The organism is Paracoccus bogoriensis (assembly GCF_019431455.1).
Taxonomy (GTDB): Bacteria; Pseudomonadota; Alphaproteobacteria; order Rhodobacterales; family Rhodobacteraceae; genus Paracoccus; species Paracoccus bogoriensis.
Map to the genome: position 1 here is coordinate 1 of NZ_JAHYSR010000009.1, position 55,395 is coordinate 55,395.

The following is a 55,395-nucleotide window of genomic DNA, read 5'->3' on the forward strand; positions in this document are numbered from 1 at the left end:
CACCCCGAGCCTGCGGCTCAGCGAGAGCAACGCCACCTCTCATCCCACGAAGTTCAACATCGGGCGGGACATTCCCGGTAAATGGCAGCCCGTAGGGGAATCGAACCCCTCTTTCCAGGTTGAAAACCTGGCGTCCTAACCGATAGACGAACGGGCCACTTTCCATTTCGCTTCCGACGCTTGCCGTCTGCGTGAGGCGGTAATTAGGCAAAGGCGGCGGGGGCTGCAAGCGGAAAAAACACGTCTGAGCGATTTTTTTTAAGCGATCCGCGCGGCAGTCGAAGCGCTCCTAAAGGCAGGGCCAGACAGCCTTGTCCTGATCCAGCCGGGGATGCGCCAGAACAGCATTACGACCAAGCCCGAGACGTTCGGCCTCGCCTCCGGCAATTTCCAGAACCATCAGGCGGGCAGGATCGGGGTCGCCCACGACGGCGCCGGGAATGGGGGTTTCGTCCAGCGGACGAGCCCTTGAATGCACATGACGCACGACGCCGGTTTCGTCGATGAAGATCAGGTCCAGCGGAATCAGCGTGTTACGCATCCAGAAGCTGACTTGCTGCGGTCTCTCGTAGATGAACAGCATTCCGCCCCGTTCGGGCAGCGACTGGCGGAACATGAGGCCTCGCGCGCGCGCAGCGGGCGTGTCCGCGATCTCGACCGAAAAGACCAGCGGGGTCTCGGCGCCGATGGCAAAGATGGCGCGGTCGTCGCGACATTCGACACGAGGCTCGACGCGGCGCGAATCCTGTGCCCCTGCCCCGCCCGCCGCAACGAGGGTCAGGACAATCACAACGAGGCGCGCCCTATTCAGCCACATGCGCCAACAAATCGGGCCGGTCTTCGCCCTGCGCAGCAGGGGCAGCCATGTCGGCTGCATTCACCGCGGAATGCCAGGGCGCGACCTGTGCTGCCATCAGCCCGCGCGGTCCTTCGATCACACGCAGGCAGATCGCTTCACCGATCGCGAGGTCAGCAAAACCGGAATGGCGCACGACCTCGATATGAACGAAAACGTCGTCAGGATGACCGTAGATGTTTGCGAAACCGAAGCCCTTGGCCTTGTCGAACCACTTCACCCGCGCGGGTCTCAGCGGCAGGGCGTCGAGATGCTCGATCAAGGCAATGTCAAGATCGGCAATCGGCGGCGTGCCATCGCTTGCCGGAGGCTTGATGAGGACGATTTCAACAGCTTGCAAACCCCGTGGCGTGGACTGGGCCATCACAACAATACGAGACTGGTCCGCGACCGAGCCTCGACCGAAATTCCGCAACACATTCGCATGAAGCAGAATGTCCGGACCGCCGTCCTGATCCAGTATGAAGCCATATCCCTTGGCGGGGTCGAACCATTTGACCAAGCCGGTCACACGCTTCAATGACACGTCTGGCATGATCTTTTCATATTCCTGTTCCTGAGCGGATTGTCTTCCAGCCAAAGTTAGAGATGCTTGACGCGATCCGCAACGGCCGACGAAGCTGGTGGCGTCCCTGGCCCGGTCGATCAGCACAGCCGTCGAAATGCAATCGCACCAGATCAGGGAGAGAGCCGCTGGACCCGCCACCCTCTGTCGCCATCGCGTTCCCAGGCAAATCTGTCATGCAACCGGAAAGCGCCATCCGCCCAGAACTCGATCCGTTCGGGCCTTATCCTGTAACCACCCCAAAACGCAGGGCGCGGCGGATTTGTTCCCAGCCGAAGGCCCATTCTTGCGGCCTCGGCCATCAGCGCGGCCCGGCTGGACAGAGGCTGGGACTGGCTTGAAGCCCAGGCCCCGATCCGGCTTTGCAGAGCGCGGCTGGCAAAATAGGCGTCGGCCTGGCCGCCATCCTCGCGGGTAACAAACCCGCGCACGCGGATCTGGCGGCGCAAGGATTTCCAGTGCAGCACGAAGGCGGCCTTGCCGCTGGCCTCGATCTGGCGGCCCTTGGCGCTGTCGTAATTCGTGTAGAAGACGAAAGAGCCGTCAAGCCCGGACCCGTCGATATCCTTCAGCAGGACCATGCGCACATCGGGCATACCGTCGGGATCGACAGTGGCCAGCGCGATGGCGTTGGGGTCGTTGGGCTCGGACGCCTCGGCCTCGGCCAGCCAGGCGCGCGTTATGGCAAAGGGGTCGTCGCCCGCGAATATTCCGGTCCGATCATCCATGGGTTGCATCCTGCGCGCTTGAAGCCCTGCCTTGATTGGCCTAATCACGGCTTGGTAACGTGTTGAAACCGCGAGGGACAGCCAATGTCAAGCGAGCAGGGGTGCGGCCTGATGTCAGGCAAGCGCGGCCTTATCATGGGGCTGGCGAATGACAAGTCGATTGCCTGGGGCATCGCCAAGGCGCTGGCCGATCAGGGCGCAACGCTGGCCTTCAGCTATCAGGGCGAGGCGCTGAAAAGGCGGGTCGAGCCGCTGGCAGCACAGGTTGGTTCGGATATCGTCCTGCCCTGCGACGTGTCCGACGAGGCCACGATCGACGCGCTGTTCGCAAGTCTTGCCGAACAATGGGGCAAGCTGGATTTTGTCGTCCACGCCATCGGCTTTTCCGACAAGGAGCAGCTGCGCGGCCGCTATGCCGAGACGACGCGCGACAATTTCCTGATGACGATGGACATTTCCGTCTATTCCTTCACCGCTGTCGCCCGCCGCGCCGCCGCGATGATGCCTGATGGCGGGTCAATGCTGACGCTGACCTACTACGGCGCCGAACGGGTCATGCCTCACTACAACGTGATGGGCGTCGCCAAGGCCGCGCTCGAAGCCAGCGTTCGCTATCTGGCCGAGGATTTCGGCAAGGATGGCATCCGCGTCAATGCGATCAGCGCCGGTCCGATCAAGACGCTGGCCGCCAGCGGCATCGGCGATTTCCGCTACATCCTGAAATGGAACGAACTGAACTCGCCGCTACGCCGGAATGTCACCACCGAGGATGTGGGCAAGTCTGCGCTTTATCTGCTGTCTGATCTGGGCAGCGGCGTGACCGGAGAGGTCCACCACGTCGATGCGGGCTATCATGTCGTCGGCATGAAGGCCGTGGACGCGCCCGACATCGCAACGGCGGTCAGAAAGGACTAGGTCCGCCAGGGCCGCAAGCGCCGCGCGATGCTTCAGATCACCTCTGCCGAAATGGCCGTCTTCGTGGCAACGCTGTCTCTGGCGATCCTGTCGCCCGGCCCCGGCGTCATCGCGGTCAGCCAGGGCGCCTTTGTCCTGGGCCGCCGCCATGCGCTGGCCTATGGCTGGGGCCTGGCGCTCGGAGCCTCGATCTGGTGCCTGTTCGCGCTGCTGGGCCTGACAGCGCTGTTCCGGGTCGCGCCCTGGACGCTGACGGCCATGGCGATGGCAGGGGGTGCCTATCTGGTCTGGATCGGGGCGCAGATGTGGCGCCATGCCTCCGCCCCTCTGCCCGATCCGGCGGGGGGCGCCATGGGCTTTGCGGCGGGCGTGATGCTGAACCTTGCCAATCCCAAGCCTGCGCTGTTCTATTCGGCGGTCCTGCTGTCGATCTTTCCGTCCGTGCTGAACCTTGCCGACAAGGGAGCCATCTACGCGCTGGCCTTGTCGGTCGAATTGTTCTTCTATAGCGCATTGGCCTGCCTGATGGCCCTGCCCCTGCTGCGGCGGTGCTATCTTGCCTCGAAATTCTGGATAGACCGGACGGCGGGTGCGGCCATTCTTGCGCTTGGAGTGTCGCTGATCCTGCGCCCCTGAAGGAGAAAAGACCGTGAATGACCGCCTGCCACACGAGAAAGGCTTTCATGTCAGCTGGGACCAGCTGCACCGCGATGCCCGCGCGCTGGCCTGGCGCCTGGATGGAACCGAATGGCGGGCGGTGGTCGCCGTGACACGCGGCGGGCTGGTCCCCGCAATGATCGTCGCGCGTGAACTGGACATCCGCACGATCGACACGATCTCGATCCGCTCCTACAAGGGCGTGGGTGCTGCGGCCGGCCAAGGCCAGCTCGAAGTGCTGAAAAGCCCCGATGCCGAGCTGATGCGCGATGGCGAGGGGATCCTGGTCGTCGATGATCTGGTGGATTCGGGCCGCACGCTGGAACTGATCCGGCAGATGTATCCCAAGGCGCATCTGGCCACCGTCTATGCCAAGCCCAAGGGCAAGCCGATGGTCGCCAGCTATGTCACCGAGGTCAGCCAGGATACCTGGATCTTCTTTCCCTGGGACATGGCGCTGCAATATGTCCAGCCCTTCCGCGGCGAGGACTAGATTCCCCGCGATCGGCGGCAGACTTCCGCCGATCGCGCGTCGCGCCTCTCGGGCCTGGAACCGGAATACGGGTCGTCGAATTGTATCCGCAATAGCAGCCCGACGGGCGCTCTTGTTTTCAGGAGGATACACCATGCGCAAGCTCATGCTGACCACTGCTCTGGTCCTGCCCTTTTCGGTCGCGGCCTTCGCACAGGACGCCACCGTCCCCGCCGATGATCCGGCGATGCAGCCCGCAGGCGACGCGACCGTTCCGGCCGATCCGATGGCCACCGAGCCGATGGCGACGGACCCCGTCGCCGATCCGATGGCCGACCCCATGACTGACGACGCAGCCATGGACGCCAACGACGCAGCCATGGACGCCGGTGCTGAAGCCAACATGACGGCGGCAGCCAGCGAAAAGGTCGTTCAGCAACAGGCGCCGAACGAATTGCGGCTTGACTGGATTACCGGCACCAATGTCGAAGCCCCGGATGGGACCAACATCGGCTCGATCAAGGATCTGATCCTCGATGGCGATACGGGTGAGCTGAAGGCCGCGATCATCGGGGTCGGCGGCTTCCTCGGCATCGGGCAGAAAGATATCGCGCTGCCTTGGGACGAACTGACGATCAACTATGACGCCCGCGAGATCACGGCCAACCTGACCCGTGAAGAGGCTGACGCGGCCCCGGAATACGTGTTCCGCGACCGCGAAAACGCACCTTCGGCGGACATGACGCCGGTCGGCTCTGATCCGGCGATGGCTCCGGCCAATGACCCGGCCATGCAGCCGATGCCCGGCGAAACCGCTCCGGCCCCGGCGAACTGATCCTTCGCGCTGTCGCCACGACGAATGGCGGTCCTTCGGGGCCGCCATTCTGCCGTGCGAAGGACTCGTGAGGCGCTTGCTTCGACTTGCCGGAATCATTTGACGGCACGGGCATATATGCTCAATTGAGCAGAGGTATCAGGTTGAGCGCGGGAAAGGTTGTTACATCATGATCCATGAGTGGGCGTTCATCGCCAATGCGTTGCTCTTCGGGGGGCTCACCCTGTTTCTGGCGACGAACCCATTCAGCAGCGACGACGATGACGGCTCGATACCGGGCCTGAACCTGACCGGCACCAACGGCGCCGACCGGATCGACGGCACCGATGGCGACGACATCATTCTGGCCCTGGGCGGCGACGATCTGATCAGCGGGTTTGGTGGCAATGACTGGCTTGAAGGAAATACCGGCAATGACACCATATACGGCGGAACCGGCGATGACAGCCTTGCGGGCGGAGGCGGCACCGATGTGATCTATGGCGGGCCGGGCAACGACGTCATCAGCTCGGATCGTCTGGATGCCGATGCGGACTGGGCGCGCGGCGGGGCCGAGCAATTGTTCGGCGATGCGGGCGATGATCAACTTCTCTTCTCGACCGATGACATCGTGTCCGGCGGTAGCGGAACCGACTCGTTCCGTATGGTCTATGACGTGCGCGGTGGCCCCGCACAAATCACCGATTTCGACCCGGCCGAGGACAGCCTGAGCCTCTATGCCGCGTTCGACGAGACGAATCCCCCCGTGATCACCGTCAGCGCCGATGAGGATGCGGCAATCACCAGCGTCGCCGTCGATGGCCGGATCGTTCTGACGTTGCGCGGCGTCTTTACCGCCGAGCAGCTGGCCGTGACGCTGCGCCAGCGCAGCCTGATCTTTGCGGATGCCGGCCTGCCCTCTTGACCGTCTTTCAAGGCAAGGTGATGCCGATGGCACGACATGCTGCCTGACATCGGCCCGGCAGCATGTTAGGCCGTGCTCAAGGCTTTGATCAAAGGAAGAAAGATCATGCAGAAGACAACCACGGCGCTGCTTGCCGCCCTTGCTTTGGCCGCCATGCCGGCATTTGCGCAGGACGCCGCCACCGACAGCCCCGCCGAGGCCGAGACCACCGCCCCCGAGCCCGAGACCCCGGCACCTGATGCCGACGCCGCCGCACCGGCCAACGCGACACCGTCGGAACAGGCGGCCGAGGAAGGCGGCCAGCCGCGCCTTGGCACCTATTACGCGCTGTCCGAGCATCAGGACTGGGTGATCCGCTGCATCCGCACCGATCAACCCAAAGACCCGTGCGAGATGTACAAGCTGTTGGTCGATGACGACGATAACGCCGTCGCCGAGCTTTCGGTCTTTCCGCTTCTGAATGGAGAACTGGCCGCCGGTGCGCGGCTGATCGCTCCGCTCGAGACCGATCTGCTGAATGGGCTGGGCCTTCAGATCGACAATGGCGAGGCGCGCGGTTATCCGTTCGGGGTCTGCACCCAGGTCGGTTGTGTCTCGCAGATGGGTTTCACCGCCGAGGAAGTTGCCGCGATGAAACGTGGCAACCGCGCGACGATCCAGCTTCTGCCCTATGGCGCCGATCCCGCGCAGCCGGTGAACCTGGTGGCCTCGCTGTCCGGCTTCACCGCGGCCTTTGATGCGCTGACCGCCTATATCGAGGCCGAGCCGGAGGCCCCCGCCGAGGATAGCGGGACGCAGGCCGGGGAACCGGCCGATGCGCCCGAGGAAGCGCCCGCCGAATAACGGCAACACCATACCTTGAAAACCTTGAAAAGCCCCCGCCTCGCCCGATGCGGGGGCCTTTTCATGCTGGCGCGTCAGATTCGCCGCAGCGCGATCACCGCGTTCAGTCCACCAAAGGCAAAGGCGTTCGACAGGACCGCATCGACCCGCGCCTCGCGCGCAACATTCGGCACGACATCCAGCGCGCATTCCGGATCGGGCTCTTCATAGCCGATGGTCGGCGCGATCACGCCCTCGCGCAGGGCCATGATACAGGCCAGAAGCTCGACCGCACCGGTGCCGCCAATCAGGTGGCCGTGCATCGACTTGGTCGAACTGATCATCAGCCGGTCGGCATGATGGCCGAACGCATGGGCCACCGCCGCGCACTCGGTCTTGTCATTGGCGGCCGTTCCGGTGCCATGGGCATTGATATATCCGATCTCGTCGCGGTTCAGCCCGGCATCCTGCATCGCACCGGTGATCGCGCGTTCTGCCCCCTGGGCCGAGGGCATGACGATGTCCTGCGCGTCCGAGGACATGGCGAAACCCACCACCTCGGCCAGGATGTCGGCGCCGCGCGCGCGGGCATGTTCGTATTCCTCGAAGACGAAGACGCCCGCGCCCTCGCCCTGGACCATGCCGTTGCGGTTGGCGCTGAAGGGGCGGCAGGCATCCTTGGACATGACGCGCAGCCCCTCCCAGGCCTTGACGCCGCCGAAGCACAGCATCGCCTCGGAGCCGCCCGACAACATCACCTCGGCCGCGCCCGAGCGGACCATCTGGAAGGCCAGCCCCATCGCGTGATTGGAACTGGCGCAGGCCGTGGCCACCGTGAATGAGGGGCCACGCAGGCCGAACTCCATGCTGACATGGCTGGCGGCGGCATTGTTCATCAGCTTGGGGACGACAAAGGGGTGAACGCGGTTCTTTCCTTCCTCATAGACGGCGCGATAATTCTCGTCCCAGGTGTTCAGCCCGCCCCCGGCCGTGCCCAGCACGACGCCCGAGCGGAAGCCCAGAGCGCCCTCGAAATGCAGGCCCGATTGCTCGACCGCCTGCTTGGCGGCGAGAAGCGTGAACTGGGTGAACTTGTCGTAAAGCAGGATCTGCTGGCGGTTGAAATACTGTTCGGGCTGCCAGTCATGGACCTGCGCGCCGATCTGGATGGACAGCCGCTCGACATCGCGGAACTGAAGCTGGGTGATGCCCGATCGCCCCTCGCGGAAGGCGTTCAGCGTCGAGGCCACGTCGGCGCCAAGCGCGTTGATCGTGCCGGCGCCCGTGATGACCACCCGGCGCAGACCGGACCGCGCGGTCAGACCGCCCGTGCCCTGCACCGCCGGCGCGGCGATGCCCGCATCGGCCAGCGCCTCGATATCGGCGGGCGGGGTCTTGTCCTTGTCTGACATCAGCCCTTTTCCGCCACCAGGCGTTCGACCGCGGCGATGATCGAGCCCATGGACGAAATGTCGAAATCCGATTTCTCGGGTTCGTTGGCATTGAAGGGGATCGAGATGTCGAATTCTTCTTCGATGGCGAAGATGGATTCGACCAGGCCCAGGCTGTCGATGCCCAGATCCTGCGGGGTCGCGTCGTCGGTGATCTGATCGGGTTCCAGCATGGCCTGTTCGGCGATGATGGCGCGAATGCGGTTCTTGATGTCGTCGGTCATATGGCCTCCTGATCAGCCCTTTTCCAACAGTCGTGTAACGGATTGCTGAAGTTTTGAAAGCTGTTCTGCGAAACGCGGCAGACGGCGCATGGCCTTCTGGATCTCCATCTGCGTTTCCATCTTCACGGCGGGATTGCCCAGGATCACCCGGCCCGAGGGGACGCGGGTGAAGATCTTGGTCGCGCCGCCGGCGATCACGTCGTCGCCGATCTCGATATTGTCGCTGACGCCAACCTGCCCGGCCAGCACCACGCGGTCGCCGATCCGCGACGAGCCTGCAATGCCTACCTGCCCGCAGATCAGGCAGTCGCGGCCCACCACGACATTGTGGCCCAGCTGCGCAAGATTGTCGATCTTGGTGCCTGATCCGACCCGCGTGGCGCGGATCGTGCCACGGTCGATCGTGGCATTGGCCCCGATTTCGACATCATCGCCGATCTCGACGCCGCCAAGCGAATGGATGCGCGTCCAGTGCTGCGCCTTGATCGCGCTGCGCTGGCCCAAGGTGCGGCGGATCTCTTCGATGCCGGATTCCTCGGGGGTGACGAAAGAGAAGCCATCGCCGCCGATCACCGCGCCGGGCTGGACAATCAGCCGGTCGCCCGCCGTCACGCCATGGGCGATGCGCACGCCCGCATGGATCAGCGCATCATCCCCGATCCGGCTGCCGCGCGCGATGCTGGCATGAGCGCCGATCCGGGCGCGCGCGCCAATGACAACGCCTGCCCCGATCACGACGAAGGGTCCGATCGAGGCGCCCTCGCCGATCTGGGCCGACGGGTCGATAACCGCGCTGGCATGGATGCCGGGGGCGATGTCGGGACCGGGATCGAAGGCCTGCGTCAGCCCGGCCATGACCAGCCGGGGCCGGGGCGCGAAGATCGCAGCCCGAACGCCAAGCGCCTCAGGGTCCATGCCCTCGGCCAGGATCGCCATTGCGCCGGGGGCCAGTGCTTCGGCATAGCGTGGCGCCATGGCCAGCGCGATGAGACCGGTCGAGGCGGCGCCTGCGGCTTCGGGCTCGGCGGCACCGGTGACGCTCAGATCAAGATCGCCCCATGCGCGGGCACCGAGGCTATGGGCCAGGTCGCGAATTGTAATCGGCATGTCGCCCCCTTTCCTGACGCGACTTAGCCTGTTTGGCCGCGCCGCGCCAGTCTGCCGACCGTGCCGCTGCGTCAGCCCCGCATGGCGTCCTGCAGCGCGCGCCAGATTCGGGCATCGCGGCCATAGACATCATCGAACAGCCGCACCCGCCCCTGATCGTCGGGCCAGGCGGTGAAATAGACCAGATGGACGGGGATGGCGGGCCGTAGGGTCAGCCACTGCTCGCGCCCGCTGTCGCGCGCGCGACGGAACATCGCGGCCGGGTCGTCGGTCTGGCGTGACAGAAGCTGATGAGCCAGATCGACCGGATCTCCGATCCGGATGCAGCCATTCGAGGCCGCCCGCATCCGGTTGCCGAACAGGCTCTTGTTCGGAGTGTCATGCAGATAGATGTTCCAGGGGTTGGGAAAGATGAACTTGACAATCCCAAGAGCGTTGTCGTCGCTTGGGCTCTGGCGAAGCCGATAGGGAAAGCCGCCCGACAGGTCGAGGGCCTCTCGCGGGACGACATTGCCACGACGGTCGATCACATCCAGATGCGGAAAGGCGTGGCGGTTCTGGCGCAGCTTGGGCAGATAGGTGCGCTGCAACATGCCTGGCGGCACAGTCCAGGTCGGGTTCACGACGATATGAGACAGCATGTCCGAGAATTCCGGCGTCCGCATCTCGTCGGCATGTTTTCCCACGACGGCGCGGGTGCGGAAGATCTCGGCTCCGTTTTCGACGATGCTGGTGCTGTATTCGGGGATATTCACCCAGACATGGCGCTGGCTCAGGTCATGCTTGCCCATCCAGCGCAACCGTTCCAGCGCGACGGCGATGGCGCGCTGCCGCCCATCCTCGCCCAGGGGCGCCTCGCCATTCAGTGCGCGAATCGTCCGAGGCCCGGCAATGCCGTCGGCAGGCAGGCCGGCTGCCTCCTGGAAACGCCGAACCGACAGCGCCAGTTCGGCGTCATACAGCGTGGGCTCGGCGCTTGGAGCGGCCAGGCCCATCGCCTCCAGCCGGGCACGCAAGAGCGGCAGGTCCGCCCCACGTGCGCCGATCCGCCACAAACCCTCGGGCACGCGCGGCAGATGGTGCGGGATGTCCAGATCCGCCGCGCCCGCGAGCGCCTGCTGAAGCGCGCGATAGGCGGGATGGGGCGGCGCCGCCGAGGCGATCACCGCGCCCGGATCCGCCGATTCGACAAAGCGCGCCATCAAGCCGGGAACGTCGCGGCCATCGCCCTCGCGCTTGATTTCGTGATCGACGCGCGACGGACGCAATACGCCCCCCGACAGGTCCGACAACAGGCGCGACAGGGCACGGGCATGGGCCAGTTCCGCCTCGATCCCCTCGGTTGCGGCCAGAAGATGCGGCGCGTAGCGGGCCGAGGCGATGGCATGACGCGGCGCTTCGGCGATGGCGCGGCGCAGCGCCTCGCGACGGGGGGCCGCCGATTCGCCCAGAAAGACGGGCCGCAGCCCGTGCCGCCCGTAGAAGGCAGCAAGATCGGGATCGCCCGCGACCGCTTCCGCCAGGGCCATCTCATCCGCGGTAAAGTGCAAACGCGGCGCATTCGCCACACCGAGCGAGGTCGCGCTGCCGTGACCGACCTGCGCGGATGAAGGCCCGGCCAAAACGGCCACGGTCAACAGCGGCACGGTTTTCATGAACAGACGCAGCACCATCGCCAACCCTCATACCCTGTCCCGACACTATCCGCCGCCCGAAACACTGTCACGGTCAAGCCACTGTTCGGTCTGGGGGAAACCGTCTCTGTGGCGGGGCTGACACAGGTAGATGCAGAGCGGTGACAGCGCATGAATATCGGCAAGAACCCGCCCAAAAGGCCCGATGCAACGTTCGCAGGCCAGAATCCGTTTCGTCCCATACGAGAATTTGACATATTGTTAGCACAGCGGGGCTACAACCCGGACGTGCCGCGCCATGCGTGGCGACCAAAAACGATGCAGGACAGGCGATCTGACATGACTTTGGACCTTATCTCTCGTCGTGGCATTCTCGGCGTGTTTGCGGCGACAAGCGTTGCGGCCGCGCCGGTCATGGCCAACGCATTCGGCTTTCTGCGCGGCAATGCGGGCGACATGCGGCGGATCCGCATGTATAACGGCCGGACCGGGGAAAGCATCGACACCGTCTATTGGATCGACGGCAAATATGTCCGCGAGGCGCTGAACGAGATCAACATCTTCATGCGTGACTGGCGCACGGGTGAGGTAATCGGCATCGACCCCCGCACCATCGACGTGGCGGCGGCCTCGGCTCGCCTGCTGCAGACGAACGAGCCTTACATGATGCTGTCGGGCTATCGTTCGCCGCGCACCAATGCGATGCTGCGGCGTCAATCGGGCGGCGTGGCGCAAAACTCGCTGCACACGACCGGCAAGGCCGCTGACTTGCGGCTGAAATCGCGTTCGGTGGCGCAGATCTATCAGGCCGCGCTGGCCTGCCGCGCGGGCGGGGTGGGCCGTTACACGCGGTCGAACTTCGTGCATATGGATTGCGGCCCCATCCGCACCTGGGGCAGCTGAGCCTGGTCGGCCACCTCGACATGCTGCGGCGCCCCGTTAAAGGCGGGCGGCTCGTTGCTGATCCTGACATTTCGCGCTTGCGACGACCCGCGCGGCAACGCAACGTGGGAGAGCAAGGACAGACCAGACGGAACGGCATGAGCCCCCAGGAAGCCAGACGCCTCAAGACGGCCAAGAAGATCCAGTCCGCCGCCGTTGCTCTTGCGGTGCGCGACGGGCTTGCCAATGTCACCACCGAGGCGATCGCCCGCGAGGCGGGGATCAGCACGCGCACCTTCTTCAATTACTATCCCTACAAGGAAGCGGCCCTGATGGGCCCGCCGCCCGATTATCCTGCCGATGCCGCCGAGGCTTTCATCGCGGGTCGCGGACGGCTGATCGACGACCTGTCGTGCCTGATCGAGGCGCATCTGTCGCGTTTTCTGGGCGAGCGCGAGATGATCGGCCACCTGCTGCGTCTTAGCGAGACCGATGCCAAGCTGGAGGCATTGCGCAACAGCGCGATGTTGGCCAGGCGGGCGCAGATGCGCAACCTGCTGCATCGTCGCCTGCCCGGCTCGGACCCGCGTCTGATCGAGATTCTGGCTGCCGCCATCATCGCCGCGACCAATGCCGCGACCAAGGATTGGGTTTCAGGCGAACGCCCCGACTTCATCGCCGCGGCGCATGAGAATCTGACCATGATCGTGGCAGCTGCCGAATTGCTGGGCAAATCTCAGCCCGCCTGATCACGGGGCAAGCAGACGGCGATAGAGATCTTCGGCAAAAGTCTCGGCCTCGGCGAGAGGGTCGCGCGAAGTGCCCAGAACCGCGCGGATCTGCGCGTCGAAATCCGCGTAATGCTGCGTCAATGCCCAGATCGAGAAGATCAGGTGGTGCGGATCGACGCGGCGCAGCCGCCCCTGCTCCATCCAGCCGGCCAGGATCGCGGCGCTGTCATCGACGATCTGGCGCAGACCGCCGCCCAGAACCTCGGTCAGGTGGGGCGCGCCTTGCAGGATCTCATAAGCGAACAGCCGGCTTTCGCGCGGAAAATCACGCGACATCATCAGCTTGGCGCGGATATAAGCCAGCACCTCGGACAGCGGATCGCCTTTCGGATCCAGGCGCCGCAGCGGGTCCAGCCACATCTCCAGAAGCGTGGTCAGCAGCGTCTTGTGAATTTCGTCCTTCGAGGCGAAGTAATAGAGGACATTCGGCTTTGACAGCCCCGCCGCCCTGGCGATCTGGTCGATCGTCGCCCCGCGAAAGCCATTGGCCGAAAAGGCCGTCAAGGCACCCTCGAGGATCCGGTCACGATTCTTCTGCTGGATTCGCGTCATGGGGGCCGATGAAGGCTCTGTCATCGCCTCGATCCTTCTGACATGCTCGGAAAACCGGCAGCGTTTCCGTATCGGTCCTGCGCCCCATCACGGCGCTTGACTGGCACTGGACCCGTGCTAGCCTGATCCTGACCGTTTGGTCAATATTCCGTGAGGACATCACCCATGCCGCTTGATCGCAAGCCCGCCCCGAATGACCTGCGCGCCTTCTGGATGCCCTTCACCGCGAACCGTCAGTTCAAGTCGGCGCCGCGGATGTTGGTCGCGTCGAAGGACATGCATTATACCTCGGCCGATGGTCGGCAGATCCTCGACGGCACGGCGGGCCTGTGGTGCTGCAATGCCGGTCATTGTCGCCCGAAGATCACCGAGGCCGTGCAGGCCCAGATCGGCGAGTTGGACTATGCCCCTGCCTTTCAGATGGGCCATCCACTGGCTTTCGAGCTGGCCAATCGCATCGTGGATATCGCCCCCGCTGGGATGGAGCATGTATTTTATTGCAACTCTGGCTCGGAAGCCGTTGATACGGCGCTGAAGATTGCGCTTGCCTATCACCGCGCCCGCGGCGACGGCGCCCGGACGCGCCTGATCGGGCGCGAGCGCGGCTATCACGGCGTGGGCTTCGGCGGCATCTCGGTCGGTGGGATCGTGAACAACCGCCGCCATTTCGGCACGCTGCTGGCGGGCGTCGATCACCTGCCCCATACCCACCTGCCCGAAAACCGCATGACCAAGGGCCAGCCCGAACACGGCGCCCATCTGGCCGATGATCTGGAACGAATCGTGGCACTGCACGGTGCCGAGACCATCGCCGCCGTGATCGTCGAGCCGATGGCCGGATCGACCGGCGTCCTGATGCCCCCCAAGGGCTATCTGGAAAAGCTGCGCGAAATCACCCGCAAGCATGGCATCCTTCTGATCTTCGACGAGGTCATCACCGGTTTCGGCCGCTTGGGCAGTCCCTTTGCCGCCCAGCATTTCGGGGTTGTCCCGGACATGATCACCTGCGCCAAGGGCCTGACCAACGGCGTCATCCCGATGGGCGCAGTGCTGACCTCGGGCGCGATCCACGATACCTTCATGCAGGGCCCCGAGCATGTCATCGAACTGTTCCACGGCTACACCTATTCCGGCAACCCGATCAGCTGTGCCGCCGCCATCGCCACACTGGACACCTATGCCGAGGAGGGGCTGCTGACCCGCGCCGCCAGCCTCGAGGCCTATTGGCAAGAGGCGATCCACAGCCTGGCCGACCACCCTCATGTCATCGACATCCGCAACATGGGGCTGATCGGCGCAGTAGAACTGAACCCGATCGAGGGCCAGCCGGGCAAGCGCGCCTTTGACATCTTCATCAGGGCCTTCGAGGCCGGAATCCTGATCCGCGTGACCGGCGACATCATCGCCATGTCGCCGCCCCTGATCATCAGCAAGGCGCAGATCGACCATCTGATCGGCACGCTTGGCGATGTGCTGAAAGCCGCCGCCTAAGGCGCGGAACCCATCAAGCCGACCCCGCGACAGAACGGGGCGGCACGACAGGAAGGACAAGGACATGAGCGACGCAAGCGCCATGATGAGTGCTGCCAATCTGGCGGTGGACGGTCAGAGGCTGTGGGACAGTCTTGAAGAGATGGCCCGGATCGGCCCCGGCATCGCGGGCGGCTGCAACCGCCAGACGCTGACCGATGCCGATGCCGAGGGGCGCGCCCTCTTCCGCCGCTGGTGCGAGGATGCCGGGATGGTGATGGGCCTCGACCGGATGGGCAACATGTTCATGCGCCACGAGGGAACCCAGCCCGATCTGGATCCGGTCTATATCGGCAGCCACCTGGATACGCAGCCCACCGGCGGCAAATATGACGGCGTGCTGGGTGTGCTGGCCGGGCTGGAGGTCGTGCGCTCGATCCGCGATCTGGGCATCCGCACGCAGCGCCCCATCGTGGTGGTGAACTGGACGAACGAGGAAGGCACACGCTTTGCGCCCGCCATGCTGGCCTCGGGCGTCTTTGCGGGCGTGCATGACGAGGATTACGCCAACAGCCGCACCGATGCCGAGGGCAAGCGGTTCGGCGAGGAGCTGGACCGGATCGGCTGGCGCGGCGACGAGAAGCCGGGCGATCGCCGCATCCATGCGATGTTCGAATATCATATCGAACAGGGTCCGATCCTTGAAGCCGAGGGCAAGCAGATCGGTGTCGTGACCCATGGTCAGGGACTGTGGTGGCTGGAGGTTACGTTGACCGGCAAGGAAGCGCATACGGGCTCGACACCGATGGGGATGCGGGTCAATGCGGGGCTTGGCATGGCGCGGATCATCGAGGCGGTGCACCGGATCGCGATGGACCACCAGCCCGATGCCGTGGGCGCGGTCGGTCAGGCGAATGTCTGGCCAAACAGCCGCAACGTGATCCCCGGCAAGGCAGTCTTTACCATCGATTTCCGCTCGCCCGATCCGGCCAAGCTGAGTGCGATGCGATCGCGGCTTGAAGCGGAAGCCACTGAAATCGCACGGGAACTGGGGCTGGGTATTCAGATCGAACCTGTCGGGCATTTCGAGCCTGTAACCTTCGATCCCGACCTGGTCGCCAGCGTCCGGCGCGCGGCGGAGGCCTTGGGTCTGAGCCATATGGATATCGTCTCGGGGGCAGGTCACGATGCCTGCTGGATCAACCGTGTCGCGCCTACGGCGATGATCATGTGCCCCTGCGTGGATGGGCTGAGCCATAACGAGGCCGAAGCGATCACGCCGGAATGGGCCAAGGCGGGCTGTGATGTGCTGCTGCACGCGGTGCTGGAGGCCGCCGGCATCGAAGATTGAGGGCGAGGAGCCGGGACGCGGGCGCCGGGGGCCAGCCCCCGGACCCCCGGGGTATTTGGACAACGAAGAAGAGGGAAGGCCATGAGCACGGTCATCAGGGGCGGCACCATCGTCACGGCGGATCTGACCCATGAGGCGGATGTGCTGATCGAGGAGGGCCGGATCGCGGCCATCGGCGCGGGGCTGGTGGGAGATCGGGTGCTGGACGCCTCGGGCTGCTACGTCATGCCCGGTGGGATCGATCCGCATACTCATCTGGAGATGCCTTTCATGGGCACCTATTCGGCCGACGATTTCGAAAGCGGCACGCGCGCGGCACTGGCGGGGGGGACGACGATGGTCGTCGATTTTGCCCTGCCCTCGCCCGGTCAGGGGCTGCTGGACGCGCTGCGGATGTGGGACAACAAGGTCAGCCGGGCGCATTGCGATTACAGCTATCACATGGCGATCACCTGGTGGGGCGAGCAGGTCTTTGACGAGATGCAGGCCGTCGTGAATCGGGGCATCACCAGCTTCAAGCATTTCATGGCCTACAAGGGCGCCCTGATGGTGAACGATGATGAATTGTTCTCCAGCTTCCGGCGGGTGGGCGATCTGGGTGGCCTGGCCATGGTCCATGCCGAGAACGGCGATGTCGTGGCCGAATTGTCGGCGCGGCTGTTGGCCGAGGGGAATTGCGGCCCCGAGGCCCATGCCTATTCGCGTCCGACTCAGGTCGAGGGCGAGGCCGCGAACCGCGCGATCATGCTGGCCGACATGGCAGGCGTGCCGCTTTATATCGTGCATGTCAGCTGCGAGGAGGCGCATGAGGCGATCCGCCGGGCGCGAGCGCAAGGCAAGCGCATCTGGGGCGAGCCGCTGATCCAGCATCTGACCCTGGACGAGAGCGAGTATTTCCACCCCGACTGGGATCATGCCGCCCGCCGCGTCATGTCTCCGCCCTTCCGCAACAAGGCCCATCAGGACAGCCTCTGGGCCGGGCTGCAATCGGGCAGCCTGTCTGTGGTGGCGACCGATCACTGCGCCTTTACCACCGAGCAAAAGCGGTTCGGCATCGGCGATTTCACCAAGATCCCGAACGGGACCGGGGGGCTTGAGGACCGGATGCCGATGCTCTGGACGCATGGCGTCGGGACGGGACGGCTGACGCCGAACGAATTCGTGGCCGTCACCTCGACCAACATCGCCAAGATCCTGAACATGTACCCGAAAAAGGGCGCCATTCTGGTCGGGGCCGATGCCGATCTGGTCGTCTGGGATCCCAAGGCTGAGAAGGTCATCACCGCCGATGCGCAGCAATCGGCCATCGATTACAACGTCTTCGAGGGCCAGCGGGTCAAGGGTTTGCCGCGCTTCACCCTGACGCGTGGCGTGGTCGCCGTGACCGAGGGCAAGGTCGAAAGCTGCGAGGGGCATGGCGAATTCGTCGCCCGCGCGCCCCGACCCGCCGTGAACCGGGCGCTGTCGGCCTGGAAGGAACTGACCGCGCCGCGCCCGGTCGAGCGGACCGGCATTCCAGCGACGGGGGTCTGAGTTGGACGCAAGCCCCCTGCCCCGGAACGCCGCCATCGCCCCCGCCGCCCCGGTCATTGAGGCGCGCGGCGTCAGCCTGACCTTTCAGACCGCGGATGGTCCGGTCCATGCGCTCAAGGATGTGGACCTGTCCATCGGGCGTGGCGAGTTCGTCAGTTTCATCGGGCCTTCGGGCTGCGGCAAGACGACGTTCCTGCGCAGCATCGCCGCGCTGGAGGCGCCGACCGGCGGCACGCTCAGGGTAAACGGGATGGCGCCCGATGCGGCGCGGCGGGCGCGGGCCTATGGCTATGTCTTTCAGGCGCCGGGGCTTTATCCGTGGCGGACCATTGCCGGCAACATCTCGCTGCCGCTGGAAATCATGGGCTTTTCGCGCGCCGAACGGGCCGAGCGGATCGCCCGCGTGCTGGACCTGGTCGAACTGTCGGGTTTCGGCGCCAAGTTCCCTTGGCAGCTGTCGGGGGGCATGCAGCAGCGCGCCAGCATTGCGCGCGCCTTGGCCTTCGACGCCGACATCCTGCTGATGGACGAGCCCTTCGGCGCGCTGGACGAGATCGTGCGCGACCGCCTGAACGAGGCGCTGCTGGAATTGTGGCGCAAGACCGGCAAGACGATCGGTTTCGTCACCCATTCGATCCCCGAGGCCGTCTATCTGTCCACGCGCATCGTCGTCATGTCGCCGCGTCCGGGCCGGATCACCCGCGTGATCGAAAGCACCCTGCCCGCCGAGCGTCCGCTGGACATCCGCGACACGCCCGAATTCATCGCGCTGGCCCATGAGGTGCGCGAGGGCCTGCGCGAGGGTCATGCCCATGATTGAGGCGTGGCGCCGCGCGGGGCGCGGCAATCTGGTGCCGATCCTGACCGTGCTTCTGATCATCATCGGCCTCTGGTATCTGGGCGCGATCCGCATGAATGCGCAATGGGAACGCGATCAGGCCGCCCGTGCGGGCATCGAGCTGAGCCTGCCCGAGCTTGTCTCGCGCACCCTTTCGCAGGACCGGCCCGTCCTGCCCGCGCCCCATCAGGTGGCCGAGGGGCTGTGGCAGGGCGTGGCAGGACAGGCCGTCACCTCGCGGCGGTCGCTGGTCTGGCATGGCTGGGTCACGCTGTCGGCGACGCTGGCGGGCTTTGCCATCGGCACGGCGGCGGGGATCGTGCTGGCCGTCGGGATCGTGCATAGCCGCGCAATGGATCAGTCGGTCATGCCCTGGGCCGTGGCCAGCCAGACCGTGCCGATCCTGGCCATCGCACCGATGGTGATCGTGGTCCTGGCTTCGATCGGGGTGACAGGGCTCTTGCCCAAGGCGATCATCGCGGCCTGGCTGTCCTTTTTTCCGGTGCTGGTCGGTATGGTCAAGGGGCTGCGCACGCCCGACGCAATGCAGCTTGACCAGATGCGCAGCTGGAGCGCGGGCAGAGGCCGGACCTTCTGGCATCTGCGCCTGCCCTCGTCGCTGCCCTATCTGTTCGCCAGCCTCAAGGTGGCCATCGCCGCAGCCCTTGTCGGCACCATCGTGGGTGAATTGCCGGCGGGCGCCACGGCGGGCTTGGGCGCGCGGCTTCTGTCGGGCAGCTATTACGGGCAGACGGTGCAGATCTGGTCGGCTTTGTTCGCCGCCGCGATCCTGGCCGCCACGCTGGTCGCCATCGTCGGCCTGCTGGAACGGGCCACCCTCAAACGCATGGGGCTGGCCCGATGAGCGCGATACCGATCCTGAGCGTCTGGCTGGCCGGGCTGGCGCTGAACCTGTGGCTGGCGCGCTTCGACACGCGCGCGACGCGCATCGCCGTCGCGCTGATCTTCGGAGCCACGATCATCCTGCTCTGGGAGATGACCGTCCGCATCTATCAGGTGCCGGCTGTCATCCTGCCCGCGCCCAGCCTGATCGCGGAAAGCGTCGTGGCCAACCGCTCGATCCTCTGGGCAGATTTCGTGCAGACGATCCTGAAGGGTGCGCTGTCGGGCTGGGTGATCGGGGCCGCCGCCGCCGTGGCGACCGCCATCGCCATCGACCGCAGCCCGTTCCTGCAGCGCGGCCTGCTGCCGATCGGCAATTTCGTCTCGGCCCTGCCCATCGTGGGGATCGCGCCGATCCTGGTCATGTGGTTCGGCTTCGACTGGCAATCCAAGGCCGCCGTGGTCGTGGTCATGGTGTTCTTCCCGATCCTCGTGAACATGGTCGCGGGCCTCAAGGCGACCGAACCGATGCAGCGCGACCTGATGTCCAGCTGGGCGGCGCCCTATTGGCCCGCCCTGTGGAAGCTGCGCCTGCCCGCCGCGATGCCGTTCCTTTTCAACGGCTTGAAGATCACGACGACGCTGGCCCTGATCGGCGCCATCGTTGCCGAATTCTTCGGCAGCCCCACGCGCGGCATGGGTTTTCGCATCTCGACGGCGGTCGGGCGGCTGGACCTGCCGCTGGTCTGGGCCGAAATTGTCGTGTCGGCCCTGGCGGGGACGCTGTTCTACGGAATTGTCGCGCTGATCGAGAAGAAGGTGACATTCTGGCACCCGTCGCAGCGCGGCTGACCGGGCCGTCAGGCCCACCAACAGGAGAGGACGCAGATGAAACGATTGATGATTTCGGCCGCAGGGCTGGCATTGATGGCGGGGGCGGCGCAGGCCGACGATCTGACGCTGCAACTGAAATGGGTCACGCAGGCCCAGTTCGCGGGCTATTACGTCGCCCTCGATCAGGGCTTCTACGAGGAAGAGGGCCTGAACGTCACCATCCTGCCCGGCGGCCCGGATATTGCACCGACGCAGGTTCTGGCCGGTGGCGGGGCCGATGTCATCGTCGAATGGATGCCCGCAGCCCTGGCCGCGCGCGAACGCGGCCTGCCACTGGTGAACATCGCGCAGCCCTTCAAATCCTCGGGGATGATGCTGACCTGCCTCAAGGAAAGCGGCATCGAGAACCCCCAGACCGATTTCGCGGGCAAGACGCTCGGCGTCTGGTTCTCGGGGAACGAATATCCGTTCCTGTCCTGGATGAACACGCTTGGCCTCTCTACCGAGGGCGGGGCGGATGGCGTGACGGTGCTGAAACAGGGCTTCAACGTCGATCCGCTGCTGCAAAAGCAGGCCGCATGTATCAGCACGATGACCTATAACGAATACTGGCAAGTGATCGACGCGGGCATCGCCCCCGAGGATCTGGTGACTTTCCGATACGAGGATCAGGGCGTCGCCACGCTGGAAGACGGGCTTTACGTGCTGGAATCCGCGCTGGCCGATGACGCGATGGTGGACAAACTGGCGCGCTTTGTCCGCGCCAGCATGAGGGGCTGGGAATTCGCCGCCGCCAATCCCGAACAGGCCGCCGGGATCGTGCTGGAAAACGACGAGACCGGCGCACAGACGCTGGAGCATCAGACCCGCATGATGGGCGAGATCACCAAGCTGCTGGAGGGCTCGAACGGCAAGCTGGACGAGGCCGATTACCAGCGCACGGTGGACACGCTGCTGTCGGGCGGCTCGGACCCGGTCATCTCGGCTGCGCCCGAAGGCGCATTCACCACCGCCGTCACCGACCGCGCCTTCCAGTAAGGCCGCATCGGAGCGAACGAACAGGGCCGTCCCGTAGGGCGGCCCTTTTTTTTGATCCCCGGATCGCGCGGCCCTATTCGGCGGGCTGAACCGCATTGCGCTGCGACTGCCGGCGCGCCTCGGCCCGTCGTGCCGCGCGGCGCAAGCGCCGCCGCCCGTCCCAGGCCAGCAGCGTCGGCGTCAGCAGCAGCGTCACCGCCGTTGCCACGACCAGACCGCCCGCGATCCCCGTCGAAAGCTGGATCCAGAACTGCCCCGAAGGCGCCCCGAAATAGAGATCGCGCCCCGTGAAGTCGATCGTCATGCCCAGCACCATCGGCATCAGGCCGATCACCGTCGTCGTCGCGGTCAGGATCACCGGGCGGAAACGCTCGGCCGCAGCGCGGCGGGCGGCGCGGTCGGGGTCCAGCCCGTTGCCGCGATGCTCGTTATAGGCGTCGATCAGGACGATATTGTTGTTCACCACCACCCCGGCCAAAGCCATGATGCCGACGCCGCTCATCACGATGGAAAACGGCTCCTGCCGGATCATCAGGCCCAGGAACACGCCGGCGATGGAAAAGATGATCGCGGTCAGGATCAGGAAAGCCTGGTAGAAGCTGTTCATCTGGATCAGAAGGATCGTGAACATCAGGAACAGGGCCGCGAAAAAGGCGCCGACCAGGAAGGTCATTGCCTCTTGCTGGTCCTCGATCTCGCCGCCGTAATTGACCTCGACCGTGTCGGGCAGATCAAGCGCCGCGATGGCCGCGCTGATGCGCTGCAATTCGACCGCCAGCGTCGTGCCGGGCGCCAGATCGGCGGTGAGCGTCTGTGTCTCGCGAGCGCCAACGCGGGTGATGGCGGCGGGCGCGGGGGCGGGGATGATCTGGACCACGTTCGAGATGGGCACCTGCCCTGATGGCACGCTGACACGCAGATTGGCAAGGTTCTCGAAATTGCGCTGCTCGGGCGGGTAGCGCAGGGTGATGTCCACTTCGTCATCGGCGAAATCGGGCAGATAGGTGCCCAGGCTCACGCCATTGGTCAGCAACCGGACGGCGGTGCCGATCGTTTCCATGTCCACGCCGTAGCGCGCCGCTTCCTCGCGGTCCACGATCAGACGGATCTCGGGGTTGGGGCGCGGCGTGTCATTGGCGATATCGACGAAGGTGCCCGCCTCGATCATCAGCTGCTCGATCGACTCTGCGGCGGCCTGCAAGGTCGCGCGGTCGCGGGCCGAAACCTCGATCTGCACCGGACGCGAGGCCCCCGGCCCAGCCGAGGCGGCCTCGACCTGGATGCCCAGCCCCGGCAGGCTTTCGGTCAGGGCGCGCATCTCGTCCACGATCTCGTCCGACGGGCGGCGGGTCTGCCAATCGGTGAACTCGACCTGGATCTGGCCGATCACGTCCGAGGACAGGTTGCCGCGGACCCGTTCCTCGACCGAACCGATGGTGCGGGCATAGACGCTCTCGATCCCGTCCAGCCCGATCAGGCGGCGCTCGACCATCTGCACAAGCTGATCGGCCTCTTGCACGGACAGGTTGCCATTCGCGGTGATCTGCACCTGCGCCCGCTCGGCATCGGTCGAGGGGAAGAAATCCACCCCCCGACCCAGGATCGAGTAGGCGTAAAAAACCGCCAGCAATCCCAGGATCGCCAGCCCCAGCGAGGTGCCCGGCCGCGCGATGGTCCAGCCCGAGAAGCGGTTCATCACCGAAGGCACCTCGGCCTCGTCCGGCGCCAGGTTGCCGTCGCCCCCCCCGCCCAGCACCGTGCCCGCCACCGGCACGAAGATCAGCGCCATCGCCAGCGACATCAGCAATGTGGCGATCATCGTGGCGGGCAGGTAGAACATGAACTGCCCCGCCAGGCCCGGCCAGAACAGCAGCGGAAAGAACACGGCCAGCGTGGTCGCGGTCGAGGCAACAATCGGCCAGGCCATGCGCTGCGCGGCCATGCGGAAGGCGTCGAACTTGCTGTGGCCCTTGGCAATCAGCCGCTCGCCCAGTTCGACGACCACGATGGCGCCATCGACCAGCATCCCCACGACAAGGATAAGCGCGAACAGCACGATCACGTTCAGCGTGAAGCCAAGCGCCCAGATCACCAGGATGCCGCCCAGAAACGAGCCAGGGATCGCCACCGCCACCAGAAGCGATGCGCGCGTGCCCAGAAACAGCACCGTCACCAGCATCACCAGCACCACGGCGGCGATGACGTTGTTTTGCAGGTCCGACAACAGATCGCGCATCTCGACCGACTGGTCGTTCATGAAATCCACCTGAACCTGACCGGGCCAATCGGCGGTGCTGCGGGCAACTTCGGCGCGCACGGCCTCGACCGTGTCGATCACATTCGCGCCTGCGGACTTGCGCACGTCGATGGCCAAGGCGGGCTGGCCGTCGATCCGGGCATAGCTGATCGGATCCTTGAAGGTCTGGCGCACCTCGGCCAGATCCTGCACACGCAGCACGGTCGGACCGCTGACCAGAACCGGAATCGACATGATCTCGTCCAGCCGAACGACCGTGCCGGGGATGGAGACGCCCAAACGCCCCGCGCCGGTATCGAAGCTGCCCACCGCGATCAGCTGATTATTGGCCTGCACCGCCTGCGACAACTGGCCGGGCGAAATGCCATAGGTCTCCATCGCCAAGGGGTCGATCAGAACCTCAAGCTGATCGTCGCGATCGCCCGTCAGATCGGCCTGGAGCACGCCGCTGACCGTCTCGATCCGATCGGCCAGTTGCCGGCCCAGACGAATCAGCTCGCGTTCCGGCACCTGGCCCGACAAGGCAACCGTCAGGATCGGGAACATGGATATGTCAATCTCGCGCACGAAAGGACCGTCGGCGCCCGGCGGAATGTCGGGACTGGCATCGTCCACAGCATCCTTGACCGATTGCAGCGCCTTGTCCTGATCGAAACCCGGACGGAATTCCAGCTGGACCGAGGCAAAGCCCTCGCTGGCCTTGGTCGTCATGCGCCGCAGCCCCTCTAGTGCGTTGACCTGCCGTTCGATCGGCTCGGCCAGCAGCTTGGCGGCATCCTCGGCGCTGACGCCGCTATAGGTGACGTTCACGATGAAGATGGGGATGTCCACCTCGGGCATCGATTCCTTGGGAATCGTCACATAGGCATAAAAGCCCGACAGAAGCAGCGCGACCATGATCAGAACGACGGTCCGCGAACGCGAGAAAGCCGCCGCAATCATCCCGTTCATCGCCGCCCCCTCAATTGCTGGCCGAGGGCGCAGGCGCCTCGGGGTCCATCGCGCCGATCAGGGCTGCTGCCGCATCGGCTGCAGTCGGGTCAGCCCCCGTCCCGGCCCCCATCCCTGGCGCGGGTGCCGGCGCTTCGCCGCCCAGCACGTTGCGGAATTCCTCGGGCGTCTCGGACACAAGCGCCCGCTGGCCGTCCTTCAGCGCCCCTTGCGAAATCGTCACGATCTGCACCTCGTCCGGCAAGCCGGTGGCCCAGATCGCCTCGGCGCGCGCCTGCACGATCTCGATAGGCGCGAAACGCAGCGTCTCGCCGTCAGGTTCGACGATCATCACGCCGATCCGCCCGGCATCGTCCAGCCGCACCAGCGCAGGCGAGATGCGATGCGCGACCCGTTCGGCCAGCGACAGGGCGATTTCCGCCGACAGGCCCGCAGGCACGGCGCTGTCGGGGTTCGGGATCTCGATCTCGACGCGGAAGGTGCGGGTTTCGGGCGTGGCCACGGGCGAAATGAAGCTGACACGTCCCTCGGCCTCGCGTCCGCCCTGAAAGGCGACTTCGGCCCGCTGGCCGAGCGTGACCGAGGTGATCTCGTTCTGGCGCACCTCGATCTGGGCGATCAGCGGATCGTTGTTCACGATCTCAAGCACCTCGCCGCCCGCTTGCACGAAGCTGCCCACCTCGGCCAGCACATTGCTGACCGTGCCGGTGATCGGCGCGCGAAGCCGCGTATTGTCCAGTTCCAGTTCGGCCGCGCGCAGCCCCGCCCGCGCGGCCTCCAGCGCGGCAAAACGCGATTGCAGTTCGGCCTCGGATGTCACACCGCGCTCGCGCAATTGCCGCGCGGCCTCGTGATCGCGCTCGGCCGAGCGCAGTTCCGCTTCGGCCCGCGCCACGCCCGCCTGCCGGTCATCGGCCGACAGCCGCGCGATCTGGGCGCCCTGCTCGACCGTATCGCCCTGACGCACGACCTCTTCGACGATGCCCGCCGTCCGCGCCCGCAGGATCGAGGTCTGGTTCGGCACGATATTGCCATACAGAACGACACGCGGCTGGATACGTTCGGCCGTGCTGAGATGGGCCGCGACATTCGGCAGCGGTGGCTCGACACGGACGGGCGGTTCGGGCGGCGTGCGATTCAGCATCCCCCCACCGATCCACACGACCAGCAGCGCAACGATGGCCAGAAAGACGAGTGTGGACGAGGATTTCAATCGCGACATTGGCAACACTCAGGCTCGGGGCACGAAGGCCGTTGGACAGGCGCAACCGCCCCACCAGATGGCTCCCGGACCGCGCAAGCAACAGATGGACAGCCGCGGGGGCAAGGTCAACCGCCGGAACCAGATACGCGGGCGCCTTTGCGGGTCGTGCATCACGTTTGCTTGTTCAGGCCCGATCGGCCGGCGATGGTGGCCCGTGAGAGATTCGAACTCCCGACCGGCCCGGTGTAAACGGGACGCTCTACCGCTGAGCTAACGGGCCATCCGCCGGTGCGCGCATCGAACCCCAAAGCGCGGCGAATGGCAAGCCCGCGATCAGCCACGATCCTCGGGATGGCGCAGCACCTGCGCCGCCCCGCCCCGCAGCGCCAGAACCCGGCCCTGTTCCAGCGGCGCCTCGTGCAGGCGCGAACGCCCCGCCCCGGTGACCAGCGCCCAGATCATCCGCAGCGTGACCCCGTGGCTGACGATCAGCGCAGGCCCGTCCAGGCCCGCCAGGAAGCCCGCCATCCGCGCCTCGAGCGCGGCCAGTCCCTCGCCACCCGGCAGCGCGTCATACCAGCCAAGATCGCCCGCCCCGAACAGGCCCGGCCTGTCGCGTTCCAGATCGGCCAGAAGCCGCCCCGCCGCATCGCCAAGGTCGATCTCGCGCAGGGCCGGATCGCAGGTGAAGCCGCCCGGAAAGACGATTCGCGCGGTCGCCACGGCCCGCCCCTGCGGGCTGGCCAGGCGCAGCCCCGGCAAGCCCGCGACCAGCGCCGCTTGCCACGCGGCCTGCCGCAGACCTTGCGCGGTCAGCGGCGAATCAAGCGCGCCTTGCAGACGGCCCTCGGCGTTCCAGACGGTTTCGCCATGGCGCATCAGCCACAGATCGGGAAAGGCGCTCACATCGGGCCCGGCGCGTGACGGAATGGGGGGATTGGAGCGGGTGAAGGGAATCGAACCCTCGTCGTAAGCTTGGGAAGCTTCTGCTCTACCATTGAGCTACACCCGCGAACATGATCCGCGTAACCCAAGGCCCGCGCAGCGTCAAGCCTCAGCGCAGCCCCATCTCGGCCAGGGCTGCGGCCACGGCGGGCGGCAGTGGCGTCTCGGCCTCGCGCGAGGCGGGAAGGTCCGGCGGCGCATCCCTGGCCTCCAGATAGCGCCAGCCCTGGAACGGCCGGCGCGGCACGGCGGCGACCGGCACCAGCGCGCGGTCCAGAACCAGAGCGCAGCGGCGCACGCCGTCGGCACCCTCGACCGGCTCCAGCGCCAGGATACGCTGGCGGGCCAGCATCACCCCCTTGAACACCCAGTAGATCGAGCCGCCTTGCAGCAATTCGTCATCGCGCTTGGGCCACATGCGGGTGACGTGGCGTGCGGGTGCGCGACCGAAATGGCTGGCCTGCCAGGCGGCCAGATCGGCAGGGCCATCGGCCCCGACGCACAGCTTCATCAGATGCAGTGTCGCGCTCATGCCCGACAGGTAATATCCCGGGCTGCGACACTCAAGCGCCAAGCCCACCATGGCCGACGGTGATGCGAAACGGGGCTGCATCGCGTGATGCAGCCCCGCCGGTCATTCAGTCGCACAGACGGTGTGAATCAAAGCTCGTCCAGCTTCTCGACGGCCTTTTCCAGTTCTTCCCTGGTCACGGTCTTTTCCTCGACCTTGGCCAGCGAGGCAATGTGGTCGATCACCTTGTCCTCGAAGATCGGGGCGCGAAGCTGCTGCTGGGCACCCTGATTCTGCTGGATGAACTCGAAGAAAGCGCGCTCTTGACCCGGATATTGACGGGCGGCACGCAGCACGGCCTGAGTCATCTCCTGGTCGGTGACGGTCACTTCGGCCTTTTGGCCGATCTCGGCCAGCAACAGGCCCAGACGCACGCGGCGTTCGGCCAGCTTCCTGTGCTCGTCCGTGGGTTCGATGGCGCCGTGATTGTGGTCGTGAACCTCGGGATTCTCTTCGTGCCACAACTGGTGGGCGATCTGCTGCGCCTCGGCCTCGACCAGCGATTCGGGCAGCGCGAAGCTGACCGCCGCATCCAGTTGATCCAGCAAGGCCCGCTTCATCACCTGACGCGCGGCGCCGGCATATTCAGCCTCCAGACGGTCGGAGATCTGCTTCTTCAGCGCATCGAGATCCTCGGCGCCGAACTTCTTGGCCAGTTCGTCATCAATCTCGGCGGGCTTGGGAGCCTTCACGGCCTTGACCTTGCATTCAAAGACCGCGTCCTTGCCGGCCAGATGGGCCGCGCCGTATTGCTCGGGGAACTTGACCTCGACCTTGACCTCTTCATCGGCCTTGACGCCGACAAGCTGCGTCTCGAAGCCGGGGATGAAGCTGTTCGAGCCCAGAACCAGAGGGTAATCCGTAGCCTCGCCTCCCTCGAAAGCCTCGCCATCGACGAAACCCTTGAAGTCGATCACGACCTGATCGCCCTCTTTGGCTTTCGAGCCCTTGCGGCGGTCCTCGAAGCTCTGGGCCGATTTGGCCAGGTTTTCCAGCGCCTCGGTCACGGCGGCCTCTTCGGCCTCGACCTTCAGCTTTTCCAGGCTCAGCGCCGTCAGATCGACCTCGGGGATGGCGGGCAGCGCCTCGTAGCTGACATTGACGACGACATCATCGCCTTCCTTCCAGGTCTCGCCGCCCTCCATTTCGATCTTGGGTTGGGTCGCGGGACGATCGCCCGAGGTTTCCAGATGATTGCGCAGCGCGCTGTCGATGGCTTCCTGCATTGCATCGCCCAGAACGCGGGGGCCGAACCGCTTCTTCAGCATGGCCATCGGAACCTTGCCCTTGCGGAAGCCCTTCATCTCGACCTCGGGCTGGGCCTCTTTCAGCTTGGCATCGACCGTGGCCGCCAGATCGGCAGCGGGCAGTGTGAACTGGTAGCCGCGCTTGAGACCTTCGTTCCGGGTTTCCTTGACCTGCATCATCGTCCTCATGTCTGAAAGGGCCACCGGCTGCGGCGGCCTGGAAATTTGCGCCGTTCTAGTCGCGCAGGGCCCGTGCTGCAAGCAGATAGAGGACGCGCGCCCCGCCAGCCCGCTGCGCGGCCTAAAACCGCAGCCCCAGAGCGAAATCGACACCCTGCCCGCCGATCCCGAACGAGGCCGCCCCGAATCCAAGCCCGATCAACATGCCGGCGGCGACCTGCCGGCCGTCATGCTGTTCCGCGCCGATGCGGCTTAGCGCCGTGACCGCCGCCGCCCCATGGACCGCAGCACCGGCCGCGGGATCGTCGGGCCAGCACTTGCCCGCCAGATCCGCCGCGCCGAACCCCGCCGCCGCCGCATGGCCAGAGGGGAAGCCCCGCCCCCCGCCATTCGGCCGTCTCCCGATTGGCCGCCCATCGGTCAATGATTTCAGGCCCAGGACCAGCCCGGCCTGCAGAATCCCGCGCAGCGCGAAATCCTCCAGCCTGTCGTCGCGATGCGCGCAGAGCGCGGCGGCGGCGGGCAGCGCGTATTTCATCACCGTGCCGAACCGCTCAACCCCGCTTTCGGGCGCGGGAGCGGGCGCGTCGCCGTGCACCAGCCCCAGCGGCACGACCGGACCGCCTGCGACATGGACGGAATCCGCCCAACCCGCTCCTGGCAGAGCCAGCGCGATCATCAGGGCAAGGCCGCGCATGGGGCTCAGCGCTGCAAGCTCTGGACGTAATCGGCCAGCGCGACCAGCCGCGCGGGCGTGGGCACGGTCTGGCCCGATCCGTCGTCGAACATGACCTGCGGGCCCTCCAGCAGGTCCGAGAATTGCGGCATCGGGCTTTCGCTGCGGCCCATCGTGTAGCCTGCGATATGGCCCATTACCTGGGCCTTGGGAAACACCCCGCCATTGCGGCGCGTGATCAGAGTGACATCGGCGGGCACAGGCTCCATCCCCTCGGCCAGAGGCCCGCCGCCGCGCCCGTCATTGCCGTGACAGGCCGCGCAATAGGCCGCGAAATCGGCCCGCGCGCCACCCGGCCCAGCCTCGGGTGCGCAGGCCGCGACCAGCGCAGCCAGCCCCAGGCCCGCCCCCAAAGTCAGAACAAGTGCCCGCATGTCTTTTCCGCTCCTGATCCTCTGCCCGCCGCAGGATGCCCGCAAGCCCGGCCCGCGGCAAGACCGCAATCCCTCTCACACCGGCACGCCCAGCCCGATCACCCGGTCCATCCGCGCGGCCAGCGCATGGTTATGCGTGGCGATCAGGGCCGACAGGCCGGTTTCGCGCACCAGCCCCATCAGCACGTCGAAGACCCGGTCCGAGGTCTCGGGGTCCAGGTTGCCTGTCGGCTCGTCGGCCAACAGCAGAGAAGGCCGGTTCGCCAGCGCCCGGCAGAAGGCCACACGCTGCTGCTCGCCGCCCGAAAGCTGCGCGGGGCGATGATCGGCGCGATGGCTCAGGCCCACCCGCGCCAGCAGATCGTCCGCCCGCGCCCTCGCCTCGCGCGCGGCCACGCCCTCGGCCAGCTGCGGCAGCACGATATTCTCGGCAGCGCTGAATTCGGGCAGCAGATGGTGGAACTGATAGACAAAGCCCAGATCCCGCCGCCGCGCAAGCGTGCGGTCGCGGTCGGGCAGGCCGGTCATGTCGCGCCCGTTCAACAGGATGCGCCCGGTATCCGGCGTGTCCAGCAGGCCCGCAATGTGCAGCAGCGTGGACTTGCCCGCCCCCGAAGGCGCGACCAGCGCCACGACCTCGCCCCGCGCGACGCTCAGGCTCAGGCCGCGCAGAACCTCGACCGGGGCCGGGCCGCCAAGCCCATAGGTCTTGCCGACTCCCTCCAGCGCCAGAACATCACTCATACCGCAGGGCCTCCACCGGGTTCATCCGCGCCGCCCGGCGCGCGGGAAGGATCGTGACGATGAAGGACAGGGCCAGCGACAGACCGACCGCCCGCCCGATATCCCACAGCCGCAATTCGGCGGGCAGACGGTAGATGCCGCGCACCTCGGGCTGCCAGGCCCCGCCACCGGTCAGCGCGTTCAGCGCCGCCATGATGCTCTCCACGTTCAGCGCCAGCAGAACGCCCAGAACCACCCCCGCCGCCGTGCCGATCACGCCGGTGAAGGCGCCGCAGAGGAAGAAGACCCGCAACACCGAACCTTGGGTCAGGCCCATTGTGCGCAGGATGCCGATATCGCGGCCCTTGTTCTTGACCAGCATGATCAGCCCGCTGGTGATGTTCATGGACGCGATCAGCACCAGAACCGACAGGATGACGAACATCACGTCATCCTCCATGTCCAGCGCCGCCAGAAACGAACCCGAGGCGTCGCGCCAGTTCCAGACCTGCGCCCCCTCTCCGGCAGCCTCCAGCAATGGCCAGGTCCAGTCATCCACCCGTTCGGGGTCGCTGACGAAAACCTCGATCTCGTCAGCCAGGCCCTCGCGGTTGAAATAGCTCTGCGCCTCGGCCAGCGGCATGTAGATCCGCGTCCGGTCGATGTCGTAGCGCCCGGCCGAAAAGACAAGGACGACCTCATAGGCATTCACCCGCGGCGTCGTGCCAAAGGCCGTGCGTGCACCCTCGGGCGCGATCAGCCGCACCCTGTCGCCCACGCCCAGCCCCAGCTCGCGCGCGATGCCCGATCCGATGGCGATCCCCTCCTCGAAGCGCGCCAGATCGCCCCTCAAGGTTGCCGGGTCCACGATCCGCTCCATCGCCTCCAGATCAGCGCGGCTGATCCCGAAGACCTCGGCCACGTTCGAGGCGTCATTGGCACTGGCCATGACCTGACCCCTGATCACGGCGGCAGTGCGCGTGACCCCCGGCACGGCGGCCAGACGGGCGGCCATTTCTTCGTAATCGCTGATCCGGCCGGGCACGATGTAAACATCGTCGGTAAAGGCGTTCGTCACCTGCTGCGGCGCCATATGGACGGTCGTATGGGCATTCGCGCCCAGGATCGTGTCCACGAATTCAGCCCGAAACCCGGCCCGGACGGCCAGCGTCGCAATCAGCGCCATCACGCCCAGCGCGATGCCGATCAGGCTGATCCAGGTCATGACGCTGACACCGCCCTCGGCGCGGCGGGCGCGCAGATAACGCCAGGCGATCATGAATTCGAAACGCGAAAAGGGTCTGGTCGCGGGCATGGGCTCAAGCCTCTGATAACTCGCGCGGACCCTGACCCCGTGGCAGGCGAAGATCAAGCCGACAAGAGCGTGAGGGCTTCTTCGTTGCCCAAATACCCATCTTGCGACCCCTGCTGCCTGGTGCGACATAGCCCTCATGGCGAAATCCTCATCGGCCTTCACCTGCACCGCCTGCGGCGCGGCCCACAAGAAATGGGCCGGGCGCTGCGATGCCTGCGGGGAATGGAACAGCATCATCGAAGAGGCCCCCCTGTCGCAGGGTCCGGGCCGCGGCCTTGGCGCGCACAAGGGCCGCGCCGTGCCCCTGTCGAACCTCTCGACCACCGAGCCGCCGCCGCCCCGCAGCCGTTCGGGGATGGAGGAATTCGACCGGGTGCTGGGCGGCGGCCTTGTCCCTGGCTCGGCGCTGCTGGTGGGCGGCGATCCGGGCATCGGCAAGTCCACGTTGCTGCTCCAGCACGCCGCTGCCCTGTCGCGGACGGGCCGGCAGGCGATCTACTTTTCGGGCGAGGAGGCCAGCGCACAGGTCCGTATGCGCGCCATGCGGCTGGGGCTTGCCGATGCACCGATGCGGCTTGGGGCGGAAACCAACCTGCGCGACATCCTCACCACGCTCGAGGCCGAACGCCCCGACCTGGCCGTGATCGATTCGATCCAGACGCTCTGGTCCGACACGATCGAGGCCGCGCCGGGCAGCGTGGCCCAGGTCCGCGCCAGCGCGCACGAGCTTGTGACCTTCGCCAAACGCCGCGGCGTCGCCGTGATCCTCGTGGGCCATGTCACCAAGGAGGGCCAGATCGCCGGCCCCCGCGTGGTCGAGCATATGGTCGATTGCGTCCTCTATTTCGAGGGCGAGCGCGGGCATCAGTTCCGCATCCTGCGCTCGGTCAAGAACCGCTTCGGCCCCTCGGGCGAGATCGGCGTCTTCGAAATGACCGGCAGCGGCCTGGCAGAAGTCGCCAACCCCTCGGCGCTGTTTCTGTCCGAACGTGGCCAGCCCATCGCGGGCAGCGCGGTCTTTGCCGGGATCGAGGGCACCCGCCCCGTCCTGACCGAGGTGCAGGCCCTGGTCGCGCCCTCGACCCTGGCCTCGCCGCGCCGGACGGTGGTGGGCCTCGATCCGGGGCGCGTCTCGACGATTCTCGCGGTGCTGGAGGCCCGCTGCGGCATCCCCTTTGCCGGGCTCGACGTGTTCCTGAACGTGGCGGGCGGCATGAAGGTCGTCGAACCCGCCGCCGACCTTGCCATTGCGGGCGCGCTGCTTTCGGCGCGCGAGGACAGCGCCCTTCCGCCCGAGGCCGTGCTTTTCGGCGAAATCAGCCTGTCAGGCGCGCTGCGCCCCGTGGGTCAGGCGGAAAACCGGTTGAAAGAGGCGCAGAAACTTGGTTTCACACAAGCGATTTTGCCCGCGGCCCAGAAGGTCGAGGGCCAGGCCGGCATGGCGCAAAGGCGCATCGCCGATCTGACGGGATTTGTGGGCGAGGTCTTCGGCGCCGGCTGAACCGCCTGAAATGCAAGCAGAACCGGCGCAGGGGCAGGTTTATGGACGGTTTCACGATCATTGACGCGGTGGTGGCAGGCGTCATCATCCTCTCGGCGATCCTCGCCTGGTCGCGCGGCTTCGTGCGCGAATCGCTGGCGATTCTGGGATGGATTGCGGCTGCGGTGCTGGCCTTCATCTTCGCGCCGACCATGCGCCCCTTGATCGCACAACTGCCTGTGGTCGATCGCTTCATGTCCGACAGTTGCGAATTGGCCACGATCGCGGCCTTTGCCGTGGTATTCGCCCTGGCACTGGTGATCTTTTCGATCATCACGCCGCTGTTTTCTTCGGTCGTGCAGCGTTCGGCCCTTGGCGGGGTCGATCAGGGCATCGGTTTTCTGTTCGGGGTCGCGCGCGGCATCCTTCTGGTCGCCATCGCCTTCATCGTCTATGATCGCGTGATGGTTACGCAGCAGGTTGCCGTGGTCGAACAATCGCGCTCGGCCCAGGTGTTCGAGCGGATGCGGCGGTCGATGGATGACAGCATCCCCGAGGACGCGCCGGGCTGGATCGTGAACCGCTATGAACAGATGGTGCGCGACTGCACCGCGCCCGCTGTCTCTGTCGCGCCCACGGCCACGCCGCCCGCCGCCGACTGAGCCATAGGCCAAAGCGACAGCATTGTGACGAAAAAGCGCCCTCGCCGCCCTGCGGGGGCGTGACTTGCGGCGCCAATCGGACTAAAGCTCCGGCGACAGCTAGCAGCCATCGAGGCCCAAGCCGATGCAACCTTTCCTGGCCCATCCCTTCGATTCGGACCGCCTGCACGAGGAATGCGGCATCTTCGGCGCGATCGGCGTGGCGGATGCGGCAAATTTCGTCGCGCTCGGCCTGCATGCGCTTCAGCATCGCGGGCAAGAGGCCGGGGGCATCGTCGCCCACGATCCCGAACACGGGTTCAACAGCGCCCACCGCTTCGGCTATGTGCGCGACAATTTCACCAAGCCCGACCTGATGGCGACCCTGCCCGGATCGCTGGCGATCGGTCATGTGCGCTATTCGACCGCCGGGTCCAAGGCCAATACTGCAATCCGCGACGTGCAGCCCTTTTTCGGCGAATTTCACATGGGCGGCTGCGCCATCGCCCATAACGGCAACATCACCAACGCCGCCGCGCTCCGCCGCGAGCTGATCGAGCGCGGCTCGATCTTCCAGTCCAGCAGCGACAGCGAATGCATCATCCACCTGATGGCGCGGTCCATCCAGCGCAACATCCCCGAGCGGATGAAGGACGCGCTGCGCCGGATCGAGGGCGCGTTCTCGGTCATCGCCATGACCCGCACCAAGCTGATCGGCGTGCGCGACCCCCTGGGCGTGCGCCCGCTGGTCCTGGGCCGCGTGGGCGAGGACGGCTATGTCCTGGCCTCCGAGACCTGCGCGTTGGACATCATCGGGGCCGAGTTCATCCGCGAGATCGAGCCGGGCGAGATGGTCGTGATCTCGAAGGGCCAGATCGAGACCTCGCGTCCGTTCGGGCCGTCCACGGGGCGGTTCTGCATCTTCGAGCATGTCTATTTCTCGCGCCCCGATTCGATCATCGGCGGGCGGTCAGTCTATGAGACGCGCCGCCAGATCGGCGTGGAACTGGCCCGCGAGGCCCCGGTCGAGGCGGATCTGGTCTGTCCCGTTCCCGACAGCGGCACACCCGCCGCCATCGGCTATGCGCAGGAATCGGGCATTCCCTATGGCATGGGGATCATCCGCAACCAGTATATGGGCCGCACCTTCATCGAGCCGACCGATCAGATCCGCAACATGGGCGTGAGGCTGAAGCTGAACGTGAACCGGGCGCTGATCGCGGGCAAGCGCGTGGTGCTGGTCGATGACAGCGTGGTGCGTGGCACCACGAGCCGCAAGATCAAGGACATGATCCTGGACGCGGGCGCCGCCGAGGTGCATTTCCGCATCGCCTCGCCGCCGACCGCATGGCCATGCTTTTACGGCGTGGACACGCCCGACCGCGAGAAGTTGCTGGCCGCGAACATGTCCCCCGAGGAGATGCGCGACTGGATCGGGGTGGACAGCCTGTCCTTCGTCTCGCTGGACGGGCTATACCGCGCCGTAGGCGAGGCCGGGGGCCGCAATGCGAAATGCCCGCAATATTGCGATGCCTGCTTTTCGGGCGATTATCCGGTCGCGCCCTTCGACCAGATGGAGCGCGGGTTCCGCATGAAGCCCGGGTCCGAGACCGCCGGGAAGATGGCGGCCGAGTGAATGCGCCCCGCGAGGGGCGGGGGCGCTTCGCCCCCGCCCCTCCGAGGATATTTGCAGCAAGGCAAAGATCAGGGGATGATGCGTTCCAGCGCGTCATAAGCGGCCGGCCCGTGGCGCCAGATCGTCCGGCACAGGCTGTCGGGCTTGTGGCGCAGCGCGGCCAGTTCGTCGCGCGTGACCCAACGGGCGCGGTTCACGACGCCTTCGGGATCCGTGAGAGTAAGCACGGCCGAGCCGGTCAGCGTGGCGCGGAAATGGATCTCGACCTGATGGAAGCCGCGTTCGGGATCGTGGAATTCGTTGATCAGGAAAGGCTGGCCCACCGCAATGGTCAGGCCGGTTTCCTCGGCCACTTCGCGGGCCAGGTTCTCGGGCAGCGAGGCATGGGGATCGACCCCGCCCCCCGGCAGGCACCAGAGGTCCGATGCCTGGCCGGGATAGGCGTTCACCACCAGAACCCGCCCCGCATCAAGGATCGCGGCGCGAACCGCAAGCCGGATCATCCGGTGATCCGGTTCACATGACCCATCTTGCGGCCCGGCCGGGCCTGGGCCTTGCCATAGAGATGGATCTGGGTGCTGGGCTGCGCCAGCAGCGCGGGAACGCGGGCGATGTCATCGCCGATCAGATTCTCCATCACCACATCGGCATGGCGCCTGCCATCGCCCAGGGGCAGGCCCGCGACCGCGCGGATATGCTGTTCAAACTGATCGACCGCGCAGCCCGCCTGCGTCCAGTGGCCGGAATTGTGCACGCGGGGCGCGATCTCGTTCACGATCAGGCCGCCCGGCGTCACGAAAAGCTCGACCCCCATCACGCCGACATGATCCAGCGCATTGGCAATCCGCGCCGCGATCAGGACAGCATCCGTGGTCAGCCGCGCCGGCAGGCCGCAGGGGATCGTTGTCCTGCGCAGGATGCCGCCCTCATGGACGTTCAGCCCCGGATCATAGGCCGCGGTCTGGCCATCGGCGCCACGCGCGATGATGACGCTGATCTCGGCCGAGAAATCGACGAAGCCTTCCAGAACCGAAGGCGCGCCGGTCCATTCGGCGGGACCGTCCCCGATGCGGACCTGTCCCTTGCCATCATAGCCCATCCGCCGCGTCTTGAGGATCGAGGGCCGACCGATCCGAGCGATGGCCTCGTCCAGTGCACCCTGATCGGGCACGTCGGCAAAGGGGGCGGTCGCCAGGCCGATCTCGTTCAGGAAGGTCTTTTCGGTCAGCCGGTCCTGCGACACGGCCAATGACCGCCTGCCCGGCCGGATCGGGCGCAGCGATTCCAGCAGGTCCAGCGCGCTGGTCGGCACGTTCTCGAATTCGTAGGTGATCACGTCCACGCTTTCGGCGAAGGCGCGCAGCGCGGTCTCGTCCTCATAAGGGGCCGTGGTCAGGCGCCAGGCCACGTCGCCCGCAGGCGCGGCGCCGGGTTCGTAGATATGGCAGCGCAGGCCAAGGCGGCTGGCCGCCGCCGACAGCATCCGGCCCAGCTGGCCGCCGCCCAGAATGCCGATCGTGCGGATCTCACTCATCAGCGGGCATCTCGGGGATCGAGGCCGACAGGGCCGCGCGCCAGGCGTCCAGACGTTCGGCCAGGCCGGGATCGTTCAGCGCCAGGATGCCCGCCGCCATCAGTCCGGCATTCGCCGCGCCCGCGGCCCCGATGGCCATGGTCGCGACCGGATAGCCCTTGGGCATCTGCACGATGGAATAAAGCGAATCGACCCCGGACAGGGCCTTGGTCTGGACCGGCACGCCGACGACCGGGATGCGCGTCTTCGAGGCCATCATGCCCGGCAGATGGGCCGCGCCCCCTGCCCCGGCGATGATCACCTTGAGCCCGCGCGACGCCGCCGCACGCCCGTAATCCCACAGCCGGTCAGGGGTGCGATGCGCGCTGACGATGCGCGCTTCGTAGGGGATGCCCAGCTCGTCCAGCACCTGCGCGGCCTCGCGCATGGTGGGCCAGTCGGACTGGCTTCCCATGATGATCCCGACCTCGGCCTGTCTTGCGATATCCGCCATGCTTGCGCCCCTCTGCCGCCTTGCGACCCCGCATAGCGCGACGGCGGGCCGGTCGCAATCAGGCGATGATATCGGGCGTGATCTCGTCCTCGAGCCGGGCGATCCGGTCCTTCAGCGCCAGTTTCTGCTTTTTCAACCTTTGCAGCGCCAGCGACGATGTCAGCTGCTGCTCCTGCAAGGCGGCGATCGCCTGATCGAGGTCACGATGCTCGCAGCGCAGCGCCTCGAGACGCGCGCGCAGGATGTCCTCATGGCTCATCGAATGCTGCATGTTCATCGGAAACGTCTCTGCAAGAGAAAGCCTCTGGCGTCAGTATAGCGCGACATTGCGCCGCTGTTAACGGAAACCGACGATCTCACGCCTCCGGCGCAGATCTTGCAAATCGCTGACAGGACTTCCATATCCTGGACATGAGGCCGCCGCTCCGGGGCCTCGGGATGCACAGTCGCTTTGACGAGAGGGCTGAGATGCCGAAGATGTCGCTGGGGTCGCACCCCTATCTGCTGGGTTTCGACCAGCTCGAACGCATGGTCGAGCGTGCCGCCAAGGGCGCCGACGGCTACCCGCCCTACAATATCGAGCATATCGCCCCGGACGGATTCCGCATCACCTTGGCCGTCGCGGGCTTTTCCGAAACCGAACTGAGCGTCACCACCGAGGATCGTCAACTGGTCATCCGTGGCCGCAATGCCGAGTCCGACGACAAGCGCGTCTATCTGCATCGCGGCATCGCCGCCCGCGCCTTTCAGCGCAGCTTCGTGCTGGCCGAGGGGGTCGAGGTGACGGGCGCCTCGATGGAAAACGGCCTTCTGCATGTCGAGCTTCGACGCATCCGACCGGAACACGTAGTTCAGACCATTCCGATCAGCCGCAAGTAAGGGGATCACGATGGACAACAAGATCGCATTCACCGCCAACCGTCTTGCCAACACGGTCTATATCCGCAAGATCGCGACCGAGACCCTGCCCCAGGAAATCCGCCGGCAATTGCCCGGCGTGGACGCCATGTATGCCGTCCATGACACCGACGGCGAAAGGCTGGCCTTGGTGCAGCAGCGCAGCCTTGCCTTCATGCTGGCGCGGCAGAACGAATTGACGCCGGTCAGTGTCCATTAGGGCTTTGGCGCATAGCGCATGAAGGCAAAGGCCCGACCATCGGGCGCCCAGCAGGGCACGTTGATGCTGCCCTGCCCGCCGAACAGGCTGACGACACGGCGCCGGTTTCCTCCGTCCGGCGCCATCAGCCACAGTGCCACATCCAGATCCCGGGGATGGCCCTCGGTGCCAGGCGGATAGGCCAGGTAAAGCACATGCCCTCCGCAGGGGGATGGATGGGGAAACCAGTTCACGTGATCGTCGCGAAAGACCGGTGTCGCCTTGGTGCCATCGCTTTGCATCCGCCAGATCTGGGCATGGCCGGTCTCGTCGGAATTGAACCAGATGAAGCCGCCACAGGCCGAAAAATCCGGACCGTCGTGATGCGCCGTGCCCGGCGTCAACACGGTTTCCCGCCCGGTCTCGAAGTCCAGCATGGCGATGCGCACCACCCGGTCGCCGCCCCGCACGCAGGCATAGGTCAGCCGCGAACCGTGCGCGCCATGCCACCAGCTGGGGCGCGGCAGGTCCAGCGGCGTGGTGCGGCCATCCTGCAACAGATGGATTCCCGCGCCGCTGCCGTCATGGGCCGAAAACACGATCCGGCCATCTGGCAGAACACCGTGATCGTTGTTGCAGCGCTCGTCCAGATCCATCGGGATCGGCTTCAGCCCGGACCTGTCCGCACGCCACAACCGCCCCTCGCCATTGACCAGGAACCACCCGTCCGGGTGCCAGTTCGGCGCCTCGATCAGCCGCGGCGTGCGCAGGATCACCTGGCAGGTGCCGGATGCCAGATCATAAACCTCAAGCGATGACCGCCACTCCGCCATGCCCATCTTCCAGTGCGGAAAGGCCCCGCCGAGGCGGGGCCGTGTGTCATGCCCGGGTCCGGATCACGCCGGACCGATCAGACCCATGCTCTCGAGCTTCAGCAAGACCTGGTGCGCGGCGCCGTCCACGTCGATATGGCTGGTGTCGATGCGCAGTTCGGGATTGGCCGGTTCCTCGTAAGGGTCAGAAATACCTGTGAATTCCTTGATCTTACCCTCGCGCGCCAGCTTGTAGAGCCCCTTGCGGTCACGGCGTTCGCATTCCTCGAGGGGCGTGGCCACATGGACCTCGACAAAGGCGCCGCCGGCCTCGACCATCTCGCGCACCGCGCGCCGGGTCGCCGCATAGGGCGCGATGGGCGCGCAGATTGCGATGCCGCCATTCTTGGTAATCTCGGAGGCGACATAGCCGATCCGCTTGATGTTGATGTCGCGGTGCTCTTTCGAGAAGCCCAGCTCGCTTGACAGGTGCTTGCGGACCACGTCGCCGTCCAGCAGCGTGACCGGGCGGCCGCCCATCTCTATCAGCTTGACCATCAGCGCGTTGGCGACGGTGGACTTGCCCGAACCCGACAGGCCGGTGAAGAACACCGTGAAGCCCTGCTTGGCACGCGGAGGCGAGGTGCGGCGCAACTGCGCCACGACTTCGGGGAAGCTGAACCATTCGGGGATCTCCAGCCCCTCGCGAAGGCGGCGGCGCAGTTCGGTGCCGCTGATATCCAGCACGGTGCAGCCTTCGGGAACCTCGTTGGCCGGATAATATTGCGCTTTTTCCTGCACATAGACCATGTGCTTGAAATCGACCATCTCGACGCCGATCTCGTCCTGATGCTGCTTGAACAGCTCCTGCGCATCATAGGGGCCGTAGAAATCGACGCCCGCGCTGTTCTTGCCCGGCCCGGCATGGTCGCGGCCGACAATGAAATGCGTGGCGCCGTGATTCTTGCGGATCAGGCCGTGCCAGACCGCCTCGCGCGGGCCCGCCATGCGCATCGCCAGGTTCAGAAGCGACAGCGTTGTGGTCGCGGCCGGATACTTGTCCAGCACCGCCTCGTAGCAGCGCACGCGGGTGAAGTGATCCACGTCGCCGGGCTTCGTCATGCCGACGACCGGGTGGATCATCAGGTTGGCCTGGGCCTCGCGGGCGGCGCGGAAGGTCAGTTCCTGATGCGCGCGGTGCAGCGGGTTGCGGGTCTGAAAGACCACGACGCGCTGCCAGTTCAGCTTCTTGAACATCGCGCGCAGCTCGTTCGGCGTGTTGCGGCGCGCCCGGAAATCGTAATGCGTCGGCGCCTGCAGGCCCTTGATCGGGCCGCCCAGATAGACCGGACCCGCGACATTGTGCAGGTAGTTCACGGCCGGATGGGCCAGATCGTCGGCGCCAAAGACCTTCTCGGCCTCGCGCGCCTTGTTGGGCACCCATTTGTCGGTGACGGACATGATGGCCAGGATCACGCCTTCCTGGTCGCGCAGGGCAATGTCCGTGCCTGGCTCGACCCCTTCGGCGAATGTTTCGCTGACATCCAGAGTGATCGGAATCGGCCACAACGCGCCCGAGGCCAAGCGCATGTTCTCGACAACGTTGTCGTAATCGGCCTCGGTCAGAAAGCCCTTCAGCGGGTTGAAACCGCCATTCATCAGCAGCTCGAGATCGCAGATCTGGCGCGGGGTCAGATCCCAGCTGGGCATCGCGCCCGCCTCGTCCTTCAGCGCGCGGGCGGCATCGGCCGAGACGAAAAGCTCGGGGATCGGCAAGTGGTTCGGATTGGTCATCTCTTCGACTCGGATATTGCCACGGAACACAGGGTGTGCGCGCCACCACGGGCAGCCGCGCTTCGGCACCGCTCTAGCGCGGCCACAAGCGATATTCAACCTTGGGAAAACGCCTCGAGCCGTCCTGTTACCGCAAAGCGTCATGGCGGTGCAGGAACTTAGCCCGGTCTGGGCCGTTAATGAGCAACCCACCAAAAAAGGAGGCATGTCATGACCCGTGACGCCCAACCCCACGACCCCGCCAGCCCCGCCGAACTGCGCGCCTTGTCGCGTGACGAACAGGAACTGGCCGACATGGCGCGCAACCCGGTTCTGGCCGGGCTCAGCGACCGAGAGCTTGGCGACCTGATCTCGCGCCTGCGCGAACGGCGCAACCGCGCCCGCGATATCGGCGACCGCCAGGGGCGCGAGGCCCGCGGCAAGCAGGCCCCTGCCGGCGCAACCATCGCCAGCAGCAATCACGGCACGATCAGCAAGCATGATTTCCTGTCCGAGGCGCTGGATCGTGCGATGCACGAACGCGAACGCCGCGGCGGGGAACATGGCGATCCGGTCACCGAGGGTGCCCATGGCCAGGAGAATCAGGCCGAACTGACCCGCAAGGCGCAAGCCATGGCGAATGAGGGACGCCGCGACAGCCATATGAAGGAAACAGGCGCCCCCCTTCATCCGAACGACCCCGATGCCAGCAACGGCAAGGCGGACCTTGAAGCCACCGCCCGCAAAACGGCGCCGTCGGGCGCTCTGGACCACGCGGGCGAGCTACCCTCTCGTGAGCGGTCGCGCACGCGCTACTGAGGTGGCCCTATCGCAGACCGGCCACTTCTGCGGCCTGGTTCCGCCGCCGAAGTTCGGCGGCGGCCTCGTCATAGAGAAACGGCAGGAACGCATAACGCCGCCCGCGCGTGACGGGATCAACCTGATGCAGCAGGCTGCATGAAAAGACGATGCCCGCACCCGGCGGTGCCGTGAAACGATCGTCGGAAAATTCCGGAAAGCGTAGCGCGCCCCCCTCAAAATCGCCATTCAGATTGATCGACAGCGCAAAGCGCCGATGCGCGGTGCCCGGTGTCGTGTTGTCGCGGTGGGCGCGGAAATGCCCACCCTCGGCCGCGTCGTAGCAGGCGACCAGATAACGCTCCATCCGCGTGACGGGGAAATGATGGCAGGCGCGGATCGCCGGCACCACGCGCGCGACGATGCGCGACTGGATCGTGGCGATCATCGCCGGATCGCTTACCACATGGTCGCGCCGCACCTTGTGGGCCGGATCGTGGCGCCCCACCGTGCGCCCGTCCTCGACCACCATGAAGCCCGACATCTCGCCCCCCGCCGCGTCATAGGCGGCGATCAGCGCAGCGCAGAGTGCGGGCTCGAAAAGATCGGGCAAGATCAGGACCGGAGCCCTGACCCCTAGACGATGGATTGTTGAAGCATTGGTCATGCCTCATCCTAGGCGCCTGAACGCTCGAATCCCAAGCGCCAAACGCGGACGAGTTTAATGATCCTCAGATCGCGGCGACCACAGCCTGGGGCGCGGGCTCGACTTCGCCCAGGGCGGCCAGGTAGTGCTCGGCATCCAGCGCGGCCATGCAGCCCATCCCGGCGCTGGTCACGGCCTGACGATAGACATGGTCGGTCAGATCGCCCGCCGCAAAGACACCGGGGATCGAGGTGCGGGTGCTGCCCGGCTCGACCTTCACATAGCCGCCATTGTGCAGTTCCAGTTGGTCCTTGACCAACTCACTGGCCGGAGCGTGACCGATCGCCACGAAGACCCCGTCGGCGGCCAGCATCCGCGTGCTGCCATCCAGCGTCGAGCGCAAGACCACACCACTCACACCCTTCGGCGCCTCGACACCCGTCACTTCGGTCAATTCGTGGTTCCAGATCACCTCGACCTTGGGGTGCTTTAACAAACGCGCCTGCAGGATTTTCTCGGCGCGCAGGCTGTCACGGCGGTGGACCAGCGTCACCTTGCTGGCGAACCTGGTCAGGAACAATGCCTCTTCGACGGCGGTGTTGCCGCCCCCGATCACCACGACCTGCCGGTCGCGATAGAAGAAGCCGTCGCAGGTCGCGCAGGCGCTGACGCCGAAGCCCTTGAATTTCTCCTCGGACGGCAGGCCCAGCCAGCGCGCCTGCGCGCCGGTGGCCAGAATGACCGCATCTGCCGTGACCACCCGCCCGCTGTCGCATTCCGCAACAAAGGGGCGCCGGCCCAGATCCAGCTTCGTGACCATGTCGGTCACGATATCGGCACCCATTGCGCGGGCATGGGCCTCCATCTTCGCCATCAGTTCGGGGCCCTGAATCTCGACCTCGCCGGGCCAGTTCTCGACCTCGGTGGTGATCGTCAACTGTCCGCCGGGCTGCATCCCCTGGATCAGCATGGGGTTCAGCATGGCCCGCGCGGCATAGACCGCCGCCGTGTATCCCGCAGGCCCCGACCCCACGATCAGAAGTTTGACATGCACAGCGTCACTCATCTTGCGCCCCGTTTGCCATTTGTGCATCAGGTAGCCCCTCACGGACCGAACTTCAACGGACTGCCTGCCCGCGAAAGAATATTGCGCGTTAGCGGCGGCTCATTGTAGCATTCGGCCAGGCCCGGAACGAACAGAACAAGCAGAACGAAAGAGCCCGGAATGGCTGGCGCCCGCCTTGACGACATCGACCGCAAGATCCTGGCCGAATTGCAGGCCGATGGCCGCATGACCAATGTGGAACTGGCGCGGCGGGTCGGTATCTCGGCCCCGCCCTGCCTGCGTCGCGTCCGCACGCTGGAGGAACAGGGCTATATCCGCGGCTATCACGCCCGCATCGACGCAAGCGCATTAGGGCTTGAGGTGCAGGTCTTCGCCATGGTGCGCCTGACCTCGCAATCGGAACGCGATCTGGCCGCCTTCGAATCGCGGGTGAAGGATTGGCCGATGGTGCGCGAATGCCACATGCTGAACGGCGAGATCGACTTTATCCTGAAATGCGTCTCGCCCGACCTGTCCAGCTTTCAGCGCTTCCTGACCGAGGCGCTGACCGCGGCGCCGAACGTGGCCAGCGTCAAGACCTCGCTGGTGATCCGCGCCGCCAAGAACGAACCCGCCATTCCCTTCGAGGTCGTGGAGGAACGCGCCCGCCAAACCGGCTGAGCCTGCAGCCTGCTGAGCCTGCAGCCTGCAACGACGCTTGCGCGTTGTGGCGCCCCGGTGCCTGGCCTTGGCTGGGCCGGGCGGCCATCTTCAAGCCGGTGCCGGCCTGTCTTTCCCCACTCGGCGCTCTTGCCGTCGCGCGGTCGCGCGGTCTTGCCGTCGCGCGGTGTCGTCACGTCCTGGACGCAGGCCAGCATGGTCACAGGGCAATGGCGCTGATCAGGCGGCCGTAATCGGCCTGCCCCTCATGTGTGGCGCGGCGATAGCTGAAGAAGCGGTCTGGATCGGCATAGGTGCAGTGACGCGTCCATTCGGCCTCGACCCCGGCTTCGCGCAGGCGCTTCAGGCCGAAGCCGGGCAGGTCGAAATGCGGGCTTCCCTTGGGGCCGCCGCTGAAGAAGCGTTCCGATTCAGGGTCTTCGGCCAGGAACTCGTCCATGAACGCATCGCCCACCTCGTAATTGCGCTGGCTGATCGTCGGGCCGATCACCGCACGGATCTGGCTGGCACCCAGGTTGCGCATCGCCGCGACCGTAGCCTCGATCACGCCCGCCAGCGCCCCGCGCCAACCCGCGTGGCAGGCCCCCACCACACCCGCGGCCGGATCGGCCAGCAGAATCGGCTGACAATCGGCAGTCAGCACCGCAATGGCCACGTCCCGCCGCGCTGTGACCAGAGCATCCGCCTTGATTTCCCTTATTCGTTCAAGATCGTCGCCTGGCGCAAGCGTCACCACATCGGTGGCATGAACCTGTTTCACCGTGGCCAGGCAGGCGGGCTGAACCCCCATCGCCACGGCTACGCGCGCGCGGTTGACCTGGACCATGTCGCTTTGATCGCTGGATCTGCGGCCGCAATTCAGCCCCGAGAACAGCCCCGACGAGGCGCCCCCCTTGCGTGTGAAGAACCCGTGGCGGATCGGCGATAGCAGCGGGTGGGTCAGGATTTCAAGCGTCGTCTGCATCAATGGATCAGCGCCTCGAAGCCGGGAACCGGAGGCGCCCCTTTCGGCCAGATTGCAAGGGTCTTGAACAGGTGACCCATTTCCTCTGGATGGGTCAAGCGCCGAAGCGCGACCATCGCCCCCGCGTCGCCCGCCTGCGCCAGACGGCGCGCCCGCGCCTCGGCGCCAAGCGCCAACAGCCAGTCGCCCTGCCGCCCCATCCGCGAGACGGCCGCCCCCGCCCGGACCGCGGCGGCGGCAAGAGGCGCGAAATCGACATGGGCGGTCAGGTCCGCCTCGCCCGGATGGGCCAGCGGATCGTCGGGCGCATGGCGGCGCAGGGCCTGGAACGTGTCGCCGCGCCCGTCCCAGCCGCCGTAATCGACCAGGATCGCAGCCCCCCCGTGACGCGCGATATGACGGGCAATGGCCTCGGTCGCGGCGACGGCGGCGGGGCAATCCTCGACGATCTCGCCGGGCTGGCCCTTGCGCGGCAGATCGACCACCGGCCCGAGGCCGATCGCCAGACGGCCCTCGGCATCCAGCCCGACCATGCGTTCGCGCCAGCCTTCCCCGGTCATCTGGAATTGCCGGATCGGCAGCGCGTCCAGAAACTCGTTCGCCAGCAGGAACAGAGGTTTGGGCGGCAAATCCTCGATCCGGTCGAGGTGCAGGACCGGCCCCAGCCGGTCCCGTTGAAGCTGCCGCAGATGGGGCGACGCCTCGATCAGCGCAATCTGCGCGGCCTCGGTCATGCCCGGGACCACGCGGATCGCGCGGCGCATATCCGCCATCAGCGTGCCCCGCCCCGGTCCCGGCTCGGCCAGCAGACAGGGCGCGGGACTGCCCTGATCCATCCAGGCCTGCCCCAGGGCAAGGCCGCAAAGCTCTCCGAAAAGCTGATGGATCTCGGGCGCGGTGGTGAAATCGCCCGCAGCACCAAAGGGATCGCGTGTGGCGTAATAGCCGTGACGGCTGTCCAGCAGGCAGGTCTGCATGTAGTCGGCCAGCGTGATCGGCCCCGTCGCACGGATGCGCGCCGCGATGATCCCGGCCAAGGCCGTCATGCGCCCGGATCACCCACAGGCGGGCGGCGCCGCGCCTGCCAGATCAGCGCCAGCCCGATCAGGACCATCGGCAGCGACAGGACTTGCCCCATCGTCAGCCCGATCACCGGCCCGCCGATCACATGGCCAAGCGGGTTGTCGGGCGTGATGAACTGCGCATCGGCCACGCGGAAGATCTCGACGAACATGCGCGCAAGGCCGTAGCCCGCCAGGAACACGCCGAAGGCCAGCCCCGGGCGGCGTAGCCCGCCCGCGCGGACCAGCAGCAGCAGGATCAGGCCCAGCAGCAGCCCCTCGAGGCCCGCCTCGTAAAGCTGGCTGGGGTGACGCGCGCAGGGACCGCTGATGCCGGGGCAATCCTGCGCGGCAGGACCGGGGAAGATCACGCCCCAGGGCAGGTCGGTCGGGCGACCCCACAATTCGGCATTGATGAAGTTCGCGATCCGGCCGAAGAAGATGCCAATGGGCGCCACGACCGCCATCGCATCGGCCAGGGGAAGAATCGGCACCCCGTTCCGCCGCGCCCACAGCCAGGATACGACGATCACCCCGGCAAAGCCGCCGTGAAAGCTCATCCCGCCCTGCCAGACCATCGGGATCTGCGCCGGATTGGCCAGGTAATGAGCCGGGTCGTAGAACAGCACGAAGCCCAGCCTGCCGCCGACGATGACGCCCAGGATGACCCAGGTCAGCAGGTCGTCCACCCGTTCGGGGGCGCAAGGCGGCCGGCCTCCCCAGATCGCCGGACGGCGCATCATCGCGACGATCAGCCGCCAGCCCAGGATCAGCCCGACGATATAGGCCAGCGCATACCAGCGCAGCGACAGCGACAGCCCGCCCACGTTCAGCGTGAAGATCTCGGGGGATATCTGCGGAAAGGGGATCATGGGGCCTCGGGCTGGATTCTGGTGCGCACGCTATCGGCCGGACGGGCGGTGTCAACCGCAAGCCATGCGCGAAAGCCGCATTGAACCGCGTCCTCGGCCGGACCATATAGAAGGCAAGTTCAGGATACGAGGTCAGCCATGACGACACAGAGCCGCTTTTTCGACGACATCTCCAAACTGATGACAAATGCCATGGGCGTGGCGCAAGGCGTTCGGTCCGAGGCCGAAACCGCCATGAAGGGCTGGATCGACCGCTGGCTGGCCGAACGCGATCTTGTCACAAGAGAGGAGTTCGAGGCCGTGCGCGAAATGGCGATCAAGGCCCGCACCGAGAATGCCGAACTGAAGGCCCGGATGGACGCGCTGGAAAAGTCTGCCAGCGCCGATCAGGGCGCCTGATCGGCCATGGCGCGGTCGCGCAGCGCCCCGGAGCGGTCGTAAAGCAGGATATCGCCCGCCTCGGTCACGACGACCAGCCAGTCGCGGGCAAAGGTGACGGCGGCCGGGCTTGCGCCCTCGGGCAATTGCACGCTGTCGGGCAGTTCAGGCGGGCCGGGCTGGGCCGGCTGGCCCAGACGCAGCCACAACAGCGCCACGACCGCGACCATCCCCAGCCCCATCACCAGCGCCAACCCCGTCACCAGCGTCTTGAGGAAGCGCAGTTCGGGAACCGCTTTCGCCTCGGCCTTCCAGTCGCTATCGTCGCGTCCCATGTCCATCCTTGTCGTCACGATCCCCGAGAACCCGCCCGAACGGCTTGATAAGGCGCTTGCGCTGGCTGTGCCAGAGGCAGCCGCCCTGTCGCGGTCGCGTCTGGCCCGCCTGATCATCGAGGGCGCCGTCACCGGCCCGTCTGGACCGGCCCGCGACGTCAAGGCGCGCGTGGCGGGCGGCGAGGAATACCGCATCGCCCTGACCGCCCCTGCCGAGGTCGAGACCCGACCCGAGGCGATCCCGCTGAGCATCGCGCATGAGGATGATGACCTGATCGTGATCGACAAGCCTGCGGGGATGGTCGTCCATCCGGCGCCGGGCAGCCCTTCGGGCACGCTGGTCAACGCGCTGCTGGCCCATTGCGGCGAATCGCTGTCGGGGATCGGCGGCGAAAGGCGGCCGGGCATTGTCCACCGGATCGACAAGGACACCTCCGGCCTGCTGGTCGTGGCCAAATCCGACCGCGCCCATCACGGCCTTGCCGCCCAGTTCGAGGCCCATAGCGTGCGCCGCCTGTATCTGGCGCTGGCCCATGGGGTCATCGACCCCGCCGATCCGCGGCTGCGCGGCATACGCGGTGTCAGCTTTGAACCCGGCCATGTCCTGCGGATCGCCACCCGTCTGGACCGCCATCCGACCGACCGGCAGAAACAGGCGGTCCATTTCGACAAGGGCCGCCATGCCGTGACGCGGGCACGCCTGCTGGAGGCATTCGGCACGCCCCCTTCGGCCATGCTGGTCGAATGTCGGCTTGAAACCGGGCGGACCCACCAGATCCGGGTGCATATGGCCCATGCCGGGCTGGGACTGATCGGCGATCCGGTCTATGGTGGCGCGCGCAAGGCCTCGCTCAAGGCGCTCGGGCCTGCGGCAGATGCAGCCTCGGCCTTCCCGCGTCAGGCGCTGCACGCGGCGCATCTGGGCTTTACCCATCCGGTCACCGGACAGGACATGGCCTTTGACAGCGCGCTGCCGCCAGACATGGCGGACCTGCTGGACGCCCTGCGCGGACAGCAGGTCCGCTTGACATCAACGTGAGCCGATTTGGGATTACAAATCGTTCCAGATCGCTCAATCTGGCCGCAAAGCGCCATGGCCGCCCGGGGAACCGAGGCGCGGCCGATGACGTTCTTCTGCATCCTTGAAAGGCCCTGATGATGGCAAGTTACAGCAACCTTCCGGCGCCCAGCCCAGAGCAGGGGCTGAACCGCTATCTGCAAGAGATCCGCAAGTTCCCCCTCCTTCAGCCCGAGGAGGAATACATGCTGGCCAAGGCCTGGGCCGATCATCAGGACAGCGAAGCTGCGCACCGCCTGGTGACAAGTCACCTGCGGCTGGCCGCCAAGATTGCGATGGGCTATCGCGGCTACGGGCTGCCCCAGGCCGAAGTGATTTCCGAGGCGAATGTCGGTCTGATGCAGGCGGTCAAGCGATTCGATCCGGACAAGGGCTTCCGGCTGGCCACTTATGCGATGTGGTGGATACGGGCCTCGATCCAGGAATACATCCTGCGGTCCTGGTCGCTGGTGAAGATGGGCACGACCAGCGCGCAGAAAAAACTGTTCTTCAATCTGCGCAAGGCAAAATCCCGCATCGGCGCGCTGGAGGATGGCGACTTGCGTCCCGAGAACGTGGCCCAGATCGCGCATGATCTGAATGTCACCGAACAGGACGTGATCGAGATGAACCGCCGCCTGTCGGCGGGCGATGCCTCGCTGAACGCGACGGTTGGATCAGGAGACGGCGAGTCGACCGCGCAATGGCAGGATTGGCTTGAGGATGAGGATGCCGACCAGGCCAGCGCCTATGCCGAATCCGAGGAATTGAATGCCCGACGCCAGATGCTGATTGCAGCAATGGATACGCTGAACGAGCGCGAGCGTGACATTCTGATGGAACGTCGCCTGCGCGACGAGCCGATGACGCTGGAGGATCTGTCCAGCCGCTACGGCGTCTCGCGCGAGCGGATCCGACAGATCGAGGTTCGCGCCTTCGAGAAACTTCAGGACCGGATGCGCAGCCTCGCCCGCGAAAAGGGCATGAGGATCGCCGAGGCCGACACGGTCTGACCTTTCAGGCATCCGGCCAGGCACGGGGGCGCGATTGACGCTCCCGGACCCTGCGCTATGGTCCGGGTAAGGCAGGGCAGATCCGGACCGATGACAGCGCTGAAACAGTTTCAACGGCTCGAAGCCCAAGGCGCGTGGCGAGAGACGCCCGACGCGCGCCTGCGCGAAGTCATCGTCTCGGTCGGCGAAGCAACGCTGACCCTCTCCGACCCGAAATCTGACCGTCCTTTGGCGCATTGGTCGCTTCCCGCCGTGGCTCGGCTCAATCCCGGCCAGATACCCGCGATCTATACCCCCTCGCGTGATATGCCCGACGAGATCGTCGAAATCGACGACCCGCTGATGATCGAGGCAATCGAGCGCGTGCAGGAAGCGATCGCAGCCCACCGCGCCCATCCCGGGCGGCTGCGCGGCGTGCTGTCGTTTCTGGCGGCGACGGTGATGATCGCGGGGACAGTGTTCTGGCTGCCCGACGCGCTGATCCGCCACGCCGCCAATATCGCCCCGCCCGCGCAGGCGCGCCAGATCGGTCTGGCCATCCTCGCCGATATGGAACGCAGCGGCGGGGCCGTCTGCACCCGAGCCTCGGGCCAGGCGGTGCTGGATTGGCTTGCGCCGCGCCTCGTCGGCTCCGAAGCGGTCATCAGGGTCATTCCCGGCCCTCTGAACGGCGCCAGGCGACTGCCTGGTGGGGTCTATGTGCTGGGGGGCGATCTGCTGCTGTCCTCGCCGGCGCCGGAAGGTCCGGCGGCTCATCTCGTCGCCGCCTCGCTGGCCGGCACCGAGACGCAGTTACGGATTGACGCACTGCGTCACGCAGGCCTCGGCGCGGTGCTTCGGCTCTGGACGCTCGGCGCTTTACCGCGCGAGGCAATGGATGGTTACGGAGAGATTCTTCTGGCTCAGCCCCTGCCACGCCCCGAGGCGCCTGCCCTGCTGTCGGCGCTTGCAGATCGCGGCCTGCCATCAGAACCCTACGCCCTCAGCATCGACCCCACCGGCGCCTCGGTCTTGCCCCTCATCGAGGGCGATCCGATGCGCCGTGGCGATGCGGCCCCTGCAGATCTTCTGACTGACCCGCAATGGATCGCTCTGCAACAGATCTGCGCAGGCTAGCCGTGATTTCACATGAGGTTGTTCACCCTTTCGAGGGGTGCTTGGCCGTTGAGTGCGGGATGTGGTCTTGATCGGTTGAACCAGTCAAGCCATCGCGGCATGTCTGCCTTCGGGCGTAAGGACGGGTGCGCGAGGCCGTAGGCCTGGCTTCGAGACGGTGCTCTTCGAGATGCCGTTCAGCCCCATCGCCTGCACCAGCGCGTCCATGCTGATGGACGGGTTTCCCGAGGAGTGGAAGTGCAGCAAGGCAAGTAGTCCAAAGGACGGGCGAACCATAGGTCTCTGACCGGAGATTGGCTGACGCGCTGACAGACCTCTCGCAGCACCTGGAGGCATGTCATATCCGGGTGATCTCGGATTGCAGCACAATGTGCTGTTCGTGTGGGGGGCGGTGCTCGTGCCCGTCAAGCAGCCCGAGACGCCGCTTGACATAGAACGTGACGGCTGCGCGCACCGTCAGATCAAGCTTGCCCTCCGACATCTGGTAGTCCTGCGTGACGACCCGCCCCTGGTGCTCGGTCAGGCCGGGATGCGGGACGATCCGCAGCACGCACCATGTCTGCCAGTCGGTATCCACCTCGGCCGTGGCAAGCGCCGCGCCCCCAAGAAAAGGCTCCGACAGCCGCGAGAGCAGGAAGTCCTTGAAGCGCCCATCGCCGGCATCATGGGCCCGGGCGTGCCACCGGAAGCCGTCGAAGACCAGCGCGTGCGGCGAGATACGCCGGCGCAGCACCTCGGGCCGCTGAAACGACACGTAATTCGCCTCGAGCACCCGTTGATCCCGGATCGCCCGGAGAACAGAGCAGAGCACAGCCGCATCGACTGCGCGCACCAGCGCGCCGGCGACCTCGACCGGCGGCGGACTCGCCAGGATCCCGGTGGTTCGCTCGATGATCCCCTCGGCGATCAGGCGCAGCTCGGCCAGAAGCCCGCTCGCCCCAGTCGGCGGATTGGAGAACGCGTCCGTCGGCACATAGGCCCGGCGCGAGACGTCATAGACGATCCCCTTTCCGAGCTGTTCGCGAAGCTGCGCAATGTCGGCCGTGGCCTGGGCCGGGGAGAGACCAAAGCGCCGGACCAGATCCTCACGCTGAAGCGTCCCGTCCCAGAACAGCCGGTCGGCGGCAAAGGCAAGCCTCCGAGCCACGCTCCATCTGCCATGTTCCGGGTTGCGCATGCAGGAGCCGCCTCTAGCCTCGCATCGTCTTGCGACTTGACCGAATCGCAAGACACCGCTTTTCATCAAGATACCAGTTTTTAGTATGTCTTTTGAGGGGCACGCCATGCAACTCGACGAATTTCGGCAGATGGTCGCTCAGGCTGCTGCCCTGCGCCGGCGGCAGCGGCTGCAGCCGGCGGGGGGCCCGGGCGACAAGCTCTTCCCTCCGACCTATCCGGGCGAGAACGGCCCCACCCATGTGTTCGAGCGTCGCCGGATCGACGGCGCGGAACGGGTCTGCGTCCTGATCGACAGCGTGCAGTCGCAGGCGAACCGGCTTGAAGAGGCGCTTCTGGCCGCGGCCGAGGCCGGGCGCATCCGCCTGCCGCGGCTGACGGTCGATTTCCCGGGCGCAGGGCTCAATTCGGTTGGTCCGATCAGCGTGCTCGAGGCCCCGCACCGGATCTTCGATGCCATCCTGCGCGACAGCGAGCTTGCCGGCAAACGCTTCCGCGACAGCGATCTGGGGCTGCGCCTGCGGCAGGCCACACCCGCCGATGCCAGCGCGATCCTCGAGGCTTCACCCGCGGCGCTTGTCTTCGGTGCCTGGAACTCGACGGGCGAGGGCGGGGGGCTCGGCGCCAAATTCGCCCGCGTGATCGTGTCCGAAATCATCGGGGTGGATGTGCCGGTAGAAGAGACGGTGGACCGGCGCACAGGGGAAGTCAGGCTGCACAGCGCCGGGCGTCGCACGGGCAGCCGGATCGACCCGCTGGGCGTTCCGCGGTCCATCGAGATTTTCAAGAAGGAAGGTGATTGGGGCTTTGACCAGAAGGAACTCGGCAAGGCCGCAAAGAAGGTCCGCCCTTCGGAGATCAATCACGGCAACATTGCCCCCAGTATCGAGCCGCTCGGCGTCACTTGCGCCTATGCGCTGCAGACGCAGGTGCTGACCTTCGCGGGGCTGAGGCGGCTTCGCTTCGGCACGGACGAAGCCAGAAACCGCGCCGGCCGCACCTATCTCGCCGCGCTCGGGCTTGTGGCGATGCTTGAGGGCAACCGGCAGGGCATGGCGCTGCGGTCGCGCTGCGATCTCGTGTGCGAGGGCGGACTTGCGCCGCTTGAGCTTGTTGCCTTCGACGGCAGCACGCAGGAGGTGGCGATCGACCCCGATACCGCCCTGCGCCTCTATGAAGAGGCGTTCGACGCCGCACGGGCGGCAGGTTTCGCGCCGAACCCCGAGCCCGCGATCTTGAGGCCGACTGACAACCTTATGGAACTCGTGCGCCGGTCGCAGCAGAAGGCCCTGGCCGACGAAGGCGGCGAGGCGGACGAGGGCTGATCCATGCTCTGCCTCGAGATCGCCTGGCTCACGGGCACGGCCTTCCTCGCGCGCGACCCCTCCGACCCTGCGCCCGACTGGCCGCCTCAGCCCGACCGCATCTTCTCGGCCCTCGTGGCAAGCTGGGGGCTGGGCGGCGAGGATCAGGGCGAGCGCGCGGCGCTCGAATGGCTCGAGGCGCAGGAGCCGCCGCAGCTCCATCTGCCCGAGCCGCACCACGACCGCCAGACGGTCAAGGTCTATGTGCCGCCGAACGATCCAAAGGGGATCGCAGTCCTGCCATCGCACCGCAAACGGCAGGAGCGGACCTTCCCGGCCTGCGTCCTTGATCCCGCCGCGCCGGTTCATCTCTCGCTTGTCTGGCACACGGTGGTGCCAGCCGAACACTGGCCTGCGCTCGATGCTTTGGCGCAGCGGACGAGCTATATCGGCCATTCTTCGAGCCTGGTGCGGGTGCAGTTTCGCGCGGCCGATGCGCCCCCAGGAACCCTGGAGGCTGCACGGCGCGCCCCCTACCGCGGGAGGCTTGCCGAGCTAGAGGCGCTGCACAAGCGCCACATGGCCGGCGATGGGCGCGCCCGCCCGCGCCCGGCGACACGGCGAGGCACGCCGCCCGCGCCGCCGGCCAAACAGCACCCTTTCGCCGCTGATCCCGCGCAATGGGCTGCTTTTGAACATGCAGGCGGGGAGCGGCCTGATCTGCGCGCACAGGCCGGGCTGGCCGAGGCCATGCGACAGGCGCTGATGGAGGCCTGGACCCGGGCCAGTGGCGAGCCAGCCCCCTCCTGGGTTTCCGGGCACGAGGCCGACGGGGCGCCGGCGCGCGATCCGCACCTTGCCATCCTGCCCCTGGCCAATGTCGGCTGGGACCATTCCGATGGCCGGCTCATGGGGCTCGCGCTTGTGCCCCCGGCGCGCGAGGCAGCCGCCTGGGCTCAGCCCGGCCCCGAGGGTTTCCTCCGCCGGCAGGGCTTCCGCCGCGCGCTCGAGCGGCTCGGCGAGAGCGATGCCCAGGGCCGGCTCATCCTGACCCTTGCACCACGGGGCGGCGGGGCCTGGCAGTGGCGGCTGACCCCGGCCGTCTCGGGCCTCAGATCGCTGGACCCGGTGCGGTATCTGCGCAAGGCCGCCGTCTGGGCCACGGTCACGCCCGTTCTGCTCGACCGGCATCTCAAATCCGCCGAGCCGCCGGAGCGGAGCGCGGAGGCCGAAGCGATGATCCGCGCGGCCTGCGCGCGGGGGGGCCTGCCCGATCCCGTATCAGTGAGGCTCGGCAAACATCCCGCCGTTGCCGGCGCGCCCTCGGCGCGGCCCGCAGGCGGCAACCCGCGCTGGCTGAACTGGGCCCGGCGGCCAAGCTTCGGGCAGCGCGCCTTCGTGCATGTGAGGCTCGTCTTCGACGAACCGATCCCGGGCCCGATCCTCCTCGGCGCGGGGCGGTTTCATGGGCTTGGCCTGTTCCTGCCGATCCGAGGGGGGCGGGAATGACCCAGCTGCCGCCGCTTGATGCCGGGGATTTCGCCGAGGTCTTCGCCGCCATCCATGGCCATGCGCCCTATGCCTGGCAAAAGCGGCTCTTCGAGACAATTGTCGCTGCGGGCCGCTGGCCGCAGGCCATCGCCGCCCCGACCGGTGCGGGCAAGACCGCAGTGCTCGAC

General features: G+C 66.2%; 59 protein-coding genes and 3 tRNA genes (1 of these 62 only partly in view). 29 read left to right on the forward strand and 33 right to left on the reverse strand.

The annotated features are described in order from the left end of the window. Positions 1–82 precede the first annotated feature (82 nt). The 4 genes from KY389_RS05930 to pdxH form a co-directional block, all read right to left on the reverse strand. A tRNA-Glu gene (locus KY389_RS05930) sits at positions 83–157 on the reverse strand. 132 nt (positions 158–289) lie between these two features. Next, positions 290–790, reverse strand: a complete 501-nt coding sequence (locus KY389_RS05935; RefSeq protein WP_343222909.1) for a DUF192 domain-containing protein — start codon at positions 788–790, stop codon at positions 290–292. A 13-nt stretch (positions 791–803) separates the two neighbouring features. Beyond that, on the reverse strand, positions 804–1,562 hold the full coding sequence (locus tag KY389_RS05940) for a cold-shock protein (protein ID WP_425517147.1): 759 nt from the start codon (positions 1,560–1,562) through the stop codon (positions 804–806). Then, positions 1,535–2,149, reverse strand: a complete 615-nt coding sequence (gene pdxH, locus KY389_RS05945) for a pyridoxamine 5'-phosphate oxidase (RefSeq protein ID WP_219829943.1) — start codon at positions 2,147–2,149, stop codon at positions 1,535–1,537. The genes KY389_RS05940 and pdxH overlap by 28 nt, the downstream gene beginning before the upstream one ends. An 84-nt stretch (positions 2,150–2,233) precedes the next feature. Here pdxH and fabI point away from each other — a divergent pair, with 84 nt between their 5' ends. From fabI to KY389_RS05975, 6 genes are all read left to right on the forward strand, one after another. Further along, entirely contained in the window at positions 2,234–3,064 is an 831-nt protein-coding gene (gene fabI / locus KY389_RS05950; RefSeq protein WP_219829944.1) for an enoyl-ACP reductase FabI, read from the forward strand. A 27-nt stretch (positions 3,065–3,091) separates the two neighbouring features. Continuing rightward, positions 3,092–3,700 (forward strand): LysE family translocator, encoded by a 609-nt coding sequence (locus KY389_RS05955; protein WP_246587985.1) that lies wholly within the window; start codon positions 3,092–3,094, stop codon positions 3,698–3,700. Positions 3,701–3,713: 13 nt separating this feature from the next. Beyond that, positions 3,714–4,214, forward strand: coding sequence for a xanthine phosphoribosyltransferase (gene gpt, locus KY389_RS05960; protein WP_219829945.1), 501 nt, complete (start codon positions 3,714–3,716; stop codon positions 4,212–4,214). A 133-nt stretch (positions 4,215–4,347) separates the two neighbouring features. Further along, positions 4,348–5,028, forward strand: coding sequence for a PRC-barrel domain-containing protein (locus tag KY389_RS05965; protein WP_219829946.1), 681 nt, complete (start codon positions 4,348–4,350; stop codon positions 5,026–5,028). A gap of 169 nt (positions 5,029–5,197) precedes the next feature. Next, complete coding sequence (locus tag KY389_RS15635; RefSeq protein WP_219829947.1) at positions 5,198–5,932, forward strand: calcium-binding protein; 735 nt, start codon at positions 5,198–5,200, stop codon at positions 5,930–5,932. Positions 5,933–6,037: 105 nt separating this feature from the next. Next, positions 6,038–6,775 (forward strand): invasion associated locus B family protein, encoded by a 738-nt coding sequence (locus KY389_RS05975; RefSeq protein WP_246587986.1) that lies wholly within the window; start codon positions 6,038–6,040, stop codon positions 6,773–6,775. A 74-nt stretch (positions 6,776–6,849) separates the two neighbouring features. Here KY389_RS05975 and KY389_RS05980 read toward each other — a convergent pair whose 3' ends face one another. The 4 genes from KY389_RS05980 to KY389_RS05995 all read right to left on the reverse strand — a co-directional run bounded on the left by KY389_RS05980 (position 6,850) and on the right by KY389_RS05995 (position 11,209). Beyond that, the gene (locus KY389_RS05980; RefSeq protein ID WP_219830036.1) at positions 6,850–8,058 is read right to left on the reverse strand and encodes a beta-ketoacyl-[acyl-carrier-protein] synthase family protein; all 1,209 of its coding nucleotides are present in this window, start codon (positions 8,056–8,058) and stop codon (positions 6,850–6,852) included. A 107-nt stretch (positions 8,059–8,165) separates the two neighbouring features. Then, the gene (locus KY389_RS05985; protein ID WP_219829948.1) at positions 8,166–8,429 is read right to left on the reverse strand and encodes an acyl carrier protein; all 264 of its coding nucleotides are present in this window, start codon (positions 8,427–8,429) and stop codon (positions 8,166–8,168) included. Between the two features lie 12 nt (positions 8,430–8,441). Next, entirely contained in the window at positions 8,442–9,536 is a 1,095-nt protein-coding gene (lpxD, locus tag KY389_RS05990; RefSeq protein ID WP_219829949.1) for a UDP-3-O-(3-hydroxymyristoyl)glucosamine N-acyltransferase, read from the reverse strand. 71 nt (positions 9,537–9,607) lie between these two features. After that, entirely contained in the window at positions 9,608–11,209 is a 1,602-nt protein-coding gene (locus tag KY389_RS05995; RefSeq protein ID WP_246587987.1) for a L,D-transpeptidase family protein, read from the reverse strand. Positions 11,210–11,509: 300 nt separating this feature from the next. Here KY389_RS05995 and mepK point away from each other — a divergent pair, with 300 nt between their 5' ends. Together mepK and KY389_RS06005 are read left to right on the forward strand one after the other, a co-directional pair. Beyond that, positions 11,510–12,073, forward strand: coding sequence for a peptidoglycan L,D-endopeptidase MepK (gene mepK, locus KY389_RS06000; RefSeq protein WP_219829950.1), 564 nt, complete (start codon positions 11,510–11,512; stop codon positions 12,071–12,073). Between the two features lie 137 nt (positions 12,074–12,210). After that, the gene (locus KY389_RS06005; RefSeq protein WP_219829951.1) at positions 12,211–12,801 is read left to right on the forward strand and encodes a TetR/AcrR family transcriptional regulator; all 591 of its coding nucleotides are present in this window, start codon (positions 12,211–12,213) and stop codon (positions 12,799–12,801) included. On the opposite strand, the gene KY389_RS06010 is transcribed toward KY389_RS06005, so the two are convergent. After that, positions 12,802–13,419, reverse strand: coding sequence for a TetR family transcriptional regulator C-terminal domain-containing protein (locus KY389_RS06010; protein ID WP_219829952.1), 618 nt, complete (start codon positions 13,417–13,419; stop codon positions 12,802–12,804). It lies immediately after the preceding gene. Between the two features lie 141 nt (positions 13,420–13,560). Between KY389_RS06010 and aptA the strand changes: the two genes are divergently transcribed. From aptA to KY389_RS06045, 7 genes are all read left to right on the forward strand, one after another. Beyond that, positions 13,561–14,886, forward strand: coding sequence for an omega-aminotransferase AptA (gene aptA / locus KY389_RS06015; RefSeq protein ID WP_219829953.1), 1,326 nt, complete (start codon positions 13,561–13,563; stop codon positions 14,884–14,886). A gap of 64 nt (positions 14,887–14,950) precedes the next feature. Continuing rightward, positions 14,951–16,216 carry a Zn-dependent hydrolase gene (locus KY389_RS06020; RefSeq protein ID WP_425517150.1) on the forward strand — a complete coding sequence of 422 codons (1,266 nt, stop codon included), beginning with the start codon at positions 14,951–14,953 and terminating at the stop codon, positions 16,214–16,216. An 81-nt stretch (positions 16,217–16,297) separates the two neighbouring features. Further along, a complete protein-coding gene (gene hydA / locus KY389_RS06025) occupies positions 16,298–17,749 on the forward strand; it encodes a dihydropyrimidinase (protein ID WP_219829954.1) in 1,452 nt (483 codons plus the stop codon). A gap of 1 nt (position 17,750) precedes the next feature. Continuing rightward, positions 17,751–18,569, forward strand: coding sequence for an ABC transporter ATP-binding protein (locus KY389_RS06030; RefSeq protein WP_246587988.1), 819 nt, complete (start codon positions 17,751–17,753; stop codon positions 18,567–18,569). Beyond that, a complete protein-coding gene (locus KY389_RS06035) occupies positions 18,562–19,452 on the forward strand; it encodes an ABC transporter permease (protein WP_219829955.1) in 891 nt (296 codons plus the stop codon). Before KY389_RS06030 ends, KY389_RS06035 begins: the two co-directional genes overlap by 8 nt. After that, positions 19,449–20,282 (forward strand): ABC transporter permease, encoded by an 834-nt coding sequence (locus tag KY389_RS06040; protein WP_219829956.1) that lies wholly within the window; start codon positions 19,449–19,451, stop codon positions 20,280–20,282. Before KY389_RS06035 ends, KY389_RS06040 begins: the two co-directional genes overlap by 4 nt. A 36-nt stretch (positions 20,283–20,318) precedes the next feature. Beyond that, positions 20,319–21,302, forward strand: coding sequence for an ABC transporter substrate-binding protein (locus KY389_RS06045; RefSeq protein ID WP_219829957.1), 984 nt, complete (start codon positions 20,319–20,321; stop codon positions 21,300–21,302). Positions 21,303–21,375: 73 nt separating this feature from the next. Here KY389_RS06045 and KY389_RS06050 read toward each other — a convergent pair whose 3' ends face one another. The 11 genes from KY389_RS06050 to KY389_RS06100 form a co-directional block, all read right to left on the reverse strand. After that, on the reverse strand, positions 21,376–24,510 hold the full coding sequence (locus KY389_RS06050) for an efflux RND transporter permease subunit (protein WP_219829958.1): 3,135 nt from the start codon (positions 24,508–24,510) through the stop codon (positions 21,376–21,378). 10 nt (positions 24,511–24,520) lie between these two features. Further along, positions 24,521–25,732: an efflux RND transporter periplasmic adaptor subunit gene (locus KY389_RS06055; protein ID WP_219829959.1), complete on the reverse strand. Its 1,212-nt coding sequence runs from the start codon at positions 25,730–25,732 to the stop codon at positions 24,521–24,523. Between the two features lie 187 nt (positions 25,733–25,919). Beyond that, positions 25,920–25,994: transfer RNA gene (locus tag KY389_RS06060), tRNA-Val, on the reverse strand. Between the two features lie 53 nt (positions 25,995–26,047). Beyond that, positions 26,048–26,620, reverse strand: a complete 573-nt coding sequence (locus KY389_RS06065; protein WP_343222910.1) for a histidine phosphatase family protein — start codon at positions 26,618–26,620, stop codon at positions 26,048–26,050. A gap of 32 nt (positions 26,621–26,652) precedes the next feature. Continuing rightward, a tRNA-Gly gene (locus KY389_RS06070) sits at positions 26,653–26,726 on the reverse strand. Positions 26,727–26,768: 42 nt separating this feature from the next. Beyond that, the gene (locus KY389_RS06075) at positions 26,769–27,191 is read right to left on the reverse strand and encodes a DUF1489 family protein (protein WP_219830041.1); all 423 of its coding nucleotides are present in this window, start codon (positions 27,189–27,191) and stop codon (positions 26,769–26,771) included. Positions 27,192–27,319: 128 nt separating this feature from the next. After that, positions 27,320–28,654, reverse strand: coding sequence for a trigger factor (tig, locus tag KY389_RS06080; protein ID WP_219829960.1), 1,335 nt, complete (start codon positions 28,652–28,654; stop codon positions 27,320–27,322). Positions 28,655–28,778: 124 nt separating this feature from the next. Continuing rightward, entirely contained in the window at positions 28,779–29,354 is a 576-nt protein-coding gene (locus tag KY389_RS06085; protein ID WP_246587989.1) for a phosphatase PAP2 family protein, read from the reverse strand. A gap of 5 nt (positions 29,355–29,359) precedes the next feature. Continuing rightward, positions 29,360–29,767, reverse strand: a complete 408-nt coding sequence (locus KY389_RS06090; protein ID WP_219829961.1) for a cytochrome c family protein — start codon at positions 29,765–29,767, stop codon at positions 29,360–29,362. Between the two features lie 75 nt (positions 29,768–29,842). Further along, entirely contained in the window at positions 29,843–30,511 is a 669-nt protein-coding gene (locus tag KY389_RS06095) for an ABC transporter ATP-binding protein (RefSeq protein ID WP_219829962.1), read from the reverse strand. Then, on the reverse strand, positions 30,504–31,805 hold the full coding sequence (locus tag KY389_RS06100; RefSeq protein ID WP_219829963.1) for a lipoprotein-releasing ABC transporter permease subunit: 1,302 nt from the start codon (positions 31,803–31,805) through the stop codon (positions 30,504–30,506). The genes KY389_RS06095 and KY389_RS06100 overlap by 8 nt, the downstream gene beginning before the upstream one ends. A gap of 136 nt (positions 31,806–31,941) precedes the next feature. Here KY389_RS06100 and radA point away from each other — a divergent pair, with 136 nt between their 5' ends. The 3 genes from radA (at position 31,942) to purF (ending at position 35,562) form a co-directional block, all read left to right on the forward strand. Continuing rightward, positions 31,942–33,306: a DNA repair protein RadA gene (gene radA, locus KY389_RS06105; RefSeq protein WP_219829964.1), complete on the forward strand. Its 1,365-nt coding sequence runs from the start codon at positions 31,942–31,944 to the stop codon at positions 33,304–33,306. A 41-nt stretch (positions 33,307–33,347) separates the two neighbouring features. Continuing rightward, positions 33,348–33,947 (forward strand): CvpA family protein, encoded by a 600-nt coding sequence (locus KY389_RS06110; RefSeq protein WP_219829965.1) that lies wholly within the window; start codon positions 33,348–33,350, stop codon positions 33,945–33,947. A 124-nt stretch (positions 33,948–34,071) separates the two neighbouring features. Beyond that, a complete protein-coding gene (gene purF / locus KY389_RS06115; RefSeq protein ID WP_219829966.1) occupies positions 34,072–35,562 on the forward strand; it encodes an amidophosphoribosyltransferase in 1,491 nt (496 codons plus the stop codon). Positions 35,563–35,630: 68 nt separating this feature from the next. Here the strand turns inward: purF and KY389_RS06120 are convergent, their stop codons facing one another. The 4 genes from KY389_RS06120 to KY389_RS06135 are packed head-to-tail and all read right to left on the reverse strand — an operon-like array spanning position 35,631 to position 37,866. Beyond that, positions 35,631–36,065, reverse strand: coding sequence for an NUDIX domain-containing protein (locus KY389_RS06120; protein ID WP_219829967.1), 435 nt, complete (start codon positions 36,063–36,065; stop codon positions 35,631–35,633). Further along, positions 36,062–37,096, reverse strand: a complete 1,035-nt coding sequence (locus KY389_RS06125) for a 5-(carboxyamino)imidazole ribonucleotide synthase (protein WP_219829968.1) — start codon at positions 37,094–37,096, stop codon at positions 36,062–36,064. Before KY389_RS06125 ends, KY389_RS06120 begins: the two co-directional genes overlap by 4 nt. Beyond that, the gene (purE, locus tag KY389_RS06130; protein ID WP_219829969.1) at positions 37,089–37,589 is read right to left on the reverse strand and encodes a 5-(carboxyamino)imidazole ribonucleotide mutase; all 501 of its coding nucleotides are present in this window, start codon (positions 37,587–37,589) and stop codon (positions 37,089–37,091) included. The genes KY389_RS06125 and purE overlap by 8 nt, the downstream gene beginning before the upstream one ends. A gap of 58 nt (positions 37,590–37,647) precedes the next feature. Beyond that, positions 37,648–37,866 (reverse strand): YdcH family protein, encoded by a 219-nt coding sequence (locus KY389_RS06135; protein WP_219829970.1) that lies wholly within the window; start codon positions 37,864–37,866, stop codon positions 37,648–37,650. A 191-nt stretch (positions 37,867–38,057) separates the two neighbouring features. Between KY389_RS06135 and KY389_RS06140 the strand changes: the two genes are divergently transcribed. Further along, positions 38,058–38,468, forward strand: a complete 411-nt coding sequence (locus KY389_RS06140) for an Hsp20 family protein (RefSeq protein WP_219829971.1) — start codon at positions 38,058–38,060, stop codon at positions 38,466–38,468. 10 nt (positions 38,469–38,478) lie between these two features. Continuing rightward, entirely contained in the window at positions 38,479–38,706 is a 228-nt protein-coding gene (locus KY389_RS06145) for a DUF1150 family protein (protein WP_219829972.1), read from the forward strand. On the opposite strand, the gene KY389_RS06150 is transcribed toward KY389_RS06145, so the two are convergent. Both KY389_RS06150 and KY389_RS06155 read right to left on the reverse strand, forming a co-directional pair. Next, a complete protein-coding gene (locus KY389_RS06150; protein ID WP_219829973.1) occupies positions 38,703–39,518 on the reverse strand; it encodes a TolB family protein in 816 nt (271 codons plus the stop codon). The genes KY389_RS06145 and KY389_RS06150 overlap by 4 nt on opposite strands. 63 nt (positions 39,519–39,581) lie before the next feature. Beyond that, a complete protein-coding gene (locus tag KY389_RS06155; protein WP_219829974.1) occupies positions 39,582–41,291 on the reverse strand; it encodes a bifunctional sulfate adenylyltransferase/adenylylsulfate kinase in 1,710 nt (569 codons plus the stop codon). Between the two features lie 210 nt (positions 41,292–41,501). On the opposite strand from KY389_RS06155, the gene KY389_RS06160 reads away from it, so the two are divergent. Continuing rightward, positions 41,502–42,089, forward strand: a complete 588-nt coding sequence (locus KY389_RS06160; protein ID WP_219829975.1) for a hypothetical protein — start codon at positions 41,502–41,504, stop codon at positions 42,087–42,089. Between the two features lie 7 nt (positions 42,090–42,096). On the opposite strand, the gene KY389_RS06165 is transcribed toward KY389_RS06160, so the two are convergent. Further along, positions 42,097–42,735, reverse strand: a complete 639-nt coding sequence (locus KY389_RS06165) for a 2OG-Fe(II) oxygenase (protein ID WP_219829976.1) — start codon at positions 42,733–42,735, stop codon at positions 42,097–42,099. A 64-nt stretch (positions 42,736–42,799) separates the two neighbouring features. Continuing rightward, complete coding sequence (gene trxB, locus KY389_RS06170; RefSeq protein WP_219829977.1) at positions 42,800–43,780, reverse strand: thioredoxin-disulfide reductase; 981 nt, start codon at positions 43,778–43,780, stop codon at positions 42,800–42,802. A gap of 159 nt (positions 43,781–43,939) precedes the next feature. Here trxB and KY389_RS06175 point away from each other — a divergent pair, with 159 nt between their 5' ends. Next, a complete protein-coding gene (locus KY389_RS06175) occupies positions 43,940–44,440 on the forward strand; it encodes an Lrp/AsnC family transcriptional regulator (RefSeq protein WP_219829978.1) in 501 nt (166 codons plus the stop codon). 199 nt (positions 44,441–44,639) lie between these two features. Here KY389_RS06175 and pgeF read toward each other — a convergent pair whose 3' ends face one another. From pgeF to lgt, 3 genes are read right to left on the reverse strand one after another with little or no spacing between them, the layout of a single operon-like run. Further along, complete coding sequence (gene pgeF / locus KY389_RS06180) at positions 44,640–45,404, reverse strand: peptidoglycan editing factor PgeF (protein WP_219829979.1); 765 nt, start codon at positions 45,402–45,404, stop codon at positions 44,640–44,642. Continuing rightward, entirely contained in the window at positions 45,404–46,450 is a 1,047-nt protein-coding gene (locus KY389_RS06185) for a class I SAM-dependent methyltransferase (protein WP_219829980.1), read from the reverse strand. Before KY389_RS06185 ends, pgeF begins: the two co-directional genes overlap by 1 nt. Continuing rightward, complete coding sequence (gene lgt / locus KY389_RS06190; RefSeq protein ID WP_219829981.1) at positions 46,447–47,337, reverse strand: prolipoprotein diacylglyceryl transferase; 891 nt, start codon at positions 47,335–47,337, stop codon at positions 46,447–46,449. The genes KY389_RS06185 and lgt overlap by 4 nt, the downstream gene beginning before the upstream one ends. 138 nt (positions 47,338–47,475) lie before the next feature. On the opposite strand from lgt, the gene KY389_RS06195 reads away from it, so the two are divergent. After that, the gene (locus tag KY389_RS06195) at positions 47,476–47,736 is read left to right on the forward strand and encodes an accessory factor UbiK family protein (RefSeq protein ID WP_219829982.1); all 261 of its coding nucleotides are present in this window, start codon (positions 47,476–47,478) and stop codon (positions 47,734–47,736) included. On the opposite strand, the gene KY389_RS06200 is transcribed toward KY389_RS06195, so the two are convergent. Further along, entirely contained in the window at positions 47,724–48,050 is a 327-nt protein-coding gene (locus tag KY389_RS06200) for a DUF6476 family protein (protein WP_219829983.1), read from the reverse strand. The genes KY389_RS06195 and KY389_RS06200 overlap by 13 nt on opposite strands. Here KY389_RS06200 and KY389_RS06205 point away from each other — a divergent pair. The 3 genes from KY389_RS06205 (at position 48,049) to KY389_RS06215 (ending at position 51,236) form a co-directional block, all read left to right on the forward strand. Continuing rightward, positions 48,049–49,089, forward strand: a complete 1,041-nt coding sequence (locus KY389_RS06205; RefSeq protein WP_219829984.1) for an RluA family pseudouridine synthase — start codon at positions 48,049–48,051, stop codon at positions 49,087–49,089. The two genes, KY389_RS06200 and KY389_RS06205, sit on opposite strands and share 2 nt — an antisense overlap. A 119-nt stretch (positions 49,090–49,208) precedes the next feature. Then, positions 49,209–50,120: an RNA polymerase sigma factor RpoH gene (gene rpoH, locus KY389_RS06210; protein ID WP_219829985.1), complete on the forward strand. Its 912-nt coding sequence runs from the start codon at positions 49,209–49,211 to the stop codon at positions 50,118–50,120. 90 nt (positions 50,121–50,210) lie between these two features. Beyond that, positions 50,211–51,236, forward strand: coding sequence for a hypothetical protein (locus KY389_RS06215; protein WP_219829986.1), 1,026 nt, complete (start codon positions 50,211–50,213; stop codon positions 51,234–51,236). 337 nt (positions 51,237–51,573) lie between these two features. On the opposite strand, the gene KY389_RS06220 is transcribed toward KY389_RS06215, so the two are convergent. Continuing rightward, positions 51,574–52,413, reverse strand: a complete 840-nt coding sequence (locus tag KY389_RS06220) for a BrxR family transcriptional regulator (protein ID WP_219829987.1) — start codon at positions 52,411–52,413, stop codon at positions 51,574–51,576. Positions 52,414–52,519: 106 nt separating this feature from the next. On the opposite strand from KY389_RS06220, the gene cas7g reads away from it, so the two are divergent. The 3 genes in view from cas7g to cas3g are tightly spaced (at most 3 nt apart) and all read left to right on the forward strand, a layout consistent with a single transcriptional unit that may run on beyond the window. Continuing rightward, entirely contained in the window at positions 52,520–53,737 is a 1,218-nt protein-coding gene (gene cas7g, locus KY389_RS06225; protein WP_219829988.1) for a type I-G CRISPR-associated RAMP protein Csb1/Cas7g, read from the forward strand. 3 nt (positions 53,738–53,740) lie between these two features. Further along, a complete protein-coding gene (csb2, locus tag KY389_RS06230; protein WP_219829989.1) occupies positions 53,741–55,225 on the forward strand; it encodes a type I-G CRISPR-associated protein Csb2 in 1,485 nt (494 codons plus the stop codon). After that, positions 55,222–55,395, forward strand: partial view of a type I-G CRISPR-associated helicase/endonuclease Cas3g gene (gene cas3g / locus KY389_RS06235; RefSeq protein ID WP_219829990.1) — the 5' portion only. The gene runs 2,673 nt beyond the window's last position; 174 of the gene's 2,847 nt are visible here — the first part of the coding sequence; it begins with the start codon at positions 55,222–55,224; its stop codon lies beyond the right edge, outside the window. The genes csb2 and cas3g overlap by 4 nt, the downstream gene beginning before the upstream one ends.

Coding starts and splice junctions, on each gene's coding strand:
- pdxH (WP_219829943.1), bottom strand. CDS start 2,149: ATGGATGATCGGACCGGAATATTCGCGGGCGACGACCCCTTTGCCATA.
- fabI (WP_219829944.1), top strand. CDS start 2,234: ATGTCAAGCGAGCAGGGGTGCGGCCTGATGTCAGGCAAGCGCGGCCTT.
- KY389_RS05955 (WP_246587985.1), top strand. CDS start 3,092: ATGCTTCAGATCACCTCTGCCGAAATGGCCGTCTTCGTGGCAACGCTG.
- KY389_RS05965 (WP_219829946.1), top strand. CDS start 4,348: ATGCGCAAGCTCATGCTGACCACTGCTCTGGTCCTGCCCTTTTCGGTC.
- KY389_RS15635 (WP_219829947.1), top strand. CDS start 5,198: ATGATCCATGAGTGGGCGTTCATCGCCAATGCGTTGCTCTTCGGGGGG.
- KY389_RS05975 (WP_246587986.1), top strand. CDS start 6,038: ATGCAGAAGACAACCACGGCGCTGCTTGCCGCCCTTGCTTTGGCCGCC.
- KY389_RS05985 (WP_219829948.1), bottom strand. CDS start 8,429: ATGACCGACGACATCAAGAACCGCATTCGCGCCATCATCGCCGAACAG.
- lpxD (WP_219829949.1), bottom strand. CDS start 9,536: ATGCCGATTACAATTCGCGACCTGGCCCATAGCCTCGGTGCCCGCGCA.
- KY389_RS05995 (WP_246587987.1), bottom strand. CDS start 11,209: ATGGTGCTGCGTCTGTTCATGAAAACCGTGCCGCTGTTGACCGTGGCC.
- mepK (WP_219829950.1), top strand. CDS start 11,510: ATGACTTTGGACCTTATCTCTCGTCGTGGCATTCTCGGCGTGTTTGCG.
- KY389_RS06005 (WP_219829951.1), top strand. CDS start 12,211: ATGAGCCCCCAGGAAGCCAGACGCCTCAAGACGGCCAAGAAGATCCAG.
- KY389_RS06010 (WP_219829952.1), bottom strand. CDS start 13,419: ATGACAGAGCCTTCATCGGCCCCCATGACGCGAATCCAGCAGAAGAAT.
- aptA (WP_219829953.1), top strand. CDS start 13,561: ATGCCGCTTGATCGCAAGCCCGCCCCGAATGACCTGCGCGCCTTCTGG.
- KY389_RS06020 (WP_425517150.1), top strand. CDS start 14,951: ATGAGCGACGCAAGCGCCATGATGAGTGCTGCCAATCTGGCGGTGGAC.
- hydA (WP_219829954.1), top strand. CDS start 16,298: ATGAGCACGGTCATCAGGGGCGGCACCATCGTCACGGCGGATCTGACC.
- KY389_RS06035 (WP_219829955.1), top strand. CDS start 18,562: ATGATTGAGGCGTGGCGCCGCGCGGGGCGCGGCAATCTGGTGCCGATC.
- KY389_RS06040 (WP_219829956.1), top strand. CDS start 19,449: ATGAGCGCGATACCGATCCTGAGCGTCTGGCTGGCCGGGCTGGCGCTG.
- KY389_RS06045 (WP_219829957.1), top strand. CDS start 20,319: ATGAAACGATTGATGATTTCGGCCGCAGGGCTGGCATTGATGGCGGGG.
- KY389_RS06050 (WP_219829958.1), bottom strand. CDS start 24,510: ATGAACGGGATGATTGCGGCGGCTTTCTCGCGTTCGCGGACCGTCGTT.
- KY389_RS06055 (WP_219829959.1), bottom strand. CDS start 25,732: ATGTCGCGATTGAAATCCTCGTCCACACTCGTCTTTCTGGCCATCGTT.
- KY389_RS06075 (WP_219830041.1), bottom strand. CDS start 27,191: ATGAGCGCGACACTGCATCTGATGAAGCTGTGCGTCGGGGCCGATGGC.
- tig (WP_219829960.1), bottom strand. CDS start 28,654: ATGCAGGTCAAGGAAACCCGGAACGAAGGTCTCAAGCGCGGCTACCAG.
- KY389_RS06085 (WP_246587989.1), bottom strand. CDS start 29,354: ATGCGCGGCCTTGCCCTGATGATCGCGCTGGCTCTGCCAGGAGCGGGT.
- KY389_RS06090 (WP_219829961.1), bottom strand. CDS start 29,767: ATGCGGGCACTTGTTCTGACTTTGGGGGCGGGCCTGGGGCTGGCTGCG.
- KY389_RS06095 (WP_219829962.1), bottom strand. CDS start 30,511: ATGAGTGATGTTCTGGCGCTGGAGGGAGTCGGCAAGACCTATGGGCTT.
- KY389_RS06100 (WP_219829963.1), bottom strand. CDS start 31,805: ATGCCCGCGACCAGACCCTTTTCGCGTTTCGAATTCATGATCGCCTGG.
- radA (WP_219829964.1), top strand. CDS start 31,942: ATGGCGAAATCCTCATCGGCCTTCACCTGCACCGCCTGCGGCGCGGCC.
- KY389_RS06110 (WP_219829965.1), top strand. CDS start 33,348: ATGGACGGTTTCACGATCATTGACGCGGTGGTGGCAGGCGTCATCATC.
- purF (WP_219829966.1), top strand. CDS start 34,072: ATGCAACCTTTCCTGGCCCATCCCTTCGATTCGGACCGCCTGCACGAG.
- KY389_RS06120 (WP_219829967.1), bottom strand. CDS start 36,065: ATGATCCGGCTTGCGGTTCGCGCCGCGATCCTTGATGCGGGGCGGGTT.
- KY389_RS06125 (WP_219829968.1), bottom strand. CDS start 37,096: ATGAGTGAGATCCGCACGATCGGCATTCTGGGCGGCGGCCAGCTGGGC.
- purE (WP_219829969.1), bottom strand. CDS start 37,589: ATGGCGGATATCGCAAGACAGGCCGAGGTCGGGATCATCATGGGAAGC.
- KY389_RS06135 (WP_219829970.1), bottom strand. CDS start 37,866: ATGAACATGCAGCATTCGATGAGCCATGAGGACATCCTGCGCGCGCGT.
- KY389_RS06140 (WP_219829971.1), top strand. CDS start 38,058: ATGCCGAAGATGTCGCTGGGGTCGCACCCCTATCTGCTGGGTTTCGAC.
- KY389_RS06145 (WP_219829972.1), top strand. CDS start 38,479: ATGGACAACAAGATCGCATTCACCGCCAACCGTCTTGCCAACACGGTC.
- KY389_RS06150 (WP_219829973.1), bottom strand. CDS start 39,518: ATGGCGGAGTGGCGGTCATCGCTTGAGGTTTATGATCTGGCATCCGGC.
- KY389_RS06155 (WP_219829974.1), bottom strand. CDS start 41,291: ATGACCAATCCGAACCACTTGCCGATCCCCGAGCTTTTCGTCTCGGCC.
- KY389_RS06160 (WP_219829975.1), top strand. CDS start 41,502: ATGACCCGTGACGCCCAACCCCACGACCCCGCCAGCCCCGCCGAACTG.
- KY389_RS06165 (WP_219829976.1), bottom strand. CDS start 42,735: ATGACCAATGCTTCAACAATCCATCGTCTAGGGGTCAGGGCTCCGGTC.
- trxB (WP_219829977.1), bottom strand. CDS start 43,780: ATGAGTGACGCTGTGCATGTCAAACTTCTGATCGTGGGGTCGGGGCCT.
- KY389_RS06175 (WP_219829978.1), top strand. CDS start 43,940: ATGGCTGGCGCCCGCCTTGACGACATCGACCGCAAGATCCTGGCCGAA.
- pgeF (WP_219829979.1), bottom strand. CDS start 45,404: ATGCAGACGACGCTTGAAATCCTGACCCACCCGCTGCTATCGCCGATC.
- KY389_RS06185 (WP_219829980.1), bottom strand. CDS start 46,450: ATGACGGCCTTGGCCGGGATCATCGCGGCGCGCATCCGTGCGACGGGG.
- lgt (WP_219829981.1), bottom strand. CDS start 47,337: ATGATCCCCTTTCCGCAGATATCCCCCGAGATCTTCACGCTGAACGTG.
- KY389_RS06195 (WP_219829982.1), top strand. CDS start 47,476: ATGACGACACAGAGCCGCTTTTTCGACGACATCTCCAAACTGATGACA.
- KY389_RS06205 (WP_219829984.1), top strand. CDS start 48,049: ATGTCCATCCTTGTCGTCACGATCCCCGAGAACCCGCCCGAACGGCTT.
- KY389_RS06200 (WP_219829983.1), bottom strand. CDS start 48,050: ATGGGACGCGACGATAGCGACTGGAAGGCCGAGGCGAAAGCGGTTCCC.
- rpoH (WP_219829985.1), top strand. CDS start 49,209: ATGGCAAGTTACAGCAACCTTCCGGCGCCCAGCCCAGAGCAGGGGCTG.
- KY389_RS06215 (WP_219829986.1), top strand. CDS start 50,211: ATGACAGCGCTGAAACAGTTTCAACGGCTCGAAGCCCAAGGCGCGTGG.
- KY389_RS06220 (WP_219829987.1), bottom strand. CDS start 52,413: ATGCGCAACCCGGAACATGGCAGATGGAGCGTGGCTCGGAGGCTTGCC.
- cas7g (WP_219829988.1), top strand. CDS start 52,520: ATGCAACTCGACGAATTTCGGCAGATGGTCGCTCAGGCTGCTGCCCTG.
- csb2 (WP_219829989.1), top strand. CDS start 53,741: ATGCTCTGCCTCGAGATCGCCTGGCTCACGGGCACGGCCTTCCTCGCG.